This window comes from Winogradskyella sp. SM1960 (assembly GCF_020179375.1).
Taxonomy (GTDB): Bacteria; Bacteroidota; Bacteroidia; order Flavobacteriales; family Flavobacteriaceae; genus Winogradskyella; species Winogradskyella marina.
This window is the reverse complement of the sequence record NZ_JAICBG010000005.1, coordinates 115,344-173,014: the sequence shown is the minus strand read 5'-3', so window position 1 is coordinate 173,014 and position 57,671 is coordinate 115,344. Positions and strand designations below refer to the sequence as shown.

General features: G+C 33.8%; 47 protein-coding genes, 1 tRNA gene and 1 riboswitch (2 of these 49 cut by a window edge). Of the genes, 20 read left to right on the top strand and 28 right to left on the bottom strand.

Features of this window, described 5'->3' with window-relative positions:
- The 3 genes from K1X16_RS13140 to K1X16_RS13130 all read left to right on the top strand — a co-directional run.
- Positions 1 to 1,469: the 3' portion of an inorganic phosphate transporter gene (locus K1X16_RS13140; RefSeq protein ID WP_195871102.1), read on the top strand. Its footprint begins 835 nt before the window's first position; only the last 1,469 of its 2,304 coding nucleotides appear in the window; its start codon lies beyond the left edge, outside the window; it ends in the stop codon at positions 1,467 to 1,469.
- 265 nt (positions 1,470 to 1,734) lie between these two features.
- Entirely contained in the window at positions 1,735 to 2,586 is an 852-nt protein-coding gene (locus tag K1X16_RS13135; RefSeq protein WP_195871101.1) for a flagellar motor protein MotB, read from the top strand.
- Between the two features lie 109 nt (positions 2,587 to 2,695).
- A complete protein-coding gene (locus K1X16_RS13130) occupies positions 2,696 to 3,412 on the top strand; it encodes a DUF6503 family protein (RefSeq protein ID WP_195871100.1) in 717 nt (238 codons plus the stop codon).
- 100 nt (positions 3,413 to 3,512) lie between these two features.
- Here K1X16_RS13130 and K1X16_RS13125 read toward each other — a convergent pair whose 3' ends face one another.
- Both K1X16_RS13125 and K1X16_RS13120 read right to left on the bottom strand, forming a co-directional pair.
- Positions 3,513 to 5,309: a ribonucleoside-diphosphate reductase subunit alpha gene (locus K1X16_RS13125; protein ID WP_195871098.1), complete on the bottom strand. Its 1,797-nt coding sequence runs from the start codon at positions 5,307 to 5,309 to the stop codon at positions 3,513 to 3,515.
- Between the two features lie 3 nt (positions 5,310 to 5,312).
- Positions 5,313 to 6,587, bottom strand: coding sequence for a ribonucleotide-diphosphate reductase subunit beta (locus K1X16_RS13120; RefSeq protein WP_195871097.1), 1,275 nt, complete (start codon positions 6,585 to 6,587; stop codon positions 5,313 to 5,315).
- A gap of 808 nt (positions 6,588 to 7,395) precedes the next feature.
- Here K1X16_RS13120 and K1X16_RS13115 point away from each other — a divergent pair.
- Both K1X16_RS13115 and K1X16_RS13110 read left to right on the top strand, forming a co-directional pair.
- A complete protein-coding gene (locus tag K1X16_RS13115; RefSeq protein ID WP_195871096.1) occupies positions 7,396 to 8,130 on the top strand; it encodes a LytR/AlgR family response regulator transcription factor in 735 nt (244 codons plus the stop codon).
- A 3-nt stretch (positions 8,131 to 8,133) separates the two neighbouring features.
- Positions 8,134 to 10,065 (top strand): tetratricopeptide repeat protein, encoded by a 1,932-nt coding sequence (locus tag K1X16_RS13110; RefSeq protein ID WP_195871095.1) that lies wholly within the window; start codon positions 8,134 to 8,136, stop codon positions 10,063 to 10,065.
- A gap of 19 nt (positions 10,066 to 10,084) precedes the next feature.
- Here K1X16_RS13110 and K1X16_RS13105 read toward each other — a convergent pair whose 3' ends face one another.
- The gene (locus K1X16_RS13105; RefSeq protein WP_195871094.1) at positions 10,085 to 10,651 is read right to left on the bottom strand and encodes a DUF3109 family protein; all 567 of its coding nucleotides are present in this window, start codon (positions 10,649 to 10,651) and stop codon (positions 10,085 to 10,087) included.
- Positions 10,652 to 10,912: 261 nt separating this feature from the next.
- Here K1X16_RS13105 and K1X16_RS13100 point away from each other — a divergent pair, with 261 nt between their 5' ends.
- The 3 genes from K1X16_RS13100 to K1X16_RS13090 are packed head-to-tail and all read left to right on the top strand — an operon-like array spanning position 10,913 to position 12,316.
- Positions 10,913 to 11,494: a MarC family protein gene (locus K1X16_RS13100; protein ID WP_195871093.1), complete on the top strand. Its 582-nt coding sequence runs from the start codon at positions 10,913 to 10,915 to the stop codon at positions 11,492 to 11,494.
- Between the two features lie 10 nt (positions 11,495 to 11,504).
- Complete coding sequence (locus tag K1X16_RS13095; RefSeq protein ID WP_195871092.1) at positions 11,505 to 11,705, top strand: hypothetical protein; 201 nt, start codon at positions 11,505 to 11,507, stop codon at positions 11,703 to 11,705.
- Entirely contained in the window at positions 11,705 to 12,316 is a 612-nt protein-coding gene (locus tag K1X16_RS13090; protein WP_225036726.1) for an FAD-dependent oxidoreductase, read from the top strand. The genes K1X16_RS13095 and K1X16_RS13090 overlap by 1 nt, the downstream gene beginning before the upstream one ends.
- Here the strand turns inward: K1X16_RS13090 and K1X16_RS13085 are convergent.
- The 3 genes from K1X16_RS13085 to K1X16_RS13075 form a co-directional block, all read right to left on the bottom strand.
- Positions 12,306 to 13,913, bottom strand: a complete 1,608-nt coding sequence (locus K1X16_RS13085; RefSeq protein ID WP_225036725.1) for a S41 family peptidase — start codon at positions 13,911 to 13,913, stop codon at positions 12,306 to 12,308. The two genes, K1X16_RS13090 and K1X16_RS13085, sit on opposite strands and share 11 nt — an antisense overlap.
- A 1-nt stretch (position 13,914) precedes the next feature.
- Positions 13,915 to 14,367: a deoxycytidylate deaminase gene (locus K1X16_RS13080; RefSeq protein ID WP_195871089.1), complete on the bottom strand. Its 453-nt coding sequence runs from the start codon at positions 14,365 to 14,367 to the stop codon at positions 13,915 to 13,917.
- A 105-nt stretch (positions 14,368 to 14,472) separates the two neighbouring features.
- Complete coding sequence (locus K1X16_RS13075; RefSeq protein ID WP_195871088.1) at positions 14,473 to 15,063, bottom strand: HupE/UreJ family protein; 591 nt, start codon at positions 15,061 to 15,063, stop codon at positions 14,473 to 14,475.
- A 134-nt stretch (positions 15,064 to 15,197) separates the two neighbouring features.
- A riboswitch (SAM riboswitch) is annotated at positions 15,198 to 15,321 on the top strand.
- 101 nt (positions 15,322 to 15,422) lie between these two features.
- On the opposite strand from K1X16_RS13075, the gene K1X16_RS13070 reads away from it, so the two are divergent.
- From K1X16_RS13070 to metF, 4 genes are all read left to right on the top strand, one after another.
- Complete coding sequence (locus K1X16_RS13070; RefSeq protein ID WP_225036724.1) at positions 15,423 to 16,592, top strand: trans-sulfuration enzyme family protein; 1,170 nt, start codon at positions 15,423 to 15,425, stop codon at positions 16,590 to 16,592.
- Positions 16,593 to 16,664: 72 nt separating this feature from the next.
- Positions 16,665 to 17,666 (top strand): homocysteine S-methyltransferase family protein, encoded by a 1,002-nt coding sequence (locus K1X16_RS13065; RefSeq protein ID WP_195871086.1) that lies wholly within the window; start codon positions 16,665 to 16,667, stop codon positions 17,664 to 17,666.
- Between the two features lie 26 nt (positions 17,667 to 17,692).
- The gene (gene metH / locus K1X16_RS13060; RefSeq protein WP_225036723.1) at positions 17,693 to 20,401 is read left to right on the top strand and encodes a methionine synthase; all 2,709 of its coding nucleotides are present in this window, start codon (positions 17,693 to 17,695) and stop codon (positions 20,399 to 20,401) included.
- Between the two features lie 80 nt (positions 20,402 to 20,481).
- Positions 20,482 to 21,435 (top strand): methylenetetrahydrofolate reductase [NAD(P)H], encoded by a 954-nt coding sequence (gene metF / locus K1X16_RS13055; protein WP_225036722.1) that lies wholly within the window; start codon positions 20,482 to 20,484, stop codon positions 21,433 to 21,435.
- On the opposite strand, the gene K1X16_RS13050 is transcribed toward metF, so the two are convergent.
- The 4 genes from K1X16_RS13050 to K1X16_RS13035 form a co-directional block, all read right to left on the bottom strand.
- Positions 21,432 to 22,250 carry a DMT family transporter gene (locus K1X16_RS13050; RefSeq protein WP_225036721.1) on the bottom strand — a complete coding sequence of 273 codons (819 nt, stop codon included), beginning with the start codon at positions 22,248 to 22,250 and terminating at the stop codon, positions 21,432 to 21,434. The two genes, metF and K1X16_RS13050, sit on opposite strands and share 4 nt — an antisense overlap.
- 223 nt (positions 22,251 to 22,473) lie before the next feature.
- Positions 22,474 to 22,989: a LacI family DNA-binding transcriptional regulator gene (locus tag K1X16_RS13045; RefSeq protein WP_195871082.1), complete on the bottom strand. Its 516-nt coding sequence runs from the start codon at positions 22,987 to 22,989 to the stop codon at positions 22,474 to 22,476.
- 3 nt (positions 22,990 to 22,992) lie between these two features.
- On the bottom strand, positions 22,993 to 23,661 hold the full coding sequence (locus tag K1X16_RS13040) for a bifunctional 4-hydroxy-2-oxoglutarate aldolase/2-dehydro-3-deoxy-phosphogluconate aldolase (protein ID WP_195871081.1): 669 nt from the start codon (positions 23,659 to 23,661) through the stop codon (positions 22,993 to 22,995).
- A 95-nt stretch (positions 23,662 to 23,756) separates the two neighbouring features.
- Entirely contained in the window at positions 23,757 to 24,803 is a 1,047-nt protein-coding gene (locus K1X16_RS13035; RefSeq protein ID WP_195871080.1) for a sugar kinase, read from the bottom strand.
- A gap of 146 nt (positions 24,804 to 24,949) precedes the next feature.
- Between K1X16_RS13035 and K1X16_RS13030 the strand changes: the two genes are divergently transcribed.
- Positions 24,950 to 25,969 (top strand): LacI family DNA-binding transcriptional regulator, encoded by a 1,020-nt coding sequence (locus tag K1X16_RS13030; RefSeq protein ID WP_225036720.1) that lies wholly within the window; start codon positions 24,950 to 24,952, stop codon positions 25,967 to 25,969.
- A gap of 200 nt (positions 25,970 to 26,169) precedes the next feature.
- On the opposite strand, the gene K1X16_RS13025 is transcribed toward K1X16_RS13030, so the two are convergent.
- From K1X16_RS13025 to K1X16_RS12965, 13 genes are all read right to left on the bottom strand, one after another.
- The gene (locus K1X16_RS13025) at positions 26,170 to 26,931 is read right to left on the bottom strand and encodes an SDR family NAD(P)-dependent oxidoreductase (RefSeq protein ID WP_195871078.1); all 762 of its coding nucleotides are present in this window, start codon (positions 26,929 to 26,931) and stop codon (positions 26,170 to 26,172) included.
- A gap of 51 nt (positions 26,932 to 26,982) precedes the next feature.
- Positions 26,983 to 28,299 (bottom strand): MFS transporter, encoded by a 1,317-nt coding sequence (locus K1X16_RS13020; RefSeq protein ID WP_195871077.1) that lies wholly within the window; start codon positions 28,297 to 28,299, stop codon positions 26,983 to 26,985.
- A gap of 10 nt (positions 28,300 to 28,309) precedes the next feature.
- Positions 28,310 to 29,023: a FadR/GntR family transcriptional regulator gene (locus tag K1X16_RS13015; RefSeq protein ID WP_195871076.1), complete on the bottom strand. Its 714-nt coding sequence runs from the start codon at positions 29,021 to 29,023 to the stop codon at positions 28,310 to 28,312.
- 297 nt (positions 29,024 to 29,320) lie between these two features.
- Positions 29,321 to 30,745: a RagB/SusD family nutrient uptake outer membrane protein gene (locus tag K1X16_RS13010; protein WP_225036719.1), complete on the bottom strand. Its 1,425-nt coding sequence runs from the start codon at positions 30,743 to 30,745 to the stop codon at positions 29,321 to 29,323.
- 10 nt (positions 30,746 to 30,755) lie between these two features.
- Positions 30,756 to 33,938 carry a SusC/RagA family TonB-linked outer membrane protein gene (locus tag K1X16_RS13005; protein ID WP_225036718.1) on the bottom strand — a complete coding sequence of 1,061 codons (3,183 nt, stop codon included), beginning with the start codon at positions 33,936 to 33,938 and terminating at the stop codon, positions 30,756 to 30,758.
- A gap of 297 nt (positions 33,939 to 34,235) precedes the next feature.
- The gene (locus K1X16_RS13000) at positions 34,236 to 34,607 is read right to left on the bottom strand and encodes a cupin domain-containing protein (RefSeq protein WP_195871073.1); all 372 of its coding nucleotides are present in this window, start codon (positions 34,605 to 34,607) and stop codon (positions 34,236 to 34,238) included.
- A 10-nt stretch (positions 34,608 to 34,617) separates the two neighbouring features.
- Positions 34,618 to 36,909, bottom strand: a complete 2,292-nt coding sequence (locus K1X16_RS12995) for an alginate lyase family protein (RefSeq protein ID WP_225036717.1) — start codon at positions 36,907 to 36,909, stop codon at positions 34,618 to 34,620.
- A 139-nt stretch (positions 36,910 to 37,048) separates the two neighbouring features.
- Entirely contained in the window at positions 37,049 to 37,816 is a 768-nt protein-coding gene (locus K1X16_RS12990; protein ID WP_225036716.1) for an SDR family NAD(P)-dependent oxidoreductase, read from the bottom strand.
- Between the two features lie 17 nt (positions 37,817 to 37,833).
- Positions 37,834 to 38,940, bottom strand: a complete 1,107-nt coding sequence (locus tag K1X16_RS12985; RefSeq protein WP_410530020.1) for a polysaccharide lyase family 7 protein — start codon at positions 38,938 to 38,940, stop codon at positions 37,834 to 37,836.
- Between the two features lie 43 nt (positions 38,941 to 38,983).
- Positions 38,984 to 40,258 (bottom strand): Nramp family divalent metal transporter, encoded by a 1,275-nt coding sequence (locus K1X16_RS12980; protein ID WP_225036714.1) that lies wholly within the window; start codon positions 40,256 to 40,258, stop codon positions 38,984 to 38,986.
- A gap of 33 nt (positions 40,259 to 40,291) precedes the next feature.
- On the bottom strand, positions 40,292 to 42,196 hold the full coding sequence (gene gndA, locus K1X16_RS12975; RefSeq protein WP_225036713.1) for an NADP-dependent phosphogluconate dehydrogenase: 1,905 nt from the start codon (positions 42,194 to 42,196) through the stop codon (positions 40,292 to 40,294).
- 25 nt (positions 42,197 to 42,221) lie between these two features.
- Positions 42,222 to 43,280 carry a polysaccharide lyase family 7 protein gene (locus K1X16_RS12970; protein ID WP_225036712.1) on the bottom strand — a complete coding sequence of 353 codons (1,059 nt, stop codon included), beginning with the start codon at positions 43,278 to 43,280 and terminating at the stop codon, positions 42,222 to 42,224.
- A gap of 44 nt (positions 43,281 to 43,324) precedes the next feature.
- Positions 43,325 to 45,640: a chondroitinase-B domain-containing protein gene (locus tag K1X16_RS12965; protein WP_225036711.1), complete on the bottom strand. Its 2,316-nt coding sequence runs from the start codon at positions 45,638 to 45,640 to the stop codon at positions 43,325 to 43,327.
- Between the two features lie 313 nt (positions 45,641 to 45,953).
- Here K1X16_RS12965 and K1X16_RS12960 point away from each other — a divergent pair, with 313 nt between their 5' ends.
- A complete protein-coding gene (locus tag K1X16_RS12960; RefSeq protein WP_225036710.1) occupies positions 45,954 to 47,642 on the top strand; it encodes a CotH kinase family protein in 1,689 nt (562 codons plus the stop codon).
- Between the two features lie 132 nt (positions 47,643 to 47,774).
- Here the strand turns inward: K1X16_RS12960 and K1X16_RS12955 are convergent.
- Positions 47,775 to 47,856 (bottom strand) — tRNA-Leu (locus K1X16_RS12955).
- Positions 47,857 to 47,998: 142 nt separating this feature from the next.
- Here K1X16_RS12955 and K1X16_RS12950 point away from each other — a divergent pair.
- A complete protein-coding gene (locus tag K1X16_RS12950; protein ID WP_195871065.1) occupies positions 47,999 to 48,940 on the top strand; it encodes a ribose-phosphate pyrophosphokinase in 942 nt (313 codons plus the stop codon).
- 165 nt (positions 48,941 to 49,105) lie between these two features.
- Positions 49,106 to 49,738: a 50S ribosomal protein L25/general stress protein Ctc gene (locus K1X16_RS12945; protein WP_195871064.1), complete on the top strand. Its 633-nt coding sequence runs from the start codon at positions 49,106 to 49,108 to the stop codon at positions 49,736 to 49,738.
- Positions 49,739 to 49,814: 76 nt separating this feature from the next.
- Here the strand turns inward: K1X16_RS12945 and K1X16_RS12940 are convergent, their stop codons facing one another.
- Positions 49,815 to 52,052, bottom strand: coding sequence for a patatin-like phospholipase family protein (locus K1X16_RS12940; protein WP_225036709.1), 2,238 nt, complete (start codon positions 52,050 to 52,052; stop codon positions 49,815 to 49,817).
- A gap of 23 nt (positions 52,053 to 52,075) precedes the next feature.
- Positions 52,076 to 53,869 carry an excinuclease ABC subunit UvrC gene (gene uvrC, locus K1X16_RS12935; RefSeq protein WP_225036708.1) on the bottom strand — a complete coding sequence of 598 codons (1,794 nt, stop codon included), beginning with the start codon at positions 53,867 to 53,869 and terminating at the stop codon, positions 52,076 to 52,078.
- An 88-nt stretch (positions 53,870 to 53,957) separates the two neighbouring features.
- Between uvrC and K1X16_RS12930 the strand changes: the two genes are divergently transcribed.
- From K1X16_RS12930 to K1X16_RS12915, 4 genes are read left to right on the top strand one after another with little or no spacing between them, the layout of a single operon-like run.
- Complete coding sequence (locus K1X16_RS12930) at positions 53,958 to 54,386, top strand: ATP-dependent zinc protease (RefSeq protein WP_225036707.1); 429 nt, start codon at positions 53,958 to 53,960, stop codon at positions 54,384 to 54,386.
- Positions 54,383 to 55,258, top strand: coding sequence for a 30S ribosomal protein S6--L-glutamate ligase (gene rimK, locus K1X16_RS12925; protein ID WP_225036706.1), 876 nt, complete (start codon positions 54,383 to 54,385; stop codon positions 55,256 to 55,258). Before K1X16_RS12930 ends, rimK begins: the two co-directional genes overlap by 4 nt.
- Before the next feature lie 8 nt (positions 55,259 to 55,266).
- A complete protein-coding gene (locus K1X16_RS12920) occupies positions 55,267 to 56,232 on the top strand; it encodes a succinylglutamate desuccinylase/aspartoacylase family protein (RefSeq protein ID WP_225036705.1) in 966 nt (321 codons plus the stop codon).
- Positions 56,232 to 56,795 (top strand): 5-formyltetrahydrofolate cyclo-ligase, encoded by a 564-nt coding sequence (locus K1X16_RS12915; RefSeq protein ID WP_225036704.1) that lies wholly within the window; start codon positions 56,232 to 56,234, stop codon positions 56,793 to 56,795. Before K1X16_RS12920 ends, K1X16_RS12915 begins: the two co-directional genes overlap by 1 nt.
- Here the strand turns inward: K1X16_RS12915 and K1X16_RS12910 are convergent.
- Together K1X16_RS12910 and K1X16_RS12905 are read right to left on the bottom strand one after the other, a co-directional pair.
- Entirely contained in the window at positions 56,749 to 57,423 is a 675-nt protein-coding gene (locus K1X16_RS12910) for a lipoprotein signal peptidase (protein WP_225036703.1), read from the bottom strand. The two genes, K1X16_RS12915 and K1X16_RS12910, sit on opposite strands and share 47 nt — an antisense overlap.
- A 27-nt stretch (positions 57,424 to 57,450) precedes the next feature.
- A protein-coding gene (locus tag K1X16_RS12905; RefSeq protein WP_225036702.1) for a hypothetical protein crosses the window boundary here: on the bottom strand, positions 57,451 to 57,671 show its final stretch. The gene runs 442 nt beyond the window's last position; the window shows 221 of its 663 coding nt (coding positions 443-663); the start codon falls outside the window, past its right edge; the stop codon is at positions 57,451 to 57,453.

Here is a 57,671-nt window from a genome sequence, read left to right as displayed (position 1 = left end):
CAGGAAATGATTTAGTGAATTTTATTGGTGTCCCAATGGCAGCCTATAACGCTTTTGAGTTGTGGGTAGCTTCAGGACTATCGGCAGATCAATTCCCAATGGGAGTTCTTGCAGAAAAGGTACCAGCAAACAACTGGTTATTATTTGCAGCAGGAATGATAATGGTATTAACCTTATGGTTTTCTAGTAAGGCTAAATCGGTTGTAAAAACATCACTCGATCTCTCTAGCCAAGGAGAAACAGAAGAACGATTTCAACCTAATTTTTTATCACGTTCTTTTGTAAGAAGTGCTATGGCAATGTCTCAAATGTCTGCTTATATCTTACCAGACTCTTGGCAACAAAAGATAGATAAGCAATTTGAAGAGCCAACTGCTCCTAAGCATGTTAAAACTGAAGATTTACCCGCTTTTGATATGGTTAGAGCAGCCGTAAACTTAATGGTTGCAGCAGTCTTAATTTCAATTGCAACGTCTGAAAAACTACCATTATCTACAACGTATGTTACGTTTATGGTAGCCATGGGTACCTCTTTAGCCGATAGAGCTTGGGGAGCAGAAAGTGCTGTTTATAGAGTTGCTGGAGTTATCAACGTTATTGGAGGATGGTTTTTTACAGCTTTTAGTGCCTTTTCTGCGGCAGCATTAGTTGCTTATTTATTGAACCTTAACTTAGAGGTTATGTTCCCAATTTTGTTACTTGTAGCTATTGGTTTATTAATACGAAGCTCTATTGTTCATAACAGAAAATCTAAAGCAACCATCGCTGAAGATAGCTTAACAAAAACAGGAAGCAGATCAGTACAAGGTGTAATTATAGAAAGTGCAGGAAACATTTCGAATGTTGTAAAACGTGGAAATAGAATTTACACTAATGCTATTGAAGGCTTAGCAAAACAAGATCTGTCTTTACTTAAAAAGAACAAAAAGCAAGTCAATAAACTCTCTAACGAGGTTGATATTCTAAGAGATAATATCTTCTATTTTATTAAAAATCTAGATGAAACCAGCTTACGTGCTAGTAGTTTCTACATTAATATTTTAGGTTATTTACAGGATATGACACAATCTTTAGAGTACATCTCTAAAACAAGTCATAAGCATATTCATAACAATCATAAGAAGCTTAAATTTAGCCAGATTAAGGAATTAAAAGAAATTGATCAAACGCTCGAAGAGTTATTCAATAATACAAAAGCAGCTTTCGATTCCCATTCTTTTGAACAAATAGGAACTATAATTGAGCAAAAGAAAGAATTATTTGATTTGGTAACCGATAAAATTAATAAACAAGTTTCAAGGACGAGGACTGAAGAGTCTAGCCCAAAGAACACAACTTTATATTTTAGTTTATTACTAGAAACAAAAGATTTACTAACGGCAGTGATGAATCTGTTAGAAGAATATTACAACTCTCATGATAGTTCAGTAGAGCCTGCAACGATCCAAACGACAGAAGAAGAGTCGTAAATCTTTTTAAACATTATAAAAAAAGCTTCAAGTCTAAATTCGATTTGAAGCTTTTTTTGTGTAGAAAAACGAACTAAGAACAACCAATCAACGTCATCAATTTTAATAAGTTAGACTACAACCTTAAGTATTTGTCATCATAATTCGAAGCCAAATACATCGCAATAAATTCTCAAAAATGTTAAATAATTTTGACGTTCAACATCCAAAGTCGACCTTTAATCGTATATATAACTTTAAAACTATAATAACCAAAAATTATAAAATGAAGAAAATTTCAATCCTATTAGTAACCGCTGTCGTATTAAGTTCATGTGTATCTAAGAAAAAATACGTTGCGTTAGAGCAACAACACGGTGAAACCGTAAGTGAGCTTACGAAGACAAGAGTAGAAAAAGAAGATTTAGAAAATAAGTTCGCAGCAATTGAAGCGCGTGTTAGCCAATACAATGCTAAAATTCAATCTTTAAATGAAGATGTTGAAGGCTTAACAATTGATAACAAAGCAAAATTTCAAGTTTCTGAAGATGGTACAGTAGCCTCTGGGGAAAGTAAAGAAAAAATGCGCGCAACGCTTCAAAACGTAGATCCAGAAAAATTAGCAGGTGCAAAAACGTTAAAAGATTCTATGAACTTAGCGATACAGCACAACCTTAGCAAAGCTATGGACACTAGCGATCTAGATGAAGACGACGATATTGTTGTAGACATCAACGAAACTGTAGTGATGATTTCTATAGATGATGATATGTTATTTAACACAGCAAGTTACAGAGTTGGGAACAAAGCTGATAAAATCTTAAAGAAATTAGCTGACGTTATTAACTCAGAGCCAAGCTTAGATGTTATGGTAGAAGGCCATACAGATTCTAGAAGTATTAACACAGATAAAATTGCAGATAACTGGGATTTAAGTGTATTACGTGCAACCTCTGTAGTGAGAAAATTACAAAAACAATTTAATGTGGCACCAGAACAATTAATTGCATCTGGACGTAGTAGCTACCAACCTTTAGTTGAAAACGATTCTAGAGATAATCGTGCTAAAAACCGTAGAACACGTATTATTTTAATGCCAAACATTGATAAGTTCTTTGCTCTTATGGAGGAAAAATAATTCCATTAACCTATTTATGGGTACATTTAAAAAAGCATCCTCCCGAACAATTCGGCATTGGATGCTTTTTTTTATTTGTTAAATTGTACTTTGTAGAAAAATATTTAATATGAAGTTTATTTTAATGCTGATGGCACTCGTTATATCTATTTCGGGTTATAGTCAAGATATAACCTCACAAGAGGTCTTAAAAAACGCGATAGATTACCATGATCCAAACAACAATTGGAGTCAGTTTAATAATACGTTTACCGTAGTAATGACAACACCCAAATCCCCCAAACGCACCAGTGTCATCTCTATTAATTTACCTGCAGAATACTTTAGTGTTACAGCTACTAAAGACACTGTTACCACAACTTACACTTTAGATAAAGGACAGTGTAAAATGCGTTATAACGGGCAAGTTTTAGACAGCATTTCTGCTAAAGAAAAAAACATGACTTGCGATAGAGCCACACTATATAAAAACTACTATTCGTATTTATATGGTTTACCTATGAAATTGAAAGATCCAGGCACTAATCTTAGTGATACTGTTGAACGAAAAACCTTTAAAGGAAAGGAATACTTAGTTTTAAAAGTCACCTATGACGAAGCAGTAGGAAGCGATGTATGGTATTTCTATTTTAATCCTGAAACCTTTGCTATGGAAATCTATCAGTTCTTTAAAACAGATGAGCATGGTAAAGAAAAACCAGATTCAGGTGAATACATATTGCTTTCAGAAGAAGCTAACGTAAATGGTATTAAAATGCCTAAAGTAAGAGCTTGGTATTACAATAAAGCAGATAAATATTTAGGGACTGATACTTTGGTTGAATAATAAGCCTCTTAATCTATATTTAAATAAAAAAGCATCTCAGAAATGAGATGCTTTTTTATTTTTTAATTTTATAAGATTCCTGCTTTCGCAGGAATTTTATTTACCCTTCACAACTTGTACATTCTTTCTTTTGCTTAAACTTCTGTGCAGCATTCATACTGTGTTGGTAGTACAATGATTTTACACCCAATTGCCAAGCCGTAACATAAAGCTTATTAATATCTTTAACTGGCATATCTGGATGTACCATAATGTTTAACGACTGTGCTTGATCTATATGGTTTTGTCTGTTTGCGGCCTGATAGATAATAGACATTTGGTCAATTTCAGAATAGGTTTTAAACACCTCTTTTTCATGCTCTGTAAGTCCTTCTAAATGCTGAACAGATCCATCGTAATCTCTAATACTTCTCCATACCTCATTAGTGTTCATGCCTTTTTCTTCTAAAAGCGCAACTAAATAAGGGTTCTTAATTGTCGTTTTAATTTTGGCAATATCTTTTACATAACTGTTAGACCAAATTGGCTCAATACCTTGAGATACTTGTCCTAAAATAAATGCCGAAGAGGTTGTTGGCGCAACAGCATTTAAGGTTGTATTACGTCTTCCGTAGCCTTTTAATACTTCTGGCTCACCAAATAATTTAGCTAATTCTTCAGACGCCTTAACCGACTTATCTTTTATAGTTTTAAAGATTTCACTGTTTAAGTCAAATGCTTCTTTACTATCAAAACCTACCATTTTAGATTGTAATAATGAGTGCCATCCTAGAGCACCTAAACCTAAAGCTCTATTTTCTTTAGCGAAATTATAAGCTTTTTCCATAAACATGAAGGTTTGCCTATTATCTCTATCTTCAGAATCTCTGTACACTTCTAATTTAGTAATGAATTCTTCCAAAACGGCATCTAAGAAATAAACCATAGTTTCAACCGCATCTGTATCTTTCCACTTATCATAATGTAATAAGTTTATAGATGACAATACACATACAAACGACCACTTGTCGTTAGTTGGTAACATAATTTCTGAACACAAATTACTCGCGTAAATTTCGTGCTTATTATCTCTATATACATCTGGAGCATTATGGTTAGCATTATCTCTAAAGAAGATATAAGGATACCCTATTTCTCCTCTACGTTGTAACACTTTTGCCCAAATGGCTCTTTTATCAGCATCACCATCGATCATTTCTTGCATCCACTCGTTACCTACAGTAACACCATGCGTTAATTCTTGAATTGGATTACCTTCCGTACCGATTTCTAAAAACTCGTGAATATCAGCATGATCTATTGGTAAATATGGCGAAAAACGACCTCTTCTTACAGAACCTTGACTTACTACATCAACCATTTTCTCAAACAATTGCATAATGTGTACAGCTCCAGAAGATTCACCATTATTTTTTACAGGCGCACCTCTATGACGTAATTTACCAAAATAACCAGACGTTCCTCCACCTAATTTAGACATCATACCAACTTCCGATTGTGTATAAAGGATATCTCCCATATCATCAGAAATGTGCGAACCAAAACAACTAATCGGTAAGCCACGTCTTTTTCCAAAGTTAGACCACACTGGAGACGCTAATGAGTAATAGCCTTCGGCCATATAGCCATAGAACTTATCTGCATAACCCTCAATGCCTAAAATTCTTTCTGCGTTATTAGCAATTTCTCTAATTCTTTCCTCAGGAGTAGTATCTCCTGTAAGGTAACCAGAGGCTAAAAACTGACGACTATGCTCTGTTAACCATTTTATTTCTGGTTCAGCCTTAGCTTCTTTAATAGCTTCTTTTCTCGCTTTGATTAAGTCGTCGTGTTGAGACGTCTTTGTTGCTTCTGTGTTCAATTTGTTCTCAAGATCTGTGTTAGTGTGGTTGCTCATAGTTTAAAATAGGTCGTCGCTGGTTATACTTTTTGTTCTTTTGCTATAGTTGATAGAACGCTTTACGAAGAAATCTCCGTGCTTTGTTCCAATAATTTCGTCATCAAACCATTCGGTTTGTGCTACTAATTCTTCGTTGATATCAAATACTTTTTCAATACCAATACTCTCTAATGAATTATTAAATCTGTTCTTTATAAATTCATTTATCACATCTTTTGGTAAGAAGTCTAATTCTCCGGCTTCAAAAATCCAGTCAATAAGTTTACTTTCTGAAATAAAAGCTTCTTTACATAATTCTTTAACTAAAGTACTATGCTCGTCATCAAACCATGTTGGATTTTCTTTTTTAATAATTCTAATGACATCAATTCCAAAATCACCATGAATTTGCTCTTCTTTAGAGGTTGCTTCAACCACATTAGACACACCTTTTAGCATATTTTTATGCTTATTGAAAGCCATAATGATTAAAAACTGAGAGAAAAGCGACACGTGTTCTATAAAAAGAGAAAACAGTAAAATAGACTCTGCATACTCTTTATTATCTTCACTTTTTGCGTTTTTCAAAGCTGTTTCTAAATAATGAACACGTCTCATTATTACAGGCTTTTTCTTTAAGTTTTTAAACTCGTTATTAAGACCTAAAATCTCTAATAAGTGAGAGTATGCATCTTGGTGGCGCACTTCACTTTCTGCAAATGTGGCTCCAACAGACCCAATTTCTGGTTTTGGCATTTTATGGTAAATGTCTCCCCAAAATGATTTCACAGCAACTTCAATCTGTGAAATTGCAAGCATTGTGTTTTTAATCGCATTTTGCTCTACAATGGTCAATCTTGTCTTAAAATCCTGAATATCACTTGTAAAGTTAAATTCTGAATGAATCCAATACGAGTGTCTTATCGCATCTACATATTCATTAAGTTCTGGATACTCATAAGGTTTTAAATTAATACGCTTCTCAAAAATATTTGTTTTTCTAAGTCGTGCTTGTTCGTCTCTATATAATATGTAGGCTTTTGCTACATCATGAAAAGCACTTTGCATTAATTTTTCCTCAACTAAATCCTGTACTTCTTCTACAGTAGGTAAATAGTTATGATCTTTTCCTTTTCTATCAAGTAAAGTCTGCAACACATCTACAGAAATTGTGTTGGCATCTTCTTTAGAGCCATTTCCAACAGAAAGCATTGCTTTTTCAATCGCATTAGAAATTTTATTTAAAACAAACGGACTTGTTTCATAATCTCTTTTAATAATTTGAGTAATCTCCATATCTCTTTAATTTAAAGCCTATTTAGTCATTAGAGTGATTATAAACCACTCTAAAAAGTATTAATGAATCCGTAAAACGTTCTATGTTTTTCCTTTATAATAAAGGGGCGAATTTTAAAAAAAATAAAATTTTCTTCAGCTTTTTGAAATCTAAAGACTAGAAAAATCCATTTTATTTTACACTCAACAAAGATTGACAATTGTCATTAAAAAAGAAAGGTAATTTTATAAACATTGTCAACAAGTTCTTAACAAATTAGTTTCGAGTCAAAAAAAAAAGACAATCGCCCGAAGACACGCCACTTCATTGATTTTCAGTGTTTTACTGTAATTTTAACACGAAAAAATTTGTAAGTTTAATCGTGTTAAATCTAAGGCTAGCAACCGAGTTTATTGGTAATTAAGGTCTCTAAATCTCATTAGTATAAAGCAACAAAAAAGAGCGTTTACATAACGCTCTTTTTTCCCTAATAACTAACTAAAACTAATAATAAATAATTATAAAATCATTTATTATAAATTAACACAGTAATGAAAGATTAGAATTTTTAGATCCTAATTATAAATCATTAATAGCATAAAAGCCAAAAAGCAAACCCCTAATTTGCCCTAATTTCTGGCTCTTTTAATTATTCAAATATCACCATATTAATCCACTTTTTTACATTGTTTTGTATGAATGGTAAAAAAAAGTGTATAAACGGTCATACTAATTTTTGCATTCTATACACAAAACCATGCAATACACACATTTTTACATTCTTAGCAATCAATATATTCCTATATTTATATTCAATAATTTTAAAGCATGTTAAAAGCCGTAATTGTAGATGATGAACCTAAAGCTATCCAAAGTTTAATTTGGGAAATCAGTAATTTTAGTGACGAGATTGAAGTGATGGAGTCGTTTACTAATCCTGATGACGCATTAACCTATTTAAATTCGCACACACCAGACTGTTTATTTCTAGACGTGCAAATGCCAACTATTGGAGGGTTTCAGTTTTTAGAACAACTGCGCAGCATTGATTTTGCTGTTGTAATCACCACAGCCTATGACGAATATGCCATTAAAGCTTTAAAATTTGAAGCTACAGACTATTTATTAAAACCTATAGACTCAGATGATTTAAGAAACTGTATTTCTAAAATTAAGAAACACAATGAACGCACATTTAACTCATCAAAATTAGAGCGCATGCTCATTAACTTTAATTCGCAATTCGACAAAAAAAAGATCACCATTAACACAGATGGAAAATTACTCTTTTTAGATATTGATGAAATCATTTATATAGAATCTGACGGCAATTACAGTACACTATACTTACAAAACGAAAAAAAAATAGTTATGACCAAAAAATTAAAAGAAGTTGATGCCATTTTACCAGAGCACTATTTCTTTCGGATTCATAACTCCTACATTATTAACCTAAATAAAATAAAAGCATTTATCAAAAACGAAGGTTATGTTATTATGGACAGTGATCATAAAATTCCGGTAGCGAGACAGCGAAAGTCAGATTTTCTAGAAAAACTATAGTCTATGAGATATTTTTGTGCAGACAAACCTATACGTCTCTGTATTCTCTTTTTCTTTATCGTTTTTCTTGGTTATGCGCAACCTACAAATTTTGAACACACCTTAGAGTATGTAAAAGAAAATACACCTTCACAACTCCGTATACTAGATTCTGTTCTCAAACCATTTGAACGCGATAGTACAAGAATGACACGTTTGCTCAACATGTCCAAGGAAATTTCTTGGCATGAAGGATCTAGCTTTGCACTTAATGCTTTAGGTGTTATACAAAGAGACCGCTCTCAGTACGACGAGGCCTTAGAACTTCACCAAGAAGCGGACACTTATGCAGAAAAGGCAAAAAGTGACGAGCTTAAAATTATAAGCCTCAATATGATTGGTGTGGTATACAGGCGCATGGACGTTGTTAAACTAGCATTAGACTATCATACAGAAGCTTTGAAGATTGCTTATTCTGTTATTGATAAAACGACGTCGATAACCCACAGTATTGCCATCTCTCAAAACAGTATTGGAAATATTTACCTCGCCTTAAAACAATATGATTTAGCACTTTTACAATTTAACAAATCGCTTAAAATTGAAAAACAGGCAGACAACAAACTGGGTCTTGCTATTAACTATCATAATATAGGTTATGCTGAAGAAGCAAAAGGCAACTTAGATATTGCCCTCTCAAATTACAACCTCTCATTAGACTACAATAATAGTATTGATTCAGAGATAGGTCGCGTTATTTGCTATAACAGCATAGGACGCGTATATCTAAAACAATATAATTACAAAGATGCAAAACCTATTATTTTAGAAGCTTTAGAAAAATCTCTAAACCTTGATGATCAGTATTATATTTCTGCTTCATATCTCAACCTAGGGCAATTACAAACTGAAACCAATCAAATTGAAGATGCTGAGAAACACCTAAAAAAAGCACTTAACATAGCCAATTCTTATAATTTAAAATCAACTATTGCCGAAACCAGCAAGTTGTTGTCTAAGATTAGTCAAACAAAAGAGAATTTTAAAGATGCTTTAAAGTATTATCAAGATGCTGTTGAAATTGAAAACACCATCTTAACCGAGCAAAACCTACAGTATGTAAATGATATTGTAATAGCCTATGAAAACGAAAACAAAACCAACCAAATAAAAGCTTTAGCTATAGAAAACGAAGCCCAACGCTTACGTTTAGAACGAAATAAACAAATCTTACTTTATACATCATTCCTACTATGCGGTATTGGCATCGCCCTTTATATTATACACAGAACAAAAGCATTAAAACGAGATAAACATATTTTAACCTTAGAGCAAGATATGTTGAGAAGCCAAATGAATCCTCATTTTATTTTTAACTCGTTAAATTCCATTAAGTTATATATTATTAATAATGACAAAACCAATGCGGTATATTACCTAAATAAGTTTTCAAAATTAATCCGGAAAATATTAATGGCTTCAAAAGAAAAGGAGACATCGCTTCATGATGAGCTTGAAACCATGAAATTATATATAAATATTGAAAACATAAGGTTTTCAAACGAAATAGATTTTAAAATTAAGGTAGATCCATTAATAAATACCGAAGTCACTAAAATTCCATCGCTTGTACTTCAACCATTTTTAGAAAATTCGTTATGGCATGGTTTATCATCTAAAGCGAATAACAAAAAAATAGACTTAAATGTGAGCAAAAACTCATCAAAACATATAACTGTAGAAATTATAGATAACGGAATTGGTAGACTTGCTTCTAAAAAAATAAATGACAGAAAACGGCTAGATCGTAACTCTGTTGGGATAGATATAACCAAAGCACGTTTGGCTAACTTTTCAGAACAATTTAAAAACTCCTATTCTTTAGAAATTGAAGATTTATATGACAATGAAAGTCCCTCTGGCACCAAGATAATTTTACAAATACCTATTCATTAAAAACGATTAGAAAGGGTTATTACTTGTAATTTTCTGCTACTTTTTCTAATTCAGCATACCAATCTTCACCAAATTTTCTAATAAGCGCCTCCTTTACAAATTTGTAAATTGGCACTTGTAATTCCTTACCCAAAGAACAAGCATCATCACAAATATCCCATTTCTCGTAATTCACTCCCGAAAACTCAGAGTATTCCTTTACTCTTACAGGATATAAATGGCAAGACACTGGTTTTTTCCATGAAATTTCACCTTGATTATAAGCTTCTTCGATACCACAAAGTGCTGTTTTCTTATCATCAAAAATGACATAAGCACAATCTGCTCCGTTAATTAATGGTGTTTCTAAATCCCCAAAATCTGTCGCTATAGACGTACCTTGTGCCTCAATAGCCTCTATGCCTTCTTTTCGCAAAAAAGGTTTCACTTTTGGGTAAATATCTTCTAAAATTTTTACCTCCTCTTTATCTAACGGAGCACCTGCATCTCCATCGATACAACACGCTCCTTTACAAGCTGAGAGGTTACAGACAAAATCTTTTTCAATGATGTCTTCTGAAACTATAGTTTTTCCGAGTTGAAACATATATAATTAGTTCTAATACGTCGCAAAAATAACAGTTTAAGTTTCAAGTGCAACTAAACTTTACAGACTTAAGTTGTAGTTCCCTTTAGAAATACCTATTTTAAAACTTATTCACATTTACTATTGCAAATCTGTTATAATATCGCACCTTTGCAAAAAATTTCAAAAAAAACAATCAAATTTTGATTTTATATAATTGAAGAACAATTACTTAAGACCTAAATTTGTATAACTTATAATAGATTTTAAAACCCTATAAAAATGCATCTTAATTTAAAAGAAATATTTACAGCGTTCATGGTCCTTTTTGCGGTCATTGATATCATTGGAAACATTCCAATTATTATAGATCTACGTAAAAAAGTTGGTCATATACAAAGTGGAAAAGCGTCTATAATCGCTGGTGTGATCATGGTAATTTTCCTATTTGTCGGAAAAAGTTTATTAAGCCTCATTGGTATCGACGTTAATTCATTTGCTGTTGCTGGTGCATTTGTTATCTTTTTTATTGCTCTAGAAATGGTTTTAGGCATTACGCTTTATAAAGATGATGAAAATAGTTCTGTTACAGCATCTGTTTTTCCATTGGCATTTCCCCTTATGGCAGGACCAGGAACCTTAACAACGCTATTATCCTTACGTGCAGAATTTGCCATCGAAAATATTATCGTCGCTGTAATTAGCAACGTCATAGTTATATATATTGTCCTAAAAACATCTGCAAAAATTGAGCGTGTTTTAGGATCTAATGGAATTAACATTATAAGAAAAATATTTGGCGTAATTTTGTTAGCCATAGCCGTAAAGTTATTTGCTCACAACATAAAAGCGTTATTGGTTTAAATTCGTTAACATGAAAGTAATTACACTCATCTTATCCATTATTGCAGTAGCATTAATTATTTTTAATGCGACAAAACTAAATTTTGATGCCCTCTTTGAAGGAGAAAGTCAAACAGCTTTAATAACTATTTTGGCTGCACTTTGCGCAATTGTTTTATTACAAGTATTTAGAATTTCTAAAAAAATTGAAAAATTAAATAATCGGCGCTAATGTCTTTTGATGCTTTAATTATTGGAGGTGGTGCCGCAGGTTTATCTTGCGCTTTAGTTTTAGGTTCGGCCAAAAACAAGCGGTTTGCAGAAAACAAATCTATTGGCATTATTGCACACCAAAAAACATCACATCTTCAAGACGCATTATTTAATAATGTATTGGGACTACAACCTGGTACTTTAGGTTCTGATATTCTAAACAGTGGAATAGATCAATTGGCAGAGCTTTATCCTCATATTGCACAAATAGAAAATGAAAAAGTAAGTGCCATTCAAAAAGAAGAAGGTGGCTTTAAAATAACAACCAATAAAAACGAATACAATTCTAAAATCGTTGTTATAGCAGTTGGATACACAAGTTTTATGACTATAACAGGTTTAGAAACTTACATTGAACCTCATCCAAGAGCTGCGATAAAGAAGGATAGAATTTGGTTAAAAAACACGGATCACCTCATTGAAGACAACCTTTATGTCGCTGGTACTTTAGCAGGTTGGCGTAGTCAATTTGCTATGGCATGTGGTAGCGGATCGCATGTAGCAACCGATATTTTAACCCTTTGGAATGACGGAAATCAGACCAAAATCCACGATAAAGTTACTGTTTAAAGTTAGGATACTCAGTGCTTAGTAGAATAACTTCTTGCACCATAATGTCTTCTTTGTTAATGATTTCTTCAAACGCATTATCATCAAATAGTTGACGCGCTAATGTTGCTTTTATCAGTCGTCTGATTTCAGCATTATAGGCTACAAAAGAAATATTGGTACGTTCTCTTTGATTGACATAATCTTGAAAATTCATAACAATATCATCACTAACTTCAAAATTATTAATAAAATCGTACTTAGAAACACCACGATATATGGTGCGATCCTTATCTAATTCTTCAAACACGAAATATCCAAAATGCCCTCGTCGTCTTAAATAATTGATGGTTTCATTATCAAATAATCGGTCTACAGGCACAAATATATCTGGAATGATTCCTCCACCTCCATACACTACTTTTCCTTTTGGTGTGGTAAACTTTAAAGAATCATCTACTTCTATACTTTCTTCGTGTGCTAATTCCCCTGTTCTTAAGCGTTTGTAATAATCATTGAAATAACTTTCGCTATCACCATTAGTATATGGTTTTTGAATAGAACGCCCTGTTGGAGTGTAATATCTAGATACGGTTAAACGTACAGCACTTCCATCACCTAATGCCATTTCGCGTTGTACTAAGCCTTTACCATAGGAGCGTCGACCTACAATAATACTTTTATCATTATCCTGAAGTGCACCTGCGATTACCTCACTTGCCGATGCTGAATTTTCATTGATAAGAATATAAAGTTCTCCATCTTCAAATTCTCCTCTTTTTGTGGCATAGACGCGCTCTTCCTTTCCTCTTTTATCTTTAGTGAACAGAATAAGCTTACCATCTTCTAAAAATTCATCTGCAATTTGTTCCGCTATTCCTAAAAATCCACCAGGATTATCTCTCAAATCTAATGCTAATTTAGTAGCTCCTAATTCCTTTAACTCACTAAGTGCTAACTTAAACTCGTTAAAAGTAGATTCTGCAAAACGATTCATTTTCATATAGCCCAAATCATCTGTAAGCATATATGCAGCCTCTATACTCTTAATAGGAATGGCTTTACGTTTAACATCGAACTCTAATAATTCATCTTCACCTTTTCTAAAAACCGTTAGTTTTACAGACGTGTTTTTATCTCCTTTAAGTTTTTCACTAATAAAATCACTAGATATATTTGGACCGTAAAGTGTGTCGCCATCTGCTAAAAGAATACGATCACCACTCATAATACCTGCACGTTCGCTTGGACCATTTTCGGTTGGTCTAATTACTGCAATACTATCTTTATACGGATAAAAATTAATACCAACACCAACAAAATCACCTTTCATATTTTCAGTGATTCGCTCTAAATCTTCCTTGGGTATATACGTAGAGTGTGGATCTAAATTGTGTAAAATACCATTGACAGTAACGTCTACAATACTGTCTGTATTTACATCTTCTACATACTCGTAATCTATATAGTCTATTAACCGATTAAGTTTGTTTTTTTTACTATTTGTACTGAAGAGATTATCTGATGTATCTGAAAAACTTAATTTTCCACCTATAATAACACCTGCTGCAACTGCAACACCAACAATAAGTGGTATGTATTTATTTTTTGTTGCCATATTATTTCTCGTGAAAACGAGAATCTTCATTTAGATCTTCAATAAGCTCTAATTCTATACCTGCTTTTTTTAGAAAATCAATTCCTGAACAATCTTTATAATCTTGATGGTAAACAACCCTTACTATTCCTGCTTGATGAATTAACTTGCTACACTCTTTACAAGGTGAAAGCGTAATATATAACGTTGCCCCTTGACAAGATTGTGTAGACGATGCTACTTTTAAAATCGCATTAGCTTCGGCATGTAACACATACCATTTAGTATAGCCTTCATCGTCTTCACAATAGTTTTCAAAACCAGTTGGTGTACCATTGTAACCGTCTGAAATGATCATTCTATCCTTTACAATAAGGGCTCCTACTTGTTTCCGTTTACAATGCGATAATTTTCCCCATTCTTTTGCAATGCGCAAATAGGCTTTATCGTAACGTAATTGTTTTGTCTTTGGCATTAATAATAAGTGTTATACAAAGCTATCATGTTAGTAACGAAGATAAACGGATAGTATTTTATAACCCATTTACATCGCGTTAAAGTTTTACCAATCTTTTTTAGCTTAATTAAGTAAATCGCTTCCTATAATCATCGGAATCACTAACCCTATCACAACAGCAGAAATTACCATCATCCAATCGCGACGTGAAAATCTAAAGATCGTCTGACCTAAAAACCCAAGAAATAGCACAACAAATACAACGATAACCTGAGCCAACTCAATGCCCAAAGCAAATTCTATAAGAAGTCCTAATTTACCTTCGTTCTGACCTGCAAACATTTTAAATTCTCTTGCAAAACCCAAACCGTGTATAAGTCCAAAAAATAACGTTACTAAAAACAGTACACTAATTTTATTAGATTTAGATGTTTTACTTGCTGTAAATACATTGTAAAGTGCAGCAATTAAAATAGTAATTGGAATTAAAAATTCTACTAATTTTCCATTAACACTTACAATACCATAAGCCGCCATAATTAAAGATAGTGTGTGTCCTAAGGTAAATGTTGTAACCAAAATAAGCACACGCTTCCAATCTTTAAAAACGTAAGGCACAGCTAATACCATTAAGAATAAGACATGGTCGTAACCATTGATATCTAAAACATGGTTCATGCCATATTGCACATTAAACCAGAAATTTTCTAACATAATCAACTTTATTTGAGAAAATCAAAGTTACAATTAAAATGCAACATGTTTCTATTAAAATAAAGTGAATAAAATTTGTATTATACTATTTTCTTTCGGAATATTGTATTTCAAAGTTCAAACAACGTATTGAAATGTTATCAAGAAAGGTGGAGGGATTAGACCCTTTGAAACCTTAGCAACCCTTAAACTTATTAAGAAGGTGCTAACTTCTACGTAATTGTCGATTCATTTATCGCACAATTGGATAGATAACCCAACATAATTGCACACCTGTAATTACAACTCTTTATAACATTTTTCTATACATACGTCTGAGACGTATTTCGTTTTTTTTGTACTAATTAAACCGTAGAAAAATGAGTTCAAAACATATTGAAACACAAGCCATACGAACGCAAATGGAACGCTCACAATTTTTAGAGCATTCTAATCCATTATATCTAACATCGAGTTATGTTTTTGAGGATGCAGAAGATATGCGTGCTTCTTTCGCAGACGAAAAACAACGTAATATTTACAGCCGATACTCTAATCCAAATACATCAGAATTTGTAGAAAAAATCTGTTTAATGGAAGGTGCAGAACGTGGTTATGCCTTTGCATCTGGTATGTCTGCCGTATTTTCAACATTTGCAGCTATCCTTAATGCAGGAGATCATATTGTATCGTGTCGTAGTATTTTTGGGTCAACCCAAACCTTACTCAATAACATATTACCTAAATGGAATATTTCAAATAATTATTTTAAAGTTGATGAGTTAGACAAGATCGAAAATCTTATTCAACCCAATACTAAAGTAATTTATGCAGAAAGCCCAACAAATCCTGCTGTCGATATTTTAGATTTACAACGTTTGGGAGACATCGCAAAAAAGCACAATCTCATTTTTATTATAGACAATTGTTTTGCGACGCCTTACCTACAACAACCCATTAAATTTGGTGCGGATTTGGTCATTCACTCGGCAACCAAATTAATAGACGGACAAGGCAGAGTTTTAGGTGGTATAACGGTTGGTAGCTCAGAATTAATTCAAAAAATATATTTATTTTCTCGAAATACAGGTCCATCATTATCACCATTTAATGCCTGGATTCTTTCAAAAAGTTTAGAAACATTACCGGTTAGAGTTGATAGACATTGTGAAAATGCCTTAAAAATTGCGACGTTTTTAGAATCTCATCACAACGTCAATTTTGTAAAATATCCATTCTTAAAATCACATCCACAATACGAATTAGCAAAAAAGCAGATGAAACTAGGAGGAAATGTAGTCGCTTTTGAAATCAAAGGAGGTATAGAAGCTGGTAGAAAATTTCTAAATACAATTCAATTATTATCACTGTCTGCAAACTTAGGAGATACACGAAGTATTGTAACACATCCTGCATCTACAACACATGCTAAAATACCAGAAGATGTGCGACTACAAACAGGAATTACAGGCGGATTGATACGCGTTTCTGTAGGTTTAGAACATCCTGAAGATATTATTAAAGATTTAAAACAAGCCCTAGAAAACTAGCGTCAGTTCGAGTGATTTTAGATCCCGAAAGCTTTCGGGAGAATAAAATGGTATCGAGAACACATAAACATTATGAGCAAAATAAAACAAGAATTACAAAAACGAATCTTAGTTCTCGATGGAGCCATGGGAACTATGTTGCAACAATATAATTTCTCGGAAGAAGATTTTAGAGGCGAACGCTTCAAAGATTATCCATCTCCTTTAAAAGGAAACAACGATTTATTGTCGTTAACGCAGCCTAAAGCTATTGCCGAAGTGCACGCCAAATATTTTGAATCTGGAGCAGATATTGTAGAAACCAATACGTTTTCGGGCACCACAATAGCCATGGCAGATTACGATATGGAAGACTTAGTTTACGAGCTTAATTACGAATCTGCACGCATAGCCAAAGAAGTCGCAGAAAAATTCACGAAAGAAAATCCTGAAAAGCCTCGATTCATTGCTGGAAGCATAGGGCCAACAAATAAAACGGCAAGTTTATCGCCAGACGTTAGCCGACCAGAATATAGAGCTATTACGTTTGATGAATTACGAATTGCCTACAAACAGCAAGTAGAAGCCTTAATTGATGGTGGTGTAGATTTGCTATTAGTAGAAACTATTTTTGACACATTAAATGCTAAAGCTGCCTTATTTGCCATTGAAGAAGTTAAAGAAGAACGCCATATCGATATTCCAATTATGGTCTCTGGAACAATTACTGATGCATCTGGCAGAACCTTATCAGGACAAACAGTTGAAGCTTTTTTAACTTCTATATCTCATATTCCACTTTTAAGTGTTGGCTTTAACTGCGCACTTGGAGCAGAACAATTAAAGCCCTATTTACAAAGGTTATCTAACGCAACTGAATTTTTTACTTCAGCTCATCCTAACGCAGGACTACCAAATGCTTTTGGTGAATATGAAGAATCTCCAAAACAAATGCAGCAATTTATTGAAAGCTACCTCAAAGACCATCTCATTAATATAATAGGAGGATGTTGTGGCACAAGTCCTGCACATATAGAAGCAATTGCAGAAGTGGCGCAGAAGTATGAACCTAGAAAAACTGTTATTCCTGCGTAGACGGAATCCATTTTGAAAATACTAACATGACTCAAATAAAAAAATATCTCACACTTTCAGGCTTAGAACCTTTGGTTGTAACACCAGAAAGTAATTTTATAAATATAGGAGAACGTACCAACGTAACAGGCTCTCGAAAATTCCTTCGTTTAATAAAAGAAGAAAAATACGATGAAGCTTTAGAAGTAGCTAGAGACCAAGTTGATGGAGGTGCTCAGATTTTAGACGTTAACATGGACGAAGGTATGCTAGATGGTGTTTATGCCATGACTACCTTTTTAAATCTCATAGCTTCAGAACCTGACATTTCTAAAATCCCAATAATGATCGATAGTTCTAAATGGGAAATTATTGAAGCTGGTTTACAGGTGGCACAAGGGAAATGTGTTGTTAATTCAATTAGCTTAAAAGAAGGTGAAGCCGAATTTAAACACCATGCAAAACTCATTAAACGTTACGGAGCTGCTGTTGTGGTTATGGCTTTTGACGAAGAAGGACAAGCCGACAATTACAATAGACGTATTGAAATATGTAAACGTTCATATCACATTTTAGTTAACGAACTAAAGTTTCCTGCCCAAGATATTATTTTCGATCCTAACATTTTTCCGGTTGCAACAGGAATGGATGAACACCGCAGAAATGCACTCGATTTCTTTGAAGCCACCAAATGGATTAGAGAAAATTTACCGCATGCTAACGTTTCTGGAGGGGTAAGTAATGTGTCTTTTTCATTTAGAGGAAACAATGTTGTGCGTGAAGCAATGCATTCGTCATTTTTATACCATGCCATTAAAAATGGAATGAATTTAGGAATTGTTAACCCAACAATGCTCGAGATTTATGACGAAATAGATAAAGATTTATTAGAACGTGTTGAAGATGTGTTTTTCGATAGACGCGACGATGCCACAGAACGTTTGATGGAAATCGCGGAATCACTTGTTGGTACAAGTCGCGACTCGTCCGCACAATCTGCAAATATTCTCGAATGGCGAAATGATCCATTGCAAGATAGAATCACGCACGGTTTAGTTAAAGGCATAGATAAATTTATTATTGAAGATGTTGAAGAAGCACGTTTAGCCTCAGATAAACCTATTGAGGTTATTGAAGGGCATCTTATGATCGGAATGAATGTGGTAGGCGATTTATTTGGTAGTGGTAAAATGTTTTTGCCTCAAGTGGTAAAATCGGCACGAGTTATGAAAAAAGCTGTTGCTTACCTACAACCCTTTATTGAAGCCGAAAAAGATGGAAAACAAGAATTTGCAGGTCGTATTTTAATGGCAACCGTAAAAGGCGATGTTCACGATATCGGAAAGAATATTGTTAGCGTTGTTTTAGGCTGTAATAATTATGAAATTATTGACCTTGGTGTTATGGTTCCACCAGAAAAAATTGTAGAAACCGCGATCAAAGAAAAGGTTGATATCATTGGATTGAGTGGACTAATTACACCATCATTAGATGAAATGGTTTACGTTTCTAAAGCCCTTGAAAAAGAAAACATTGAAATTCCCTTAATTATTGGAGGTGCAACAACCTCAAGAGCGCATTCTGCTGTAAAAATTGCACCACATTATAGCAATACTGTTGTGTATATTAATGATGCCTCCAGAGCTGTAACCGTTGTTGGCGATTTACTTAAGAAAGACAGTAAGCTTTATAAAAACCAAATTCGTGAAGAGTACGATGCCTTCCGAGAGCAGTTCTTAAAACGCACCAAGAAAAAAGAATATTTAACGATAGCTGATGCTCGTAAAAACAAATTCAAAATAAATTGGAATACCTCTGAGATTGTAAAACCAAATCAATTGGGCATTCAAATTTTAGAAGATTTTGATATCACCAAACTCGAAGAATTTATTGATTGGACACCATTTTTTAGAAGTTGGGATTTACATGGAAAATATCCAGCCATTCTAACTGATGATGTGGTTGGAGAACAAGCAACCATATTGTTTAAAGAAGCGCAACTTTTATTACAGCGTATTTTCAAAGAAAAGCTTTTAAAAGCAAAAGCTATTTTTGGATTGTTTGAAGCTAATTCAGTTAATGATGATGATATTGAGGTCGTATTGTCATCTCGAGCGCAGTCGAGAGATCTCACAGGTGAAGAGACATACAAATTCCTAACTCTTCGTCAGCAATCTAAAAAAGCAAAAGGTAAACCAAACATAGCCTTAGCTGATTTTATTGCACCAAAAACAACAGGAAAACAAGATTATATGGGTTGTTTTTGTGTGTCAACAGGATTTGGAACTCAAGAATTGGCAGCTCAATTTGAAGCCAATCATGATGACTATAATTCGATTATGATAAAAGCCTTAGCAGACCGATTAGCCGAAGCATTCGCAGAGTATTTACACAAAGAAGTGCGAACCAAACATTGGAATTATGATCAAAACGAACATTTAACCAATGAAGAACTTATAAAAGAAAGTTATAAAGGAATAAGACCTGCACCTGGTTATCCTGCTTGTCCGGATCACTTAGAAAAGACCACCATTTGGAAGCTGTTAAATGTTGAGGAAAACATTGGAGTAAAACTTACAGAAAGTTTAGCAATGTGGCCAGCAGCAAGTGTGAGTGGCTATTATTTTGCGAATCCAGAAGCGCGATATTTTGGCTTAGGAAAAATTAAAGAAGACCAAATTGAAGACTATAGTAAACGTCGAAATATTTCAAACGAAGAGGCAACAAAATGGTTAAGTCCAAATATTGCTGATTAACTGTCATTCCTGTGAAAACAGGAATCTATTGATAAATAAATTATTAATTAAAAAGATTCCCACCTTCGTGGGAAGTAAACATGAAAGTTACAGATCACATAAAAAAAGCTAACGGAAAGACATTATTTTCCTTCGAAATTATTCCACCGAAAAAAGGAAATAGCATTCAGCAATTATATAATAATATAGATCCTTTAATGGAGTTTAAACCACCATTTATAGATGTTACAACGTCTAGAGAAGAGTATCTATACATTAAAAAAGATGGGCTTTTAGACCGAAAAATTACACGTATGCGACCAGGAACCGTTGGTATATGTGCAGCTATAAAACACAAATATGACGTTGATACGGTACCACATGTACTATGCGGAGGATTCACTAAAGAAGAAACCGAATATTTACTTGTAGATTGTCATTATTTAGGCATTAATAATGTGATGGCTTTACGTGGTGACGCTATGAAACATCAACAATATTTTGAAGCATGTGAAGGTGGACATCAATATGCAAAAGATTTAGTAAGTCAGATTCAAAATCTTAATAAGGGACACTATTTACACGATGTTCTTGAAGCTGATGACAAATCTGATTTTTGTATTGGAGTCGCTGGCTATCCCGAAAAACACTTAGAAGCTCCTTCATTAAAAACAGACTTAAAACGTCTAAAGCAAAAAGTAGATGCTGGTGCAGATTATATTGTCACTCAAATGTTTTTTGATAACCAAAAGTATTTTGAATTTGTTGAAGCAGCCAAAGCAGAAGGCATTAATGTACCCATAATTCCAGGTATAAAACCTATTGCAGTAAAGCGTCATTTACAATTGTTACCGCAAGTTTTTAAAATAGATTTACCAGAAGAGTTAATAGAAGCTGTAGACAGTTGTAAAAGCAATAAGGACGTTAGACAAGTTGGAATTGAGTGGGCTATAAACCAATCTAAAGAATTACAAAATGCGGGTGTACCAGTACTTCATTATTACTCCATGGGAAAAAGTGATAATGTAAAAGCTATAGCTTCAGCCTTGTTTTAAGATTTAGGTTTTCTCTTAGAAACAACATTTAAAGTTAAACCTAAAATAATGAGTAAAATTCCCATTAAAGACCAAAACGTATAGATTTCTCCAAACCAAACTAGGCCAATAATCATGGTGAAAATAACTTCCAAATATTTTAAAGGAGCAACTTCATTGGTTTCACCAACCTGCATGGCTTTAGTCATATACAATTGTGCAAAATAGCCGAAAACACCTAAGCTTAAAAAGATAAGCCATTCTTTTCCAGATGGATTTATCCATCCTTTTATAGATAATAGGCCACCAATCGCAGCCGAAATGATCATAAAATAGTTTACAATAACCACAGGATGATCAGCTGTGCCTATTTTACGAATCATGATATACACTAAACCTGCAAATAAAGCGGATGATATGGCTAATAAAATACCGGTTATTTCTTCTTGTGAATCAAAACCTTTTAATAACAAAACTCCTGCAAATGCAATAGCAAAATAAAACCATTGCAATGGTTTTATTTTCTCTTTTAAAATGAACAATGCAAAAAATGCCGCAAAAATAGGTGCTATATAGCGAATAGAAACGGCAGTTCCCATAGCTATATACTTTAGTGACAAAAAGAATAACGTCATAGAAATTAAGCCAAAAACACTCCTTCCTATCATTAAACCTCTTTTATGTCCCAATAAAGGGATTTTATTTTTAAGTAAAAATGGTATTGTAAAAAACAACGTACCGATAGATCTAAAAAATACAATCTGATAAACACTAAAGCTATTAAGTGACTTTACCAATACATTTAAAAATGTAAATGCTAATGCACTAATTATCATGTACTGTATTGCTCTTTTCAGAATTTAAGATTTTTTAAAAGTAAATAATGTATTGGGTCCAAAGTAGCCATTTGCATTTAAAAACATACTCTATTGAACACATTCTTATCCGTTATTTGAATTGATTAAGTTCAAAAAAAGATCCCAACGATTATGAAAAATATGTGATCGTTTTGTATCGCTATTACAATGTAAGATTGAAAATACGGTTTCTCAGAAAAAGCTAACCTTTTAAAACATTTATTAAACTCGTGTAGGTAAGTTGTTTTATATCTTCGAGAGTTTGACTACAGTCAATATGAAGTAGCTCAACAGGAAATGAATGATTTGAAAATTGCGACTTTTCTCTATGTTCTGCCGAAACAACAATAATTCCATCAATAGAGCCATCGCTAAGACTTTTAATATAATTTAACTCTTTAGTCGTAGAATTAAATGATTGATAAAATAGAATTCTATAACCAAATTTTTCTGCCGATTTTTGCAAATGACAAAGCGTCTGACCATAGCAAGCCTCGGTAACCTTAGGAACAATTACAGCAATAGAACCCGTTTTTCGCATTCTAAGTGAAACAGCATAACTATTTGGTACATAGTCATGCTGTTTTGCTATAGTTTTAATTGTTTCGCGTGTAGCTTTACTAATCTCAAGCTTATTATTTAAGGCTTTAGACACTGTGGATATCGAATATCCAGATAAAGAAGACAATTCTTTTATAGTTACAGCTGACGATTTCAATAGTTATGATTTTAAAGTACTAATTATACTTAATGCATTTCTAGTATCCGATTCAATTTTTGCTAAATCATAGTTACCGTCTGCACCTTTTGCAATTAATTTAGAGCCCATGCCTACGCAAGTTACACCGGCTTTAAACCAACCTTCTAAATTTTCTTTAGTTGGAGACACACCACCTGTAGGCATTACACTTGTCCATGGCTGAGGACCTTTGATTGCTTTTACAAAATCTGGTCCGTAAATTCCACCTGGAAACAACTTAACAACCTCACAACCCAATTCCTCTGCTCTACATATTTCAGTCAATGAGCCACATCCTGGAGACCAAGCTACTTTACGTCTATTACATACAATGGCGATGTCTTCTCTTAACACTGGAGTTACGATAAAGTTAGCCCCTAAAGCCATAAAACGTGAAGCAGACGCAGCATCTGTTACAGAACCAACTCCCATAATCATTCCTGGTAATTCTTTAAGAACCCACTTGTTTAGCTCTCCGAAAACTTCGTGAGCGAAATCTCCACGTGCTGTAAACTCTAACAAACGCGCTCCACCATCGTAAGTTGCTTTAATTACTTTTTTACTTATCTCTATATCCGCGTTATAAAACAATGGAACCATTCCGGTTTGTTTCATAACATTTGCTACTTCTATTCTTGTATAATTTGCCATTTTTATATGTTTATTCGTTTTGTAGTGTATGTATTCAGCTACTTTTTCAGTAATGTTTTGGTACTGTGTATTACGACCGTAAACTTTTCATGAATTTACCTTGCTACTCTACCAGAGGCATCACCTCCCATTAATTTTTCTACTTCAGAAACGGTAACTAAGTTAGCATCACCTTTTATAGTGTGTTTTAAACAAGACGCTGCAACGGCAAAATCTAATGCATTTTGATCATCTTCAGGATATTTTAATAATCCGTAGATTAATCCACCCATAAATGAATCACCTCCACCAACACGATCTACGATATCTGTAATTTGGTATTGACGTGTTTCATACATTTTTTTACCATCATATAAAACTCCTGCCCAGGTATTATGAGATGCAGAAATAGATCCTCTTAGTGTTGTAATCACTTTTTTAGCTCTAGGGAATTTTTCCATCATTTGCTTACACACCGATAAAAATGCTTCCGCTTTTACATCGTGTCCATGTTTATGAACGTCTAAACCTTCAGGATGAATTCCAAAATGTTTTTCAGCATCTTCTTCATTTCCTAAAACAACATCACAATACGATGTTAATTCACTCATTATTTTTTCTCTATGTGCATCATCACAAAACGTCCAAAGTTTAGCTCTATAATTAAGATCTGTAGAGATAGTAACACCCATTTCACTAGCTACTTTTACAGCTTCTAAACAGGCGTCTGCTGCACCTTGAGAAATTGCAGGAGTAATACCAGTCCAATGAAACCAAGCCACATCTTTAAAAACGTCTTTCCAATTTACCATGCCTGGTTCAATTTCAGAAATAGCAGAATGTGCTCTATCATAAACGACTTTAGAACCTCTACTTACGGCACCTGTTTCTAAGAAATAAATTCCTAAACGGTCTCCACCATAGATAATTTTATCAACGCCTACTCCTCTTTTTCGCATTTCCATCATAGCACATTCACCAATATCATTTTTAGGTAAACGCGTTACGAAATCAACTGGCACACCGTAATTTGCCAATGATACAGCTACGTTAGATTCTCCACCTCCATAGATGGCGTCAAAATTATTAGCTTGCGAAAATCTTAAAAAACCTTGAGGTGCTAATCTTAGCATAATTTCTCCAAAAGTGACCACTTTTTTCATCCTGAATATTTGTTTATTTAGTTAAATTATCATTTTTAGTTAATCGATTAAGCAATTGGTTTAAAAATAAATCAAAACGTACATGATTTGATTTTTATTGTTAAAATGCTATATTTGCTTAATCGATTAAGCAAATATATAAAAACTTGGCGAATAAAAAAAGAACAACACTAAAAGACATTGCTGTAAAGCTAAATATTTCTCCTGCAGCAGTTTCTAAAGCAATGCATGATGATTCCCGCATTAGTGACAGAACAAAAGACGCCGTTAAACGTGTTGCAAAAGAACTTAATTATCAACCCAATCATTTGGCCAGCGCTTTAAGAAAGGGAAAAAGTAACTTAGTTGGGGTTATTGTACCACGTACTAATAGTAATTTCTTTTCTTCCGTTCTCGAAAATATGGAGGCTGTTCTTAATAAAGCTGGCTACAACATTATCATTACACAATCTAATGAATCTTTTGAAAAAGAATGTAAGAATATTGACACGCTTTTATACACTCAAGTGGATGGCATTATAGCTTCAATGGCAAATGAAACTGTTGATTTATCACATTACGAGAAAATAAAATCAAACGGCATCCCGCTTATACTATTTGATCGTGGTGAAAATGATCTTAATGTAGATTACGTCGGTATTAATGATTATGACAGTAGTCATGTTATCGTTGAACATTTGGTTGAAAAAGGCTGTAAGCGCATTGCGCATATTGGAGGCTATAGGCGAACGCGAATCTTTAACAACAGAATTAGAGGATATGTTGATGCTTTGAAGAAAAATAAACTTCCTATTGATGATAGTCTTATTGTAGAAAGTGCTCTTACGCTTGAGGATGGCAGATTAAAAATGGAAAAACTTCTAAAATTGAAAGATAGACCTGATGCAATTTATGCCGCAAGTGATTATGCTGCTCTGGGTGCATTACAAGTGTTAAATGAGAATAGAATAAATGTTCCTAACGACATACGGTTGGTCGGTTTTGGCAACGAACCTTTTACATCTTTAGTAAGCCCGTCTATGACTAGTATAGATCAACATAGTAAAGATATTGGTCGTATTGCAGCAAACACATTTCTAGATTATGCGGCTAAAGATGACGTAAAACAAAGTTTGAATAAAATCATCTTAGATGCAGAATTGATTGTTAGAGATTCCTCGAAATAATTAAATTGAACTTCCCTAAAAGTTAATAAACCACTTCGCGTTTCAATTCAACCCTAAAGCTTATAGTGGAAATTTCATTCTAAATAACGAACAAACCGATAACAATTAGAGCAAAAAAAAAGTGATTAAGACATTGCTTAATCACTTTCTCAGCTAAAATTCAAATCAAAAGTTTAACTTAAACTAAACCTTAATTGAAATTAAATTCCCAATGCTTGTCCACCTCCAATTTGAATGGTCTCTGCCGTAATAAACGATGCATCCTTACTTGCTAAAAAAGAAATAACACCAGCTACATCTTCTGGCTGACCTAATCTACCAAGCATAATATTATTTGCCCAAGATTTAAACACCTCAGGTTTTGTAGACTTGATTTGTGCATGGAAAGGTGTATCAATAGTACCCGGTGATACTGCATTTACTCTAATGCCATATTCAGCTAAATCTTTTGCCAATGCTCTAGTAATTGCATGAACACCAGCTTTTGACGTACCATAGATTCCAGCTCCTGGTCCTCCTGCTGTCCAACCAGCGTTAGATGTATAATTAATTATAGAAGGATGCTCACCGTTCTTTAAGTATGGTATTGCTGCTCTTGACGCAAAAAATACTGAATCAAGATTAAGCGCCATTACATTTCTGTAAAATTCAGTCGTCATATCTTCAAACCTAGATCTACCACCTAAACCACCTGCGTTATTTACTAGCACATCAATTTTACCGTGCTTATCACCAATTTTTTTGATGTTCGCCGCTACGTCGTCTTCTTTGGTAACATCAAAGCCATAATACTCTGCTGTAATACCTTCGGCAGCAAGTTCTTTAATTCTTTCTTCACCTGCTTTATCGTTAATACCATTTAAAAATACAGTATAGCCATCTTTACCTAATCGTTTTGCTACTTCAAAACCTATTCCTCCTGTAGCTCCTGTTACAACTGCTACTTTTCCTTTGTTACTCATTTGTTTTTAATCTTAAAATTATACTTGTTTTTATAATGTATTCAATTGAATTTATTTTGATTTTTTTAGTGGTGCAATATTTGGTATCAATACCCAGACACTTAACACAGTTACTACCGCTAGTGTTGCGCCAATAATAAATGCTGGTGCATAATTACCACCCATCGTTAACCAAGGCACTAGTGATGTTAATCCAGCTGCTCCTAATTTAGCGGCAGTACCGGCAAACCCTGAAAGTGTACCTACGGATTTGCTTCCAAACAAATCACTTGGTAAGGTTTGAACATTTCCAATAGCGGTTTGAAAACCAAACAAAATTACCGCCATAAATAACACCGCTGTTGTAGGTCCTCCTGGGTCTGCCATAGCAAACAACATAGGTAACATAATTACACAACCAAGTGTAATTACAAACTTACGTGTTTTGTTTACTGACCAACCGACTTTGATGCGATTCTGAGCCAATAGCCCACCAAACCAAGCTCCTAGCATTGCTCCAACATAAGGTACCCAAGCATAGAAACCAATAGATTTCACATCCATTCCATATACTTCATTTAAGTAAATAGGAATCCAGAAGATAAATAGCCACCAAATTGGGTCTAAAGCTGCAGATGCAATAATTACCCCCCAACTTTCTTTATGCTTAAGCATTTTACCCGTATCCGGATTATAGCCTTCATCAAATTCACCATCGTTATCTAAATCTTGATTCTTTTGACCTGTTAAAATATACTCACGTTCTTCATCAGTTATCCATGGATGATTTTTAGGTGGTGACTTTACTAGAATCCACCAAGGAATAAGCCATAATACCCCTAATGCTCCTATTAATATAAAAATCCATGTCCAATGAAAGTAAACCGATAGAAGCCCTATTGTAGGAAAGGCAACAATACCACCGATGGCAGCCCCCGAATTAAAAAGTCCTTGTGCAAATGCTCGTTCTTTTGTTGGAAACCATTCAGCGTTTGCTTTTGCAGCACCTGGCCAGTTACCCGCTTCAGAAACACCTAATAACGTACGAAAAATACTAAGACTTACCACTCCCTTAGCGAAGGCATGTAATGCTGTGGCTATAGACCAAAAACCAATGGAAAGTGCGAACCCTATCCTTGTTCCTAATTTATCGAAAATCTTACCAAAAATAGCTTGGCCAAAAGCATAGGAAAAAATAAAAATTACTGAAATTAATCCATATATTTCTTTTCGTTCAAATGTTGACTTCTCTGGATATAAATCCTCAGCAATGTCAGGCCAAAGCACAGGCAGTGCTTGTCTATCAATATAATTGATTACGGTAGCTAATGCAATTAAGCCGATAACCCACCATCTTAAACTTTTAATTTTTTTACCTATTTCTTTCATTTAAATTGAATTAAGGTGATTTTTTAATGTTATAGCAATATTGATATAACACTTTAAAGTGATCTTTCATTTTTTGTTTTGCCAATTTAGGATCTTGTTTCTTAATGGCATCGAAAATTAAATTATGCTCCTCTATACCTTGATGTGATAAACTTTTATCACAAACGTGGTATTTTTCAAAATTTGTAATAATTTCAGGCGTAATGATTAACATAAAATTATTTAGCGAACTATTTCCACTAGCTTTAGCTATAGCTAAGTGAAATAACAAATCTTCTTGAACTGCGTCTTCACCTTTTAATACCTTTTTTTCATAGGCATCTAAAGCTTCCTTTATCCGTTCTAAATCTTCATCCGTTCTTCTGAGGGACGCGAGTCTGACCGTTTTTAGTTCTAATAATATTCTAGTCTCAACTAAAGATTTAAAATTAGGATCCTCTAATTTTAGAATATCCTCTATCATTCCATTCATGGCAATCACACCAATATTAGCTACAAAAGTTCCACTTTGTGGAATAGATTCTAATAATCCGTAAAACTCTAATTTTTGAATAGCTCTTCTAACGTTACTTCTTGTGACTTCAAATTTTTCAGATAACATTCGCTCTGAAGGTAACTTATCACCAGGTTCGAGATTTTTTAAATTAATAAGCTCTCCTATTTTAGAAATAATCGTTTTTTGCGTCTCAATACTATCTATTTTTGTTGCTACTTCTAATTTCATATCTTAAACTTAAAATTGGTTAACCAGATTTAAAGCGCTAAAGTTATATAAATAATATACAAATACCAGTTTATATGAGACAAATATTAGTGCTTAAAGAATTCTACTTATACAACTAAATACCAATAGAATTCAATAAGCGACTAACTCAAATAAGCCTAATAATCCCTCAATTATAATTGACTTCTTTATATTTTAGAAAAACTTAATTCCTAGAGCTAATTTCTTTCTTTGTAAAACCAACTTGTCAATTTTGAACGACTCAAATAATCTACAAAGAAAGAAATCTATTATATATTAATATCCTGAATTCTGAGTAATAACTCCACGAGTAGCCAATACTTCTGAAACTGGCACAGGAAATAAATAGTAATCACTATTAATTGTTAATCCCATTTCAGCATCTACGGTTCCTGTTCTCACTAAATCAAACCATCTCTGTCCTTCGAAAGCTAACTCTAACCTTCTTTCATCTAAAATAGCTTGTCTTACTCCAGCCTGTGTCGTTTGTGTTCCTGTTAAACTATTTAAGCCAGCCCTTGTTCTAATATCGTCTAATAATGGCAATACTGTTGAAGCAGGAGCACCATTTTCATTTAATGTCTCTGCATATAATAATATAATATCTGCTAATCTTAATTCTATCCAATCGTGTTCAGCACCTAGGCCACCTTCTTTCGGAAATTTTGAAATGGTTAAAACTTCTTCTTCTGCAACAACGATTTCTTCTTCTGTAACAGGGTCAATACCTAATACTTCATTAGTCTTAATAATAGTTCTCCTTCTTAAATCACCACCATCTGGTCGTAAAGGATCTGAAGTAGGATTTGTAATCTCTCCTGCAACAGCTTCAAAAGCAGCAATTAAATCAGGATCAACAGGAAGGTCGGCTTTTGGATCATCTCCCACATACCAGTTCCAAAAATCGGTAGCTGGTGAATATTCATCTATAATAGAACTTGAAATTTGAGTAGCGAAAATAATTTCTGAATTTTCTACCTCATTTACAGCACCAAAAATCTCATTGTAATTAGCCTTTAAACTAATGCCTGCACCAGCAGCTCCGTTAACAACAGCTTCTAAATGTGGTTCTGCACTGATAAAATCACCCATAGTAACATAAACCTTACCTAATAAGCCTTGCGCAGCATATTTTGACGCTCTACCATCTACAATAGAAGCATCTAAAGCATCTATTGCATCCAATAGATCTGGTATAATAACATCATTGTACACCTCATTTGCAGGCGTTCTTACCAGGATAGACGTATCTTCAAGACTTGGTGAAGACGATAAGTTCACTGTAGTATCACCAAAAACCTGAACTAATTTAAAATAAGATAAAGCTCTTAAAAATTTTGCTTCTCCAATATGCGTTTCATTCGTGGAATTTTCGATAACAGAATTTGTACTTAAAATAGACTTATATAAAGCCGTATAAAAAGGGCCAAAAAATTGATCTTCCATGGCTGTTAGACCATTATCATATTCATCGAACTCTGTATATGGAGCTTCATCCATTACAGCGTTGTCTGCTCTAAACTCTCCCATTACTGCCATTGGAGTAACACTTCCCAATTGGTAATAATATGCTGCATTTAAAACACCTTCGTAATCAGTTAATGAATCGGAACTAGCGATATTAGGGGGCGATTGATCTAAATCCGTAGAACATGCTGTAATAAACAGTAATGAACCTAATAGTATATATATTTTTTTCATTTTTTTTTATTTAAAAATTAACATTTAAACCTAAAGTAAAACTTCTTACAATTGGACTAGCTCCAAATTGAGCACCATATGTTGTTGGTCCTAAATAATCGCTACCAGACGTTGCAATACCCTCTGGGTTATATGATGTATAATCATCTGCCCATATGTATAATAAGTTAGTTGCAGCAATATATGCTCTAACAGAGCTTAAGCCAATCTTACTTGTAAGATCATTTTTTAATGTATAACCTATAGTTATATTTCTCAAAGCGATAAAAGAAGCATCCTGAACTGTAGCATCTGTTTGATTTCTGTTTGGCACATAAAATTCGCCATTGTGATCAGCAATACCATCGTCATTAGCATCAAAACTATCCGCTAACAATCCTCCCCATTGAGAGCCGTAGTAAAGTGGATCTACATTATAAACTTCTGCACCATGTGACCCTTGAAATTGAAGTGACATATCGAAATCTTTATATTTCATATTATGCGACATTCCCCAGTAAAAATCGGGTGTGTTTTGTCCAATTTTAACTAAATCACCACCGTCAGCAACACTTCTAGTTGCATCAATAATACCATCGCCATTTTGATCTACAACATAAGACTCTCCAGACCGACCATTCGGATATCTTGTTCCATCTGCTACATATTCCATTTCAACCTCTCCTGTAGTTTCTAATCCCCACATTTCACCAATGCTACCACCGACATAATTTCTAAATACAGGACCTCTACCACTTATACCATAAATTACTTGAGGTAATTCATCTAAACCACCTAAATTAGTAATTTCCGTATCAACTGTAGATAAGTTACCACTCATGCTCCATGAAAAATTATCATTATTGATTAATCTGGCAACTAATTCAAATTCCCATCCTGAACTTCTAACATCACCAACATTTAGTATTGCAGATGGATTACCTAATACTTCAGACTGAGCTTGATTAATTAAAATATCTTCAATATCTGAAGTATAATAATCTATACCTAATGTAAATCGGTTGTTTAACACTCCAAAATCAACACCATAATTCGTCTCTGTGTTTGTTTGCCATGTTAAATTATCATTGGCACTATTTGACGGTATCAAGAATCCTGTTCCATAGATCGTTGCAGAAGGATCTAATAGACTTAAAGCATCATATGATCCTAAAAACGAAGTCGTTCCTAAAGACCCTGTGCTAAATCTTAATTTTAATCTGCTTAATGTATTATTATTTTCTAAAAAGGATTCATTATGCACATTCCATCCTAAAGAAACCGCCGGAAATGTGGCGTATTGCTCATTAGATCCGAAACGAGAATCACCATCTCTACGCACAGATGCTGATAGTAAGAAACGATCATCGTAAGCGTAGTTCACTCTTCCAAAAACACTCTCTCTTGCTCTTGTCTCATCTCTTTCTGTTACTGTTATATCAGCAGGATCAAACAAGTTATAATTAAGAACATTACTATCTGGAACATTAGCTCCATCTAAACGAGTTCCTATCAAAGTTGTCGTTTGAAATTCAACACCTGCTACTGCAGAGATATCATGTTTACCAATTTCTTTTGCGTAATTTAAAGTCGTTTCACTCAATACTGAAGAGACTTTAAGATCTGTTTGATCCATATAGGTTTGAGACGTTCTTGCTCTAGAATCAAAACCTAGTAATCTGTGTTCATAAAACTGAGTATCTCTAAGGTCACCACCTAAAACAGTCTTAACATTTAAACCATCTATAATCTCATATTGTAAATAAGAGCTTACATTACCAAAATATGTTTTTTCCCAACGCTCTGTATTGTCGAGCTTTGCGGCAGGACCTGCATCACCAGAACCACCAATACCATTGTTGCTTCTTCCATAATGCCAATCTTGCGATGCCATTCCTGGTTCTAAATCATAAATACTACTAGCCTCATAACCCGAACCTCTATAGCCAACGTCAAATGCATCTAATCCTAAGCTTTGAGCTTGAGCATCTAAGGCTTGAACAAATGCAATAGATTCTTCAGTATGATAGATAGGACTGTTTGGAGTTGATCTCAATAAATCTCTCATATCATGACCTAAAATATCTCTATCAGATGAATACCCATTAAAGCTTACTCCTGCTTTAAATTTTTCTCCTAATTTCGCATCTACGTTTAAACGTGCGTTCAATCTTTGAAATCCTTCAGTGATTATTACACCTGTCGCATCTTGATAACCAATTGAAGCAAAATAATTTACATCTTCTGAACCTCCACTCATGCTAAAATCGTGACTTGTAGCACTACCACTTCTGAAAAGCCAATCTTCTGGACTAATCGCTCCTGGTGCATTCTCTAAAGCACTTAATCTGTATTCTAAAAAAGCAGGATCAGTACTATTAACAGTACCAGGCCAATTCCCTGCAGCAATTTCTGATCTTGCAAATGCACCCCACTCATTAGACGATTTAAGAATATTATCACGGTATTTGCTAGAAACACTGGTGTACGCGTTATAGCTAAAAGTCGCCTTACCGGATTTTCCTTTTTTAGTGGTCACTAAGATAACACCATTTGCACCTCTAGAACCATAAATAGCAGCAGATGCCGCATCTTTCAATACCTCTAAACTTTCGATATCATTTGGGTTTACAGTTTCTAAACCACCTGAAATCGGATAGCCATCAACAACTATTAATGGATTTGACGCACTTGAAATAGATGAAGCTGCTCTTATTTGAATTTTTGGGGCAGCACCCGGTGATCCATCTTGGTTCTGAATTAAAACACCAGATAACTTACCTGCTAACGCTTCGTCTACACGAGCAACCTGAACAGCTGCAACATCCTCACCTCCGACACTCGATACCGATCCCGTAAGGTGTGATTTTTTACGTGTACCATACCCAACAACAACAACCTCTTCTAATGCACTAGTATCTTCAACTAATTGCACATTAATTGTTGTTTGAGAATCGATAATTATACTTTGAGTAACATATCCTACGTAAGAGAATTTTAAAACATCTCCCTTTTTGACTTGTAATTGATAATTACCGTCAAAATCTGTTGTTGCTCCTGTGGTTGTTTCTGCAACGATAATATTAGCGCCTGGAATAGGCATATTATCAGCAGCCGAAGTCACTACACCTGACACAGTGAAGCCATCTTGAGCAAAAATCATTACACTAAAGAGAAGCGCAACGACTGTAGTAAGTTTAACTTTTAAATTCATAATTCATTGTTTAGATTAATTTTATTAGTTATTGATTAGCCCCGTTGAATAGGCTTGGTTTAACACAATTAAATTTAGAGCTTTTATCGTGCTATCTTCTTGGTTAACCAAACTGGTTTACCAAATTGGTTTACCAAATATATACAAATATTTGTTAATTATAACGTTTTCGTAATTTTTATATGTTAAAATAGCAAATGTTTGAGGTAAAATAGCAAACAATATTTCCAGGTGTGGCTATTCTACCTCAAAACATCAGTTTCTAACAATTAATCATTGTAGTTGTTATTACTGAGACTATTTGTCTCCAAAATAAGATACTGCACCACCACTTAAGAAATCCTCCCTTACCGGACTAAATGTATCAATTAACATCCCTGCTTCTAGACAAACAGCACTATGTAATAAGTTAGGCTCAATATATACGCCATCACCCGCCTCCACAATTTTCTTTTCACCATCAATTTCAAATTCAAATTTACCCGACACACAATAGGTCGCTTGCGTATGAAAATGTTGATGTGGAGATCCTAATGCTCCTTTTTCGAATTTAACTTGTACCATCATAATCTGGTTATCGTAACCTAAGAACTTCCTAGATACTCCTCCTCCGAGCTCTTCCCATTCCATATCTTTTGTGATGACATACTTTTCACTAAATCGTTTCATAATTTTTATTTTATTTATTTTCAATTAATACAAAAGAGCCTTCCCAAGTAAACTCTTTTTGATCTACTACTAATTTATGTACTGTACTTTGCATTGCATCTCTATTCGCTGTAATAAATAGTTTTGTATTGTCCTTTACACTTGTAATTGCAATGACCGTGTAATCGTCTGTATCTAATAGTATTTTTACAGCTTTAATACTACTATTTGAATTTACCGCGGATTCTGTAACTGGACTGTAACTACCATGAGCCTCAATAGTTGACACGAACGTTGTATGCTTACTGTTTTTTCTTCTCAACAGTATTGCAGGTTCGCGTCTTAAGTTGAAGTCGGGGTCATTTGCCCCAATTCTTGTAAATAACAATTCGTCATTAGCACGTGTTACAGAGGTTAAAGTATAGAATTTATTATCATTCAACCAAGACAGTTTAGAATTATCGTTATTTCCACTAGCAATACCTTCCACAAATAAATGCTGATAACCGTTCTCAGTACCTAATGGTTTCAAAGTTTGTGGAGTTTTATATTCGAAATTTGTTTGTAACACTTGTCCTAAAAAGTAAAATGGCAAGTCATATTGATTGGCTTTATTTGAAGTTATCTTCATAATATCGAGCATGTATGGTTTTTCAAAATCTGCATCTTTAATAATTGCCATAGTACGAAGCATAGTCGTACCTGGATAGGCATTTTCTTCAATAGCGCTGACGACTTGGACATTTTTATTTTCAGAAGAAAAATAATGCAAATCAGAATGGTGTAAACTTCCTATATCATATTTACCTGTAAAATGCGATGTTTCATTTTGGGTTACGGTATTATGAGCTATAGTTTGTTTTGCCCAAGTCTTATTTTCTTTTAAATAATTACCTCCTCCTTTTTGCTCAATATTTACGAAACGCGCTAGACCATAATCTTGAATGACTTCCTCCCCTTTTTCATATAAGGAAAAAGACAGTTTATCGTAGTGTCCGTGGCTAGATCCTTGTGCGGCATATTTAAAAGCAAGTTCTAAATCTTCAGTCCTTAAAATACTAACCCCACCTTGTGTGCCATCTGGACCGTCAGACAAATTGATCGACTTTTTATTAAATGGCTCTTGAAATCCATTTTTAATGCCCAAAGCCACAGCCAAACCTGAATCATCTAACAAAACACGATCTTGTTCTTTTGCAATAGATAATAATTCGGGATTTTGCCCTCCAAAATGATACGAAATGTCTACAGCAGTAACTAACGCACTAGTATAATAAGACATCCCTTTTTGACCATCGTTAAGCGGAAAGAAATCGCCATCCGCATCGGATAGGTTTAATAAAGCATTTATGGATTTTAACAGGACACCTCCTTTGTAATTAAAAATACCTAACTCTGGTTTTACATGGTGAAGTGCCTCCGCAAAAATCAAAAACGGATACATAGCATACCGTTGATAATACGGCCCTTCATTATAATACCCATCTGGAGAAAAAGGCTCTTCTATATTTGCCAAAAATCCAGCTTTACCATCCTTATTAATATAACCACCGTCATCATCTTTAGCATTTCTGTCTAAATCCGCTCCGGGAATACCATATAAAGCACGCTGAATCAACTCATCGTCATCCATTACCAAACCAATCATACCAACAGCAGCATTTCCCCATGTACTATGGTTATGCACTCTGTTATAAAATTGTGGATTTTCGATTGAAATAAAATCTGCAAATGGTCGAAACAGATTGGTTTCTAATTTTGTACGCTCTGCTTTCGTTAAGTAATTATAGATACAGTCATAGGCCTGGCTTACATATACCAACCAGTTAGAATCATTTAAACACTGCCAGAACAGCTTACCTCTTGCATAAGATCTTGTTTTTGGATGCACAGGAAGTGTTTTATAAATCGCTTCATATTGCATCAACATATCTTTTACATACTTAGCATATTTTTCATCATCTAGAAGTTGATATAAAACACCTGCTTTTTGCAAAATCACCCAATTTTGTTTGTGTCTTACATGGGTATAACCGCCTGAATAATCTTTTGGAATTGGCACTTCTATTCCTGCCGCTATTTCAGCATCAACTTCAGCTTTGACTTTCGCTAAAGTTTTGTCAAAAATTGGAATACTCCCTAACTGCTCTCTTATATCTTCAACCCCTTGAGCGGTTAAAATAAGCTTGGGATGAATGACGTTTGAAACTATATTATCATTATTTACTATGTTCGCTGTGTTTTCAATTTGATACGAAAACACAGTGAACACATTTGTAATTAAAGCAAATATTAAAATTTTACTTTGAAGTCGTTTTCCCATTTGTTTTAATTAATAATTGGTTAACCAGATTGGTTTACCAATATACATGATTTTTGTATTTATCCAAAAAAAGTATAGACATTTAACACAAAACTATCCAAAATTAACCTTGGGAATAAATACTCCTAGCAGTAAGCACTTACATATTGTAAACGCCTCCGTTTATATCTAATGTTGCACCGGTTATAAACCCATCGTATTCAGACGCTAAATAGAGAACCGCTCTAGCTACATCGTCTGCATTTCCGGCACGCTGAATTGGTATGCCTGCTGTTGTAGCGGCAGCCGATTCCTTTGTTGTGTGCGTATTATGAAACGACGTACCCAGAATTAGTCCTGGTGCCACCGCGTTTACTCGAGTACCCTGACCTCCTAATTCAGTAGAGAGCGCTCTTGTAAATGTTAGGATTGCCCCTTTACTCGTAGAATACACTAGAGATCCTGGATGTCCACCTTTACGACCAGCTAAAGAAGCCAAATTCACAATACTACTATTACTATTTATAGCTAAATACGGAGCTGCTGCACGAGTTACTAACATCATAGAAGTTAAATTGATGTCCATTACCTTATGCCAAAAATCTGTCTCCATTTCATTTAGCATTTTACGCGCCACTAAAGAGCCTGCATTATTAATTAATATGTCTAAACCTCCCAACTTTGCTATAGTTTCGGAAACCAAAGCATTTGCGTCGGGTTCTATGGTTAAATCCCCTTTAACAGCAGCAGCTTTTAATCCTTTTTCGGTCGCATACTGTACCAATTCATTCGCGGTATCCGCACTAGAAAAATAGTGTATCACAACATTGGCACCACTATCTATAAAACGTCTCGTAATAGCTTCACCAATACCCTGAGCACCAGCGGTTATTAAAATGTTTTTACCTTTTAATTTATTATTTATCATAATAATCTTTAATTAATTTAATCGTTTTTAGAAAAATACCCCTCATTAGACACCGCAGTTTCACTTACGGATATACTTCCTGTTTTAAACCAAACCTCAGCATAGTTTCCGTCTGCATATTGTTTTTCAATATCACCATTATGAGTTTCAGCACCAGAACACCAATTTTTATTTACGTCGGGTGATTTTCCATTAGTTTGATTATAAGCACCTAACTTAAAAAAACAGCCCTCACCAGTATATGCCCCCTCGCGCTCTACTCCATCTTGTCCAAGAGGCACAAATAATTTTTGAGTTTGTTCAGGTATATCCGCCATTGTTGTGTATTCTGATTCTATTAAATTTTTTGTAAATGTTTTGGTTTCATGACCTTCACTCTTAAAATTCAAGGTCATAATTCCATCTTTTACCGCAACTTCATAACTAAACTCCTCACCTAAAGCGATACCATCTTTAGGTTCTTCAGGATACGTATTTTCTTCAGCTCCCACTACAGAAAAATCGTTACCCCAAACTGCCGTAGAATAATCCCATCTCCCCGAATTATCATCGCCTGCTGTATTGATTTCATAATGCCAAAAAACGGATCCTTTAGTATGACCAGGGAATTTTTTATAAAAAATCTTTAGAGGTTCATTTTCATGTTTGTCTGCACTATGAATTTGACCAACCACAACGGCATGTGAAGCAGCTACTCGAGCATCCCCAGTCGCTGAAACATTCATTACTTTTAAGGTTGCAGTTAATTTATCATCAGCTGTCTTAGGATACCATTTTTTCATTTGAGCCAATTCGGTTCTCGTATTATTCGATGTTCCATGCGTATCTCCGCCATTTGGTGACTTAAATACGACCCAATTCTCGTTACCTTCTTTTACAGTATAAAAGAAATCCTTGTTTTCAAAATTATTGGCAACACCTACATTAGAGCCATCACCTAAAATTAATTTCCAATCATCAAAAAATGGAATTACGTCACTAGCATATACCTTTTTTGCTACATTTTCTGTACTTGATTCTGTTGATTTCTTTGCGTCTTTTGTTTCGTTTTTACAGCTTTGCACAGCTAGAAATAAACAAACAACTAAAAACTTTGCTATAACTGAGTTGATTTTTTTATTCATTATTTTTTTATTTAGTTTCATTTTTTTTGATTTTAATTATTTGTTAGAAATAATCTAAAAGCGCTAATATGCCATTGTATGAAATCACTAATGAGAAGAATAAAGCTGCATACATTCCGATATAAACACCTAAGTTCGTTTTATACCCTTTCATTACTTGTTTATTGCTTAACATCAAAATAATTCCGAGTATTACTATGGGCAGTACAAAAACATTAAATACTTGTGATAAAATTTGAACTTCTATAGGATTTGCTCCAAATGCAGGACCGATTAAAGCGACCAAACATGCAATTGCCGTTATAATTCTAAACTGTCTCGAATTGGTATCTAATTCTCCAGATTGATAATCTGCTATTAACAATGGTGCAATTAACAAACAAGGAAATATAGAAGATAAACCTGCACTTAATGCTCCAAAAAAGAATATAGAAACGGCCCACTTACCTGCAACGGGTTCTAATGTATTTGCCATGTCTAAAACCTGAGTCACCTCTTTACCTTGATAAAATAAGGCTCCTGCTGCAACTGCCATAATAACCCCACTAATAATAAATATTAAAATCGCGGCGGTAATAGAATCTTTTTTCTGTTGGTCTAAATTTTTAATGGTCCAACCTTTTCCTTTCACAAATAATGGTCGTGATAAAAACGTTGCTGAAGCCATAGTTGTACCAACAAAGGCAGCCACTAACATTTTACCTCCAGGAACGTCTGGTATTGTTGGAATTAAACCTTTAACGACATCAATAGAAAGTGGTTGTACAAAACATAACGACAACAAAAAAGACAAGCCCATTAGGGTGACAAAAATGACCAGTATTTTTTCGAAAAAAGTATACTTCCCAACTAACATTAATAAATAAAAGGTAACTATAATTACAATCGCAATTAGTAATACAGTTTCGTATTTAAATGCACTTAACCCATCAAAATTCAATGCTAATATTTCAAAAATAATATTAGATGAAATCCCTAAGATTCCCATTAGCGAATTCCATTGTCCAAACGTGATGCCAATGATAATTGCTATAGCTAAAACTTTTCCAAATTTGAAGTGTTTTTTATAACCATAAAGCGCGGTTTCGCCCGTAATTAAGGCATAATTACCATAGGCAAACATTAAGACTCCAGAAAAAACACAACTGATTAAAAGCACCCATAGTAATTGCATATTAAACTTACTACCAGCAACAATCATGGCTGTTACACTCCCTGTACCGATAGTGTAACCGATTGCAAAGATACCAGGACCAAACCCCAAAATGATGGCAATGATTTTTTTAAGAAATGATTTATTTGGCGTGTTTGCTTCCATAATATTAGTCGTTAGTTAGTAGGTTGATCGTTTCTATATCCAATTAGTATGAAAACGTTTTCCGGAATCATCATCTAGTCGTTGATAGGTGTGTGCTCCAAAATAATCGCGCTGTGCCTGAATAATATTTGCAGACGCATATGGGGTAGTAATACCATTAAAAAATTGAAGTGCCTCACTTAGAGCAGGTGATACCAGATCATTAGTTACACATTCTGACACCACTTTTTTAGTCGCTTTTTTAGTTTGCTGAACGACTTTTATGACATCTGTATTGGTTAATATATTAGTGGTGCTTTTAAAAACTTCTACTAAATCCGTCATTAATGTAGATCTAATAATGCATCCGTTTGTCCAGGTTCTAGCAATCTCGCTTAGATTTAAATTCCATGAGAATTTATCAGATGCTTCCGCTATAAGTTTAAAACCTTGATAGTGATTAATAATTCTAGCAAATTGATAAGCTTCTAAAAGCTCAGTTGTAGTAAGATGTAATTCCGAAGGATCTCCTTTATCAAAACCCTTACTTAATTGGATTCGTTCATCCTTATAAAAAGAAATATACCTCGAAAATAAAGCCGAAGAAATTAAAGTACTGGGCACACCAAGCTCGGCTGAAGCAATGGTTGTCCAATTCCCTGTACCTTTATTACCAGCTTTGTCTAAAATTTTATTCACTAACCAATCGTCACCTTCTTTTTTTCTAAAAATATCCGTAGTTATTTCTAACAAATAACTATTGGCAGTAGCTTTCCAACGCTCTAAGGTGTTAGCTATAGCATCTGGATTTTGACCTAAAGCTTTTAAAATAGTAGCGACCTCAGCTAATAATTGCATTTCTACATATTCTACACCATTGTGCACCATTTTTATAAAATGACCACTGCCTTCTGGACCGACATAAGTACAGCACGGTAAGTTATTTTGATCTTTCGCCGCAATTTTCTCAAGAAAGGGCTGTATATATTTATAAGCTTCTGCGTCGCCACTTGGCATAATAGATGGGCCTTTTAAGGCTCCTTCTTCTCCACCAGACACACCAGCACCAATAAAATGTATACCGTTAGATTTTAAATAATCACAACGTTCTTTTGTTTTAACATAATTAGAATTCCCTCCATCTATAAGAATATCGTTCCCTGATAAATGCGGTAATAAATCTTCAATTACATGATCTATTGTTTTTCCTGCATTGACCATTAACATAATCTTTCTGGGCGTCTGTAAGGAGTTTACAAAAGCTGAAATATCATCAAAGGCTTCAGCTTTAGATAAATCTGAATATTGTGCTTTAAAGTCTTTGGCAACATTTTCCTCCACACCTGCAACATGCCTGTTAAACATGGAAATTTTAAATCCATTCCGAGCTAAATTTCGACATAGGCTTTTTCCCATAACACCTAAACCAAATAATCCAAATTCTGATTTATCCATTAAATTTTCCTTTAAAGTTTTTATAATATCTTTTGGCGTTAAACTAATATCTATTTCAATGGCGTCTTTAGGTTTTTCTAAAGTATCAAACTGTGATTGTAATAAGCCTGACGGCATATAGTGATTAGATCTTTTATTCACTCTATTATAAATTTGATTAAAAGACCCATTTAAAAAGACCCATTTAGTGGCAGCTTCAATACCCAAACTCAACGTATTTCGATAGGCTTCTTTTAACGCAGAACACACTATTACACAATTACTTTTAGCCACTTGTGTTTTAGCTAATTCATTTAATGTTTCTAACCAACCCTGTCTATCAGCATCTGTTAAAGGCTGGCCGTTAGACATCTTTTTTATATTAGCCTTTGAATGAAAATCGTCTCCGTCAAAAAAAGGAATTTCTAATTCTTGCGCTAATCGTTTTCCTATGGTGCTTTTTCCACAACCTGAAACTCCCATAACGAAGATTACTTTATTTATACTATCTCTAAGATTTTTCAAGGGAAACAAACTTTTTTAGATTTGTTTAATTATTAGGGTCAGTTCCTTCTCCCACTGTAGCTTCTTTAAACCACACCTCTGTATAACTTCCGTTTGCATATTGCTTTGCAATGTCGCCACCATATGTTTCTGATCCTGTGCTCCAAACCATATTGTCTTCAGGGTTCTTTCCGTTTGTTTGGTTATAAGCCCCTTGTTTAAAGTAATTTATTTCTCCTGCATAGGCATTTTCTCGCTCAACCCCATCGCGACCAATAGAAGCATATAATGACCATATTTGATCTGGAATAGCTTCTTTTGTAGTGAATTCTGATTCTAGCAAACTCTTGGTAAACGTCTTAGTATCGTGACCATCACTGGTAAACGTAAGGTACATGATACCCTGATAAACATTTATCTCATAGCTAAACTCCTCACCTAAGGCAATACCGTCTTCTGGTTCTAATGGGTATTCATCCGCACTCGCTCCTACAACAGACATATCATCACCCCAAACCGCCGTAGATAAATCCCATCTGCCCGAATTATCATCACCTGCCGTATTTATTTCATAGTTCCAAAATACTGAGCCTTTTGTGTGACCTGGGAATTTTTTATAAAAGATCTTTAAAGGCTCGTTTTCATGGCCTTCATCACTATGAATTTGACCAACCACTACAGAATATGAAGCCGCAACTCTTGCATCACCAGAGGTGGAAACATGTTGCACTTTTAATGTTCCTGTTAGTTTACCTCCAACTTCTGGAATCCAATGTTTTGTTTGTCCTAATTCTGTTCTTGTATTGCTCGATGTTCTTGAAGTGACACCCGAGTTTGGCGTTTTATAAACTACCCAGTCTACATCATTTTCATTTTCCACATAGAAAAAATCTTTTTTCTTGTAATTAACTAGGTCGCTAACACTTGTGCCATCGCCTAAAAGAATTTTCCATTCGTCCATAAACGGAATAACATCACTCGGATATTTTGTAGCGGACTCATTCTCTGTAGTGACTTCACTTATAGTTTCTGAATTGGGATCAGTGTTGTTTTTGCAAGCAACAATTGCTAAAAATGATAATAATGTAAGTGCTAATTTTTTCATGTAGTTAATTTTATATTGACAGATTTGGTTGTGCTCGAATGACCTTAATACATTAATTTCATTTCTAAATTTTCTTCCGTCTTAATTTGTCCTGAATTAATTAAAGTGTTTTCTGATTCCACATTATTTTTTGCGCCCCATAAAATAGAAACAAATTGAACAGGGTTATTGACGAAGGTGTTTCCTGTAATTTTTACATTTACAATACCATTATGATTAAGAAGTCTTTTGTTTTCTTCTTTTGCTCCACAATTGGTGAATGTACTATTAGAAACCAAAAGGTTTCCACCAATTGTAGACTCATCATATCCACCTCTGTAATAATCTATTACGTTTTTATGAACGTTTAAAAATTTACAATCAATAATATTTAAATATTCGGTATTATAATCACCACGATCATTGGTTTCTTCAGATAGTTCTATACCGTTTTCACAATTTGAAATGGCTGTATTCATAAAGGTAATTTCCTCGGAATAAGACTGTTTGTAGACTTTTAAAGCATAATTAAAATTACTTATTTCAGAATCTATGACTTCTAGCCCAAAATGGTTAGACATGTTTTCTTTTAAACTTGCAAACGCATATTGAGTATCTGTTCCTTTTAATTTGATGTTTTTTAAGGTTAATTTCCCATACGGATGCAATTCTAATGCTGCTGTTTCTGCCAACCCAGTATATAAAATTTCTGAGTTACCATTAGATTGAATTGTTATTGATTTATTTATAATCAACGATTTTGAAAGTTGATAAGATCCGTCGTTTAATTGAATAACATCTCCACTTTCCGCAGCCTGTAGTTTGGTCTTTAATTCCTCAGCATTTGCTACTGTATGCGTTTTTGTTTCTTTCGCTTCTACATCATTTGAAAACCAATCCGCACCATATTTTGTTTTATCTAGCAGATCTATCGCATAGGTATCTGTGTTTAATATCGCTCCTATTTGATTTGAATCACCTCTAGATTCACCTAATAAATCTTTTGTAATATCCTCAAAGCCAAAACCATTATAAACCTCAACATCATTAAAACCAGTGACTGGAACAGCAATATCAGAACCTAAATCAGTTAATGTTAATTCTTTAGAAATTAAACCATGACTATTTGCTATACTAACTCCATTGTTATCAATAATATTACTTTGAAAGGTGACACCATCGGCTTTGTCATGTTCAATAATTGGACTTGGGTCGCCAACAGAATTATAAAGCACATTGTTTACCACTTCAATTCTCAATGGTCTCGCTGAACGAATTTCAGATTTAGGTAATACATCAGCCTGAGAAATATTAGTCCCAACACCAAATTGAAAAGGCGCATCTGAATCTACAAACGTATTGTAAGCAACAACCACATCGGTAACTTGATTATATCTGTTTAAAGGCGATTTTGGAATACCGTTCATTATCGCAATCGGACTTCTAAAATTTTTTCCTTTTATTTTATAGAACAAGTTATTTGTAATCCAATGACCAGTATTTACAACTCTAATGCCTCCATATTGTTCATTCACTCCATCACCTATAAAATAATTACCATCTACAGTGACATAATTTCCGTGTCTGGTTACAACAGAGCCTTCACTTTTATAGAATACATTATTTCTAATTTCATTATAATTTGTTTTACTCGAAATAATTTCAACTTCACCATTACATTCTTCAAATAAATTATTAGCTATTATGCTATTACCTGGTGACATGGATGAAAAACTACCTCCCAACTGAATGGTTTCTCCTCGAGCACCACCTTTTCTAGGTCTTGGACCAAAATGATTATTTATAATTTGATGGTAATTTCTTATACTTTGATTTCCTCTTATATCAACTCTTAAGGTTGGTCCGCCGTTGGTTTTACCGGCGAGGTAATTATTACTAAACTCATTATATCTTCCAAAAAGCTGAACCCAATTATCATCTTTATCTCTAACGAGCTGATTATAATCGAGTATAACGCAATTTGTAACTTTAGAGTGGTTTGCCACGTTTTTTTCACTCGCTCTAAATGCGATAACGTTACGTGTTGGTGTATAACCATTTCTAAAAAATAAGCCACTAACTTCTAAATAATTACCACTAATTTCTAAATTAGAAACACCCTCTATAAATACTTTTCCAGGTGTTTCTGCTTTTAAAGTAATTGGTTTTTTTTCAGTGCCTTCGCCAGTGAATTTAATCTCTAAATCTTTATAAACCCCATTTTTTAAAACAATGTTGTCACCTGGCTCTGCGTTTTTAATGGCTTCCGATAATTCTGAAGCATTTGAAATTAATAGACTTGATTCTGTATTAGAATTTATGTGTTCTCCACAAGAAAAAAACAGTAGTAATAAGCCGAAAGTTAATAGATATTTCTTCATATAATAGTTGATTATATTCAATTAGTGTACACTTTATAGATGGCCAAAACTCACCTTTCTTAAAAGATTTTTTCAATTGGTTTACCAATCTGGTTAACCAAAAGTAGTATAAATTTTAAGACTACAAAAAGTTATTGGGTTAATTTTGTATACAATTAGGTTAATAAACTAAATAAATATTCTAAAAAACGTGACATTTATAAGGTTTCTTCGTTTTTGAATCAAACTAACAACAGGCAATAAATTAAACTTTCAAGCATTACCAGCTTCGATTTAACTTTTTATTATTATTTTATGTTTTTAAAAAGCAGCAATGAAAAATATTTACTTTTTTACGTTATTATTTGTGTCGTTATTATTGAGTGCCCAGAACAATTATGAGATTACTGTTCCTGAAGGACGCTATCAAATTGATACTACAAACGAACTTATTATTTGTAAAATAGATATTACTCAGTTCCCTGATTTTTCGAGTTATGATGCTGTGATTTTGTCTTTGGATACGGATTACGAATTCACTGTAAAACCGAACACAATAAGCCATCAAGAATCCTATACTGTTGAACATAATGATGTACAGTACGCATTGTTTTTTAGTGTGTTTCCAATAATATCGATCAATACTGAATTGGAAATTATTGATGAACCTAAAAGACTTGCAACGTTTGTGTATGCGGATTTAGAAGACATTAAAACTGCACAAATGGGTATTGAGCTTCGCGGAGCAACCTCTCAAACCTATCCAAAAAAAACCTATGATTTAGAATTTTGGGAAGACCCAAATGGTGACGAAAACATTGATATGCAGTTTGGAAATTTACGCGAAGATGACGACTGGGTTTTAGATGCAATTTATAATGAACCACTTCGATTAAGGGCTTTTTCGTCTCATCAGCTTTGGTTAGATATTCATACACCATATTATTTAGACCAAGAAGAAGATGCAAAATCTGGAGCAAATGTTATGTATGTAGATGTGTTTTTAAATAATGAATACAATGGTGTATATATGCTTTCTGAACAAGTAGATAGAAAGCAATTAAAATTAAAGAAATACAATAATGACATTCGAGGTGAGCTTTACAAAGGTGATTCTTGGACGTCTGGTAATGCAAGATTTAATGAGCTTCTAGATTATGATAATACAAGTGATATTTGGGGTGATTATGAGTTAAAGCTTCCCGATCCAGATGATGCTATAGATTGGGAAAATCTCTATGACTTTACCGACTTTGTTATCAATTCAAACCTTCAAGATTTTAGAGATGAAATTGGCGAAAAATTAAAACTTGAAAATGCTTTTGATTATTTTATTTTTCTAAACCTTCTTCGTGCTACAGACAATACCGGGAAAAATTTATATACGGCAAAATATAATCAGGATGAACCCTATTTCTTTGCACCATGGGATTTAGATGGTGTCTTTGGCACAAATTGGTTTGGAAATAATGACAATATAACCGATGATATTTTATCGAACGGTCTGTTTAATAGGTTAATTCACCTCACACCAGATGAAGCAATGGGTAATATGATTGCAGAACGTTGGTTTGAACTTAGATTAGGAGTGCTAAGCACTGAAGCCTTAAACTCTAGACTAACCGGAAATTATAACTTATTAAAGGATAATTTGGTCTACGCAAGAGAGCGTTTAATTTGGCAAAACTATGACTATGATGAAGCCTCAAAAACATATATGGATAATTGGTTACTCAACCGTTTAGATTATTTAGACATCTATTTTGATAACCTTTTAAGTGTTGAAACTTTTGAAAATGATATAACTTCTATTAACGTTTATCCGAACCCAACGACAGACTTTATTTATATTAATAGCAATATCACTGACATTACCACTTACACTATTACTAATATACATGGCTCTGTAATGGCAAAAGGAAACTTTGATCCTGCCAATAATACTATAACCATAAAAGGCTTCGCTAGAGGTATTTATTTTCTAAATCTTTATAATCAGGTTAAAAAAATTATTGTGAAATGAATTTAGTATTTTGAAGTTTAGCTCTAAACTATTCCTAACGTATGATTACAAATTTTTGATATCTACTGTAACCAATACTAACTCTAAAAAACATAAAACCCTTAAGGTTAATTAACCTTAAGGGTTTTCTAGTACTCAAGGCGGGAATCGAACCCGCACGTCTTGCGACATTGGATTTTGAATCCAACGTGTCTACCAATTCCACCACTTGAGCGATTTCGGATTGCAAAAATAGAAAAATATTTCTGTCAAACTATTAAAATTAGTAGGTTTTATGCTTTTTGTAGTAAAATAATTTTCTAAATTTGATGCGTATAAAAAACCCAACACAACACCCACTAAATAACTGACAACAAATGCCATACGAAACCACAGAAGCCAAAATTTTTGCTTGTTCACAAAGCACTTACCTTGCAGAAAAGATAGCTGAGACCTACGGAGTTAAACTAGGTAAGGTAATTACATCGACTTATAGCGATGGAGAATTTCAGCCATCTTACGAAGAATCTATTAGAGGAACACGTATTTTTATTATAGGATCTACACATCCTGGCCCAAAGAATCTAATGGAAATGCTATTAATGATAGATGCAGCAAAACGGGCTTCTGCAAGACATATCACAGCTGTTATGCCATATTTTGGATGGGCAAGACAAGACAGAAAAGATAAACCTAGAGTGCCTATCGCTGCAAAATTAGTGGCTAAAATGTTAGAAGCTGCCGGTGCCACAAGGATTATTACAATGGATTTACATGCGGATCAAATTCAAGGATTTTTCGAGAAACCTGTGGATCACTTATTCGCATCAACCATATTTTTACCGTATTTAAGAAGCCTAAATTTAGACAACCTAACTATTGCTTCTCCAGATATGGGAGGTTCTAAACGTGCTTATGCGTATTCTAAAGCTATAAAAAGCGATGTTGTAATCTGTTACAAGCAACGTGCTAAAGCTAATGTAATCTCGCATATGGAATTAATTGGAGATGTTACAGGCAAAAATGTAGTTTTAGTAGATGACATGGTAGACACAGCAGGTACACTAACTAAAGCTGCAGACCTTATGATGGAACGTGGTGCACTAAGTGTAAGAGCTATTTGTACACATCCAATTTTATCTGGAAACGCTTACGAAAAATTAGAAAACTCTAAACTAGAAGAATTAATTGTAACTAATTCTATTCCTTTAAAACAAGAAAGTAAGAAAATACGCGTTTTAAGTTGCTCTGATTTGTTTGCAGATGTCATGTATAATGTACATCACAACAAATCTATTAGTAGTAAATTTGTAATGTAATCCGCTTTTATATTATTAATTTTTAATGTTGATATTAGGACGAGCCTTCAATAAAACTGGCAGTATTAAAAAATAGTGAACTAACACTAGTATTTTCATTTAAAATTTCTAAATTTGCAGCCCTCAAAATGAGGGAATTAAAACTTTAATAAAACATTTCAAAAAATGAAATCAATTACAATTAACGGATCTCAAAGAGAAAGCGTAGGCAAAAAAGCAACTAAAGCCTTACGTAATGCTGGTCAGGTTCCTTGCGTTATATACGGAGGAGACAAAGCATTCCATTTCTCGGCACCAGAATTAGCTTTCTCAAAACTTGTATATACTGCTAGCGCACATACAGTTGTGATTGTCTTAGATAACGGTGAAAAAATCAATGCAGTAATGCAAGACATTCAATTTCACCCTGTTACTGACAGAATCTCACACATAGATTTCTATCAGATATTCGAAAACAAAGAAATTACAATGGAAATTCCTATTCAAATCGTAGGATCTTCTAAAGGTGTAATGAATGGTGGTAACTTAAGAATGCCATATCGTAAACTTAGAGTAAAAGCTATCCCTTCAAAATTACCAGATTTTATTGAGATTGATATTACTCCATTAAAAATCGGTAGTAAATTCTATATTACAGAATTAGAAAACGAAGATTACAAATTCTTACACCCAGATAATACTGTAGTATGTCAAGTAAGACGTAGCAGATTAGCTATTGTAGATGCAGATGACGATGAAGAAGAAGCTGAAGGAGCAGAAGGAACTGATGCACCAGCAGCAGAAGAAACTCAAGAATAGATAATAACTATTTTTAAATATATTAAGAGACTGTCTATAAGGATAGTCTCTTTTTTTTTGCTGAATTTTCAGCAAATTAAAACCAATAGCCAAGGTTAAAAAGCCACGAGCTAGCGCCAGTTTCTGGTGAATACGTATACTTCCCTTCTAACGGCCCTAAAAACGTTTCTAAAGAATAGCCAAGAGCATAACCACTATGGTTAGGAGCTGTAAAAAAATTGCCTGATTCAAAAAGTCCATCGCCAATATTAGCAAAGTTGGCAGCAAATATAATATGGTGCTTTTTATAGATTTCATAGTCTAAAGTTAGCGTAGACTTTACAAAACTATCTCCTGTTAAGGTTAAATAGTCATAACCGTAAAAGGAATAGAAATTATTTATAAAATTATAGCCATAGCCTCCCATTGCAAATCCCAAAGAGTTTGTAGAAATGTCCCCAATCTTAAAACCACCATTAGCTTCCGTTTTTAAAGCAAGTTTATCACTAAAACTAAAGGCATAACCAATATCTGCTTTTGCTATAGAAAAATTCATAAAATCCTTATTAAAACCCGAAGCATCTAGATATAGATGAAAAGTCCCATTAAAATAGAATCCATTTTTTGGAAAATAAAAATTATCGTAATTATCAAATTTTAAATTACCATAGACACTTAAATAATCTGTGTTTTCGAAAACAGATCTACTTTCCTCTTCTTCATCGATAATGGTTTCTGAGGTTATTTTTAAACGCTTATGTTCTACCCCTAAACGCAACGCAAAATCCTTCCTAAATATGGTTTGTAAATACACTTGATTCGTAAAATCAGAAATTTTAGCATCAATTTTATTCAAACCAGTTAATAAAGGTGAGCCTTCTTCTATAGCTAATCTAGGGTTTACGTTTTTGTTGAACTTATTGAAACGCGATTTGATTCCTAAACTGATATAAAATCCTTTATCAATAAAATAATCAAAATTATATCTAGGATTATCACCTAAAATAACATCTAAGGAGGCAATATCATTATTAAGTAACAACTTCTTTTTGGTTAGATTAGCAAGTAATGCACTTTTATATAAGCGATCGTAATGAATAGCTAATCTCAGAAATGTGGTCGTTTCAGACTCATTAATATTACCAATAAGTTTAAACTCTGATTCCTTATCTGTAGGTTCTAGATAATATCTAAACGTGTCAAAGTTATTCGTTGCAATTAGGTTGTTTATACCTTGTTTTAAATCGGCGTAGCCAATTTTCTCATCATCTTTAAGTTTTAACTTACCAATCATAAAGGCCCTAGTGTAACGTTCATTTCCTTTTAAGGAAATATTAGTAATCCTTAAACTATCTAATATTTCTACACCTTTTGGCTTCGTAAAATTTGGTTGTTTTACTTTCACCTCATGTAGTTTAGCAAGTTGCTCTCTTGCCGCTACTTCACCATGTTTAATGATGTCATTGCCTTCATCAAACGAAATCACAGTATAATCTGTTATGTCTGGTTTAATATAAATATCAGTTAATTCCACCTTACTTTTCATGGCATTTATTGTCCTGAAATTATTAATCTGTAACAAAATTTCTGGTGCAGACTTAAGGGATTCACGATCCTTTAAGTCATCTTGAACATCCACTCCTATTATGACATCCATACCTTTTGCCCGTAATTCTTCAACCGGAAAATTATTAGTAACACCACCATCAATTAAAATAGCATCATCAATTTCTACAGGCTGAAACAAGGAAGGCAATGCACCACTAGCCGAAACCACTTCTGCTAATCGACCTTCTTCCATAAGTAAAGACTCACCAGTTTCTATATTAGTTGCGATACAAAAAAATGGAATTGGTAATTTGCTAAAGTCATGAATATCATTAACAGGAAGCATTAAGTGATATAGTAAATTATAAACGTTTTGTCCACGAGACAAAGCTGAAGGTAAGGTGATATCAAAATTATCAAAGGGTAAATTAACGGCGTATTTCTGTGCATTTTCGCGCTCGTAAAATGACTTAGAAGCTCTAGAAAACTCATCATTTATCAACACATCAAAGTCTTGCTCCTTAAATATAACTTCTAATTGTTTCCCAGTATACCCTGTTGCGTATAACGAGCCTATAATGGCTCCCATACTTGTACCTGCGATATAATCTACTTTTATCCCTAAACTATCAATAACCTTTAGTACTCCAATATGAGCAAAACCTTTGGCTCCACCTCCACTTAATACTAAACCTACTTTTGGTTCAGAATCGGCTGTGTTTTTCTGCGCGTTTACTGAACAAAGCGTAATTATAAATACAAATAATATGATGTGTTTCAATGTCATGATAAACCTTTCGGTTTTTTAAATTATTCCTTATGGTAATAATTATATACTTTATTTGCTCTAGAAACTCCTACAACCGCTTCAAGCTCATCTAACTTGGCATTGGCAATGCGTTTAACGGTTTTAAACTGTTTCATTAAGTCGATAATAGTTTGTTCTCCTACCCCTGAAATATTCTCTAATTCCGTAGTTAACGCTCCTTTACTTCTTCGGTTTCTATGGTGTTCAATTCCAAAACGATGGGCTTCATTTCGTAATTGTTGTATAATCTTTAAGGTCTCGCTTTTTTTATCTAAATATAACGGAATTGGATCATCTGGATAAAACAATTCTTCTAAACGTTTTGCGATTCCTATAATTGCAATTTTTCCACGTAAGCCTAAAATATCTAAACTTTTTAACGATGATGACAATTGCCCTTTTCCTCCATCTATAATAATAAGTTGCGGTAATGGTTGGTCTTCATCTAATAAGCGCTTGTATCGTCGGTACACCACTTCTTCCATTGAAGCAAAATCATCTGGCCCTTCAACGGTTTTTATATTAAAATGACGGTAATCCTTTTTACTCGGTTTTCCGTTTTTAAAAACCACACAGGCAGCCACAGGATTTGTACCTTGAATGTTAGAGTTATCAAAGCATTCAATATGTCTTGGTTCTTCACTTAAACGCAAATCGGCTTTCATTTGCGCCATTATTCGGTTGGCATGGCGATCTGGATCTACAAGTTTTACTTGTTTTAACTTATCCATTCTAAAATACTTCGCATTTCGAATGGATAACTCTAAAATACTCTTTTTGTCACCAAGCTTAGGAATTGTTACCTTTATTTCATCACCTAAATTCACTTGAAAAGGTACGTAAATTTCTTTTGAATTGGAATTGAAACGCTGTCTGATTTCAGTAATTGCTAGTTCTAATAGTTGGACATCTGTTTCCTGTAGTTTTTTCTTCAACTCTAAGGTATGCGACCTAATAATGGAACCGTAACTTAACTGTAAAAAATTGACGTAAGCGTAAGATTCATCACTAACTATCGAAAACACATCGACATTACTTATCTTAGGATTTATAATGGTAGACTTAGCCTGATAATTTTCTAAAACCTCTAATTTTTCTTTTATTTTCTGAGCATCTTCAAACTGCATGGCTTCTGCATGCTGCTTCATTTGTATTCTAAATTGCTGCAAGGAATCTTTAAAATTTCCTTTTAATAGTTCTCTAATGGCAATTATATTAGCGTGATATTCGTCTTCAGTTTCATAACCTTCGCAAGCTCCTTTACAATTCCCTAAATGGTATTCTAAACAGACTTTATATTTTCCGGCTTCGATTTTAGCTTCAGATAAATCATAATTACAAGTTCGTAATTGATATAAGCCTTTTATTAAACCTAAAAGTGTTTTTACCGTCTTCATACTTGTGTATGGTCCAAAATATTCTGAACCATCTTTAATAACACGACGTGTTGGAAATACTCTTGGAAAACGTTCTTTTTTTATACAAATCCAAGGATACGATTTATCGTCCTTTAATAAGACATTGTATTTGGGTTTATACTTTTTTATGAGGTTATTCTCAAGCAATAACGCATCATTTTCCGTTTCTACAACAATATGTTTTACCGATACGATATTCTTAACCAGGACACGAGTTTTACCATAATCGTGATGCTTGGTAAAATAACTACTCACCCGTTTTTTTATATCTTTAGCTTTTCCAACATAAATTAAACGATCGTCTGCATCAAAATATTGGTAGACACCAGGTTGATGAGGAAGCGTTTTTATCTGTATGTCTAAAGTAGATTCTGGCATTTAACCAAAGGTAAGAATTCATAAAAATATTCGTGTAATTTTCAGTCACTTTATCATTACCTTGTGCCACTTTTTATATATTTAATTTATGACAAAAAAAGTTTTAGGACGTATTGATAGGGTTGACTTTCCAGAATTAAAGCTAAATACTATTGATGTAAAAATCGATACTGGTGCATATACATCTGCAATTCACTGCTCTAAAATTAGAGAAGAAAACGATAAACTTTATTGTATTTTTGAAAGTAAAGGTCATCCTAATTTTAAAAGTGAAGAAGTTGTTTTTAACACCTACACTTATACAGACGTAAAAAGCAGTAACGGCTACAAGGAAAACCGCTACAAAATTAAAACAACCGTTGTATTCTTTGGAAAAAGTTATAAGATTAACTTAACTTTAAGCACTAGAGACGATATGAAATTCCCAGTATTAATAGGTCGCCAATTTTTGAAAAACAAATTTTTGGTAGATGTCGATTTAAAGAATCAATCCCATAAACAAAACACCATTAAATGAACATAGTCATTCTTTCACGAAACCCCGAACTTTACTCCACAAGACGTCTTGTTGAAGAGGGAGAAAAGCGCGGTCATTTAGTTGAAATCATTGATCCTTTAAAATGTGATATCATAATAGAAAAGGAAAAACCAACCATTTACTATAAGGATCGCTATTTAGATTATGTTGATGCTATAATCCCTAGAATTGGTGCCTCTGTAACATTTTACGGTTGTGCACTTGTAAGACAGTTTGAAGAAATGGGTGTTTTTACCATTGCTTCTTCAGATGCGATAACACGTTCGCGCGATAAGTTGAGAAGCTTACAACGTTTAAGTAAAGCAGGAATTGGTATGCCTAAAACTGTTTTCACTAACTACTCTAGAGATGTTGTTGAAGTTATTGATTATGTAGGTGGTACTCCTGTAATTATAAAATTACTTGAAGGTACACAAGGGCTTGGTGTGGTTTTAGCCGAAACTAAAAATGCAGCAGAATCTGTTTTAGAGGCTTTTAATGGTTTACAGGCTAGAGTGATTGTTCAAGAATATATCAAAGAAGCAAAAGGTGCAGATTTAAGAGCCTTAGTGGTAGATGGCCAAGTAGTTGGAGCTATGAAACGCCAAGGAAAAGAAGGAGAATTCAGATCTAATTTACATCGTGGTGGTTCTGCCAATATCATAAAATTAAATCACGACGAACTCAATTTAGCAATGCGAGCTGCCAAAGTTTTAAAACTACCTGTTTGTGGTGTAGATATGCTACAGTCTTCTCGTGGTCCATTATTATTAGAAGTTAATTCTACTCCAGGACTCGAAGGTATTGAAGGCGCAACGCAAAAAAATATAGCTAAAGCTATTATTACTTTTATTGAACGAAACAGAAATTAACCCAAATCATGCCAAAAGATATTTTAAATATTTTAGGTGTCGAAGTTGCTCCTGGCAAAGGTGTTACAGTAACCTTTGAAGTTGCAAAACTACACACTAGAAACACACTCGAAGTTCCTATTATAATTGAACGATCTAAAAAACCTGGTCCAACAGTTTTAATGACGGCAGGTATTCATGGTGATGAAGTTAATGGAGTAGAGATTGTAAGACAAATTATTGCCAAAGGTATTAATAAACCAAAAACGGGGACCACCATTTGTGTCCCTGTGATTAATGTTTTTGGGTTTTTAAATATGGATCGTAAATTTCCAGATGGTCGTGATTTAAATCGTGTGTTTCCCGGCAATGCCAAAGGGTCATTAGCCAGTAGAGTAGCAAACTTTGTAATGACAGAACTAGTACCACATGTAGATTTCGCTATGGATTTTCACACTGGTGGATCAGACCGGTTTAATGCAGCACAAATTAGAATTGTAAAAGATGATGCTCGCCTTACAGAATTGGCGCATGTGTTTGGAGCTCCTTTTATATACTATTCTCAAAATCTAAATAAAACCTTTAGAAACGCATGTGATAAAGCAGGTGTGCCTATGTTGTTGTTTGAAGGAGGAAAATCGTTTAACATTCACTCTAATATTACCAATACTGGTGTTAATGGAGCTAAACGTGTTTTACACCATTTAGGCATGCTAAGGTCTAAATATAAAGTGTCTCAACCTAAGGTTAATGCTGTAGTTATTGAAGAAAGTAAATGGTTAAGAGCTAAATATTCTGGCATGTTTAAAGCCACAGTAAAAATCAATGCAAAAGTAACTAAAGGGGACGTCTTAGGTAATATAACAGATCCTTATGGCAGCTTTAATTATTTTGTAAAAGCACCAAATACAGGGTATATTTTTAATGTAAATGAATCGCCAATAATCTATCAAGGTGATGCTATTTTCCATATTTCAACCGAAATTGAAAACTGATGACAAAGGCAGTATTAAGAAAAAAATATAAGAATTTACGTCAACAATTATCCGACACTCAAGTTGATGATTTTAGCGTTGAAATTGCCAACAAGTTGCTGACTTTAGATATTTGGAACAAATCCTTCTACCATGTTTTTTTAACGATTGAAGAACAAAAAGAAATTAACACAGATTATATCCTTAATATTTTAGCCGGAAAGGATAAGAATATCATCATTTCAAAAAGTCATATTAAAGATTACAGTATGACGCATTTTTTGTTAACCGACAATACAAGGCTAATAAAAAGCACCTATAATGTTCCAGAACCTGTTGATGGTATAGCAATACAAGCATCACAATTAGAAGTAGTTTTTGTACCACTTTTAGCCTATGATAAAACAGGAAACAGAGTGGGTTACGGAAAAGGATTCTACGATCGGTTTTTAGCACAATGCAAACCAGAAACTTTAAAAATCGGCTTGTCTTTTTTTGAAGCTGACAATGAAGTTTTTGATGCTTCAGAAGAGGATATTAAGTTGGATTATTGTGTGACTCCGAATCAAGTGTTTCAGTTTTAGATTGCTCTTTAGGCTCTTCAAAAGCCTTCTTATTAAACACAATTAAAATACCAATTCCTGTACTAATCGCCATATCAGCTATATTAAAAACAGGATCAAAAAACGAAAAGTATTTTCCTCCAATCAACGGTAAGTTCTCTGGCATGACTCCACTCCAAATCGGAAAATGAAGCATATCTACCACATTACCATGAAACATCTTAGCATAACCACCTTCTTCTGGTAAAAATGTAGCGACTTGCATCACACTATCATTAAACAACACACCATAAAATACAGAGTCTATAATATTACCTAAAGCACCAGCGAAAATAATTGAAATAGCAAAAATTAAGGTTTTAGATTTTTTCTTTTTAGTAACATCTAATAGCCAAAATGCAATGCCTGTAACAGCAACAATTCTAAATAAGGTTAAGGTTAATTTTGCGGTTTCATCTGAAATCAACGACGTAAAATCACTCAATTTTGTTCCCCAAGCCATGCCATCATTTTCTATAAAGGCAATATTAAACCATGAAAAAACGGTTACATTTTCACCCAATTGAAAATGCGTTTTTATATAAATTTTACTAATTTGATCAATCAGTAAAATAATAAGAATAATAATTGAAGCTTTCTTTAAAGACATCTATTGGTTTTAAACAAAAATAAAGGTTTAATCTGGCTTTTCAACTGTAATATTTCCATTAATAGATTTCAATTTCCAGGTTGAAATTGCATTATAAAATTCATCTACAGTAATTTTTCCATGATTAGAATTGGCTGTAACAGCAGCATTGTCAGTCACAACAATAATATCACCATCTAACGTATTTATCGTGGCTGTTTTTGTATCAGCTTCAACATAACATCTCCCTCGAGATAGTTGTATATACA

What these genes read in the sequence shown, in the direction of transcription:
- K1X16_RS13135 (WP_195871101.1), top strand. Translation starts at nt 1,735, where the DNA reads ATGAAGAAAATTTCAATCCTATTAGTAACCGCTGTCGTATTAAGTTCA.
- K1X16_RS13130 (WP_195871100.1), top strand. Translation starts at nt 2,696, where the DNA reads ATGAAGTTTATTTTAATGCTGATGGCACTCGTTATATCTATTTCGGGT.
- K1X16_RS13125 (WP_195871098.1), bottom strand. Translation starts at nt 5,309, where the DNA reads ATGAGCAACCACACTAACACAGATCTTGAGAACAAATTGAACACAGAA.
- K1X16_RS13120 (WP_195871097.1), bottom strand. Translation starts at nt 6,587, where the DNA reads ATGGAGATTACTCAAATTATTAAAAGAGATTATGAAACAAGTCCGTTT.
- K1X16_RS13115 (WP_195871096.1), top strand. Translation starts at nt 7,396, where the DNA reads ATGTTAAAAGCCGTAATTGTAGATGATGAACCTAAAGCTATCCAAAGT.
- K1X16_RS13110 (WP_195871095.1), top strand. Translation starts at nt 8,134, where the DNA reads ATGAGATATTTTTGTGCAGACAAACCTATACGTCTCTGTATTCTCTTT.
- K1X16_RS13105 (WP_195871094.1), bottom strand. Translation starts at nt 10,651, where the DNA reads ATGTTTCAACTCGGAAAAACTATAGTTTCAGAAGACATCATTGAAAAA.
- K1X16_RS13100 (WP_195871093.1), top strand. Translation starts at nt 10,913, where the DNA reads ATGCATCTTAATTTAAAAGAAATATTTACAGCGTTCATGGTCCTTTTT.
- K1X16_RS13095 (WP_195871092.1), top strand. Translation starts at nt 11,505, where the DNA reads ATGAAAGTAATTACACTCATCTTATCCATTATTGCAGTAGCATTAATT.
- K1X16_RS13090 (WP_225036726.1), top strand. Translation starts at nt 11,705, where the DNA reads ATGTCTTTTGATGCTTTAATTATTGGAGGTGGTGCCGCAGGTTTATCT.
- K1X16_RS13085 (WP_225036725.1), bottom strand. Translation starts at nt 13,913, where the DNA reads ATGGCAACAAAAAATAAATACATACCACTTATTGTTGGTGTTGCAGTT.
- K1X16_RS13080 (WP_195871089.1), bottom strand. Translation starts at nt 14,367, where the DNA reads ATGCCAAAGACAAAACAATTACGTTACGATAAAGCCTATTTGCGCATT.
- K1X16_RS13075 (WP_195871088.1), bottom strand. Translation starts at nt 15,063, where the DNA reads ATGTTAGAAAATTTCTGGTTTAATGTGCAATATGGCATGAACCATGTT.
- K1X16_RS13070 (WP_225036724.1), top strand. Translation starts at nt 15,423, where the DNA reads ATGAGTTCAAAACATATTGAAACACAAGCCATACGAACGCAAATGGAA.
- K1X16_RS13065 (WP_195871086.1), top strand. Translation starts at nt 16,665, where the DNA reads ATGAGCAAAATAAAACAAGAATTACAAAAACGAATCTTAGTTCTCGAT.
- metH (WP_225036723.1), top strand. Translation starts at nt 17,693, where the DNA reads ATGACTCAAATAAAAAAATATCTCACACTTTCAGGCTTAGAACCTTTG.
- metF (WP_225036722.1), top strand. Translation starts at nt 20,482, where the DNA reads ATGAAAGTTACAGATCACATAAAAAAAGCTAACGGAAAGACATTATTT.
- K1X16_RS13050 (WP_225036721.1), bottom strand. Translation starts at nt 22,250, where the DNA reads ATGATAATTAGTGCATTAGCATTTACATTTTTAAATGTATTGGTAAAG.
- K1X16_RS13040 (WP_195871081.1), bottom strand. Translation starts at nt 23,661, where the DNA reads ATGGCAAATTATACAAGAATAGAAGTAGCAAATGTTATGAAACAAACC.
- K1X16_RS13035 (WP_195871080.1), bottom strand. Translation starts at nt 24,803, where the DNA reads ATGAAAAAAGTGGTCACTTTTGGAGAAATTATGCTAAGATTAGCACCT.
- K1X16_RS13025 (WP_195871078.1), bottom strand. Translation starts at nt 26,931, where the DNA reads ATGAGTAACAAAGGAAAAGTAGCAGTTGTAACAGGAGCTACAGGAGGA.
- K1X16_RS13020 (WP_195871077.1), bottom strand. Translation starts at nt 28,299, where the DNA reads ATGAAAGAAATAGGTAAAAAAATTAAAAGTTTAAGATGGTGGGTTATC.
- K1X16_RS13015 (WP_195871076.1), bottom strand. Translation starts at nt 29,023, where the DNA reads ATGAAATTAGAAGTAGCAACAAAAATAGATAGTATTGAGACGCAAAAA.
- K1X16_RS13010 (WP_225036719.1), bottom strand. Translation starts at nt 30,745, where the DNA reads ATGAAAAAAATATATATACTATTAGGTTCATTACTGTTTATTACAGCA.
- K1X16_RS13005 (WP_225036718.1), bottom strand. Translation starts at nt 33,938, where the DNA reads ATGAATTTAAAAGTTAAACTTACTACAGTCGTTGCGCTTCTCTTTAGT.
- K1X16_RS13000 (WP_195871073.1), bottom strand. Translation starts at nt 34,607, where the DNA reads ATGAAACGATTTAGTGAAAAGTATGTCATCACAAAAGATATGGAATGG.
- K1X16_RS12995 (WP_225036717.1), bottom strand. Translation starts at nt 36,909, where the DNA reads ATGGGAAAACGACTTCAAAGTAAAATTTTAATATTTGCTTTAATTACA.
- K1X16_RS12990 (WP_225036716.1), bottom strand. Translation starts at nt 37,816, where the DNA reads ATGATAAATAATAAATTAAAAGGTAAAAACATTTTAATAACCGCTGGT.
- K1X16_RS12985 (WP_410530020.1), bottom strand. Translation starts at nt 38,940, where the DNA reads ATGAATAAAAAAATCAACTCAGTTATAGCAAAGTTTTTAGTTGTTTGT.
- K1X16_RS12980 (WP_225036714.1), bottom strand. Translation starts at nt 40,258, where the DNA reads ATGGAAGCAAACACGCCAAATAAATCATTTCTTAAAAAAATCATTGCC.
- K1X16_RS12970 (WP_225036712.1), bottom strand. Translation starts at nt 43,280, where the DNA reads ATGAAAAAATTAGCACTTACATTATTATCATTTTTAGCAATTGTTGCT.
- K1X16_RS12965 (WP_225036711.1), bottom strand. Translation starts at nt 45,640, where the DNA reads ATGAAGAAATATCTATTAACTTTCGGCTTATTACTACTGTTTTTTTCT.
- K1X16_RS12960 (WP_225036710.1), top strand. Translation starts at nt 45,954, where the DNA reads ATGAAAAATATTTACTTTTTTACGTTATTATTTGTGTCGTTATTATTG.
- K1X16_RS12950 (WP_195871065.1), top strand. Translation starts at nt 47,999, where the DNA reads ATGCCATACGAAACCACAGAAGCCAAAATTTTTGCTTGTTCACAAAGC.
- K1X16_RS12945 (WP_195871064.1), top strand. Translation starts at nt 49,106, where the DNA reads ATGAAATCAATTACAATTAACGGATCTCAAAGAGAAAGCGTAGGCAAA.
- K1X16_RS12940 (WP_225036709.1), bottom strand. Translation starts at nt 52,052, where the DNA reads ATGACATTGAAACACATCATATTATTTGTATTTATAATTACGCTTTGT.
- uvrC (WP_225036708.1), bottom strand. Translation starts at nt 53,869, where the DNA reads ATGCCAGAATCTACTTTAGACATACAGATAAAAACGCTTCCTCATCAA.
- K1X16_RS12930 (WP_225036707.1), top strand. Translation starts at nt 53,958, where the DNA reads ATGACAAAAAAAGTTTTAGGACGTATTGATAGGGTTGACTTTCCAGAA.
- rimK (WP_225036706.1), top strand. Translation starts at nt 54,383, where the DNA reads ATGAACATAGTCATTCTTTCACGAAACCCCGAACTTTACTCCACAAGA.
- K1X16_RS12920 (WP_225036705.1), top strand. Translation starts at nt 55,267, where the DNA reads ATGCCAAAAGATATTTTAAATATTTTAGGTGTCGAAGTTGCTCCTGGC.
- K1X16_RS12915 (WP_225036704.1), top strand. Translation starts at nt 56,232, where the DNA reads ATGACAAAGGCAGTATTAAGAAAAAAATATAAGAATTTACGTCAACAA.
- K1X16_RS12910 (WP_225036703.1), bottom strand. Translation starts at nt 57,423, where the DNA reads ATGTCTTTAAAGAAAGCTTCAATTATTATTCTTATTATTTTACTGATT.